Origin of the sequence: Oricola indica (genome assembly GCF_019966595.1) — a bacterium.
Taxonomy (GTDB): Bacteria; Pseudomonadota; Alphaproteobacteria; order Rhizobiales; family Rhizobiaceae; genus Oricola; species Oricola indica.
Map to the genome: position 1 here is coordinate 307,745 of NZ_JAINFJ010000002.1, position 57,671 is coordinate 365,415.

Below are 57,671 nucleotides of genomic sequence, written 5' to 3' on the forward strand. Positions count from 1 at the left end.
AGCCGAGCGGACCCGTGACCAGCGCAACGCCGGCCCCGGCGACAATCGCGCGGACGAAGAAATCATCGAGCATCGGATGCATTTCCTTCATCGCCCGGCTTCGCGTCGCCGTGATTATGCTCGCCGTCGTGATGGTGGTGGCCGTCATCGGGATGGCAATGCGCTGTCACCGTGCCGTCGGAATGGCGGACCCGCCCGTCGGGCATATGCGTGTGGTCGTGATGGTGCTGGTAAACGGCGAGTTGGGACGCGCCGCGCGCGCCGAACAACTGCCGGTATTCGGCGCTTTCGGCGACGACCTGGGGCGTTCCGTGGCAGCAGACATGTCCATTGAGACAAATCACGCGGTCGGTGGCCGCCATGACGACGTGGAGGTCGTGCGAGATCATCAGGATACCGCAATGAAGATTGGTGCGGATACTGGAAATCAGTTCGTAAAGCGCGATCTCGCCCGAGAAATCGACACCCTGCACCGGCTCGTCGAGAACCAGCAGGTCGGGCCGCCGCGCGACGGCACGGGCGAGCATCGTGCGCTGGAATTCGCCGCCCGACAGGTTGCGGATCTCGGCCCTGGCAAGATGGGCGATGCCGGTGCTTTCGAGGGCGGACGCCTTTTCCTCCGCCGTCAGCGGATTGGTCAGCGACAGGAACCGGTCAACGGTCAGCGGCAATGTCCAGTCGACCGCCAGTTTCTGCGGCACGTAGCCGACCTTCAGACGCGGGGCGCGCCATGCCGTTCCTTCGCTGGGCTCGATGATGCCGAGCGCCATGCGGGCGGTGGTCGATTTACCGGACCCGTTCGGACCGATCAGCGTAACGATTTCGCCACGCTCGACTTCGAGGTCGATGTCGCGCACCAGCCAGCGCCCGGCGCGTTCCACGCCGGCCTCCTGAAGGCGAACCAGGGTTTGCGGTGACTGCAACACGATCGTCTTTCCGTTCGGTCTCTCGTTTCGCCCGGCTTGACGCGCTCGTCAATCTCAGGGTAACGGATATTATGATGTAATGATATAACATCACGCAAACAAGTCCCAACCCCGAACTGGATCATCCGATGAAAACCCGCCAGACCTTCCTGCTCGCCTCCGTTGTCCTGCCGGCACTGGCCGTATCCGCCCAAGCCGACGTGAAGGTGATCGCCTCGATCAAACCGGTTCACTCCCTGGTCGCCGCCATCATGGAAGGTGCGGGAGAGCCGTCGCTCATCGTCGAGGGAGCCGGATCGCCCCATACCTACAGCCTGAAGCCGTCGCAGGCCTCCGCCCTCCAGGACGCCGACCTGATCTTCTGGATCGGCGAGGATCTGGAGCCCTTCCTCGAAAAGCCGATCGAGACCATCGGCGGCGATGCGAAAGCTGTCGAACTGTTCCATGCGCACGGTCTGGAGACGCTCGATTTCCGCGCCGGCGGCTCGTTCGAGAAACATGTGCATGACGACGACGATCATGATGACGATGACGATCACGACCATGCCGAAGATCATGACGATGACCACATGGAAGCGGCGGATCACGGTCATGACGATGACGACCATGATGACCTTGCAGACGACGATCACGACCATGACGAGCACGACCATGGGTCCGTCGACATGCATCTGTGGCTCGACCCGATGAACGCGAAAGCGATGGCGCACGAGATCGCGGAAGCGCTTGCCGAGGCCGATCCGGACAATGCAGCGCTCTACGAGAAGAACGAGGCCGCGCTCGAAGATCGCCTCGACGCATTGACGACGGAGATCGAGGCGCAACTCGAACCGGTCAAGGACAAGGGCTTTATCGTTTTCCACGACGGTTACCAGTATTTCGAACACCGCTTCGGGCTCTCGGCGGCGGGCTCGATCACCGTGTCGCCGGAGGTGATGCCGGGCGCGGACCGGCTTCGCGATATCCGCGAGAAGGTGCAGGAACTGAATGCCACCTGTGTCTTCGGCGAACCGCAGTTCGAGCCGAAACTGGTGTCGGTCGTCACCGAAGGCACCGATGCGCGTTCCGGCACGCTCGATCCGCTTGGCGCCGGTATCGAGGCCGGACCGGATCTCTACTTCGAGGTGATCCGCGGTCTCGCCATGTCGTTCAGCACCTGCCTTTCCGACGCGTCCTGATACGGCGCACATGCCGGTTCCGTCGAAGAGCGGTGGCGCCTCCGCCTCGCGCGCACTGCTCTTTGACGCCGACGGGCCCGGCAGACGGCACTCGCAGTCGCCGCACAATTGCGATATGCCACCGGTCTAATCCGGCGGCATGCCGGCTCAAGATACAGAGGCGAGAATGGCGGAACCGGTTGTCCTTAACCCCCAAGATACAGTTGCGATCCTGACGGCAAGAGCCGCAGCGGGCGATACGCCGCTCGGCACCGGATCGCCACTGGAGGCGATGGTACCGACCGGTCACAAGATCGCGCGGCGCGACATCGCCGAGGGCGAGGCGATCATCAAATTCGGCCAGATCATCGGCTATGCGACCGCGCCGATCGCGGCCGGGCAGCATGTTCACACACAAAATTGCGCGATCGGCGCGCACGACCAGGACTACAAGGCCGGCGCGGACCTAGACCAGGCGCGCGCCGCCATACCCGCGATCGCGCCACGCAGCTTTTCGGGCTACCGGCGCGCCGACGGCAGTGCGGGGACCCGCAATTTCATCGCGTTGTGCGCGACCGTGAACTGCTCGGCCACGGTGGTGCGCCGGGCAGCCGACATCCTCAACAACGATCCCCTGCTCGCGGACTATCCCGAAATCGACGGCGTGGTCGCCTTCAGCCACGGCACCGGCTGCGGCATGGCCTCGGAAGGACCCGGCTGGGAGAATCTCCAGCGCGTGCTCTGGGGCCACGCCACCCACCCCAATGTCGGCGCGGCGATCTTCGTCGGTCTCGGCTGCGAGATGATGCAGGTCGCGCGGATGCGCCAGCGCTTCGGCGCGGACGGCCAGGAGCGTTTTCACGGCCTGACGATCCAGGAAATTGGCGGCACGACGAAGACCGTCGAGACGATCGTCGCGAAAGTGCGCGAATTGCTGCCCGAGGTGAACCGCGTCCAGCGCGAGACGATCCCGGCATCGGCGCTGCGCGTGGCGCTGCAATGCGGCGGATCGGACGGCATGTCCGGCATCACCGCCAACCCGGCGCTCGGCGTTGCGAGCGACATGCTGGCCGGGCTCGGCGCCAGCGCGGTGCTGGCCGAGACGCCCGAAATCTACGGCGCGGAGCAATTGCTGCTGCGCCGCGCCGCCGATGGCGAAACGGCGGACAAGCTGATCGAGCGCATCCGCTGGTGGGAACGCTACACGGAGATGAATGGCGGCTCGATGGACAACAACCCGTCGCCCGGCAACAAGGCCGGCGGGCTGACGACGATCCTCGAAAAATCGCTCGGCGCGGCGGCCAAGGGCGGCGCGACCCCGCTGACCGACGTGCTGATGTATGGCGAGAGCGTGACCAAGCCGGGGCTGAACTTCATGGATTCGCCGGGCTACGACCCGGTCTCGGTGACCGGCCAGATCGCCAGCGGCTGCCAGGTCGTCGTCTTCACGACCGGGCGCGGTTCGGCCTTCGGATCGAAACCCGCGCCGACGATCAAGCTGGCGACCAACAGCCGGCTCTATGAGACGATGCGCGACGACATGGACATCGATTGCGGCGAGGTCATCGACAAGGGCGTGTCCGTTGCCGCCAAGGGCGAGGAGATCCTCGACGCGATCCTCGCGGTTGCATCCGGGACGAAAACGAAGAGCGAGGCCCTCGGTCTCGGCGACAACGAATTCGTGCCCTGGCAGATCGGCTGCGTCATGTAGATAGCGGCCCGCCGAAGGGGCATCCGGGGCCTCGAACCGACTGGAATCCCCGGCCGGGCGCATGTTATCCAGTGCCGACGAACGGGACGAATCAATGCCAAACCTGAAGAACGGATTTTTCCTGCCGCTGCTCCTGCTCGCAGGCTGCAGTTCGACCACCGACGGACCGAGCGAGGGACCGACGCTGAAACAGGCCGCGATGGTGCGGATCGTCGATACGGTGCCGGAGAAGACGGAACGCTTCTCCAACCTCTCGTCGACGGTCTGCCGCGACAAGGCCCAACCCGTCCCCGCGACGCGCGACGGCGCGCTTCTGCTCCTTAAGCTGCGGGCGCTCCAGAACGGTTACCTCACCATCCACAGCGTCACTGTCGGCCGCGTCGAAGGCTCGCTCGCCGACGATTGCGCGGGCGGAATCCAGGCACGCGGCATCGGATACACTGCCGCCAAATAGCGCGACCGCCATCCCTTAAGGCACGTCGTCAGGCGCGGGCGCGCGCGATATCCTTCCGCCCGGTCGCGCTCCGCATGTAGCGTCCCGGCGGCATACCAACCTGGCGGCTGAAAGCCGTGCTGAAGGTGCTTGCCGAACCGTAGCCGATCTGTCTCGCCACCTCATCGAGCGCGATATCGCCGCTACGCAGCAGGTTCTTGGCTACCGCCATCCGCCAGGTCTGCAAGTATTCCATCGGCCTGACCCCCACGGTCCGTGCGAAGCGGTCGAAAAAGGCCGAGCGCGACATGCCCGCCTCGCGCGCCAGCGCGCTCACCGTCCAGGACCGGCCGGCGTCGCCATGCATCTTGCGAAGCGCGATTGCAATTCGCGCATCGGTCAGACCGCGCAAAAGCCCCGGCCCCGCGCCTCCGCCCGGCACCGATCGCAACGCCTCGACCAGCAGGATTTCCACCAGCCGCGTCAGGATAAGGTCGCGGCCGACCGCCTCGCCGCTCGCTTCCTCACCGACAATGCGTACCAGTTGCGCCAGCCTCGGCACGTCGCGGATGTGGATCATCCGCGGCAACAATGCGACGAGCAGCGCGGCGTCGGGCGACTCAAACACGAAATATCCGCCGAACTGCCGCACGTCCGGCGGCCCGTCGCGGCGGCCGTAGCGGGTATCCTCCAAGGGGGCCGGCGACCGCTTCGAATCGATCAATACCGGCGTCGCCGGCTCGAAGCCGGACATGGTGAAGGCCGGCGTTGCCGGCAACAGAACAAAATCCCCCGCCTCGAGCGTGACCGGCGGCTCACCATCGACAGCCAGCCGGCACCGCCCCTCGATCACCGCACAGAATCCCGGTTGGCCGAATTCCGAGTAGCGCACGGCCCAGCGCCCCGCCCCGCTGATCCCTTTCGAGAAGACAGCCTGCGGCCGCAACAGGCGGATCACGTCGGACAATGGATCGGTCATTTTGGACTATTTCAAAATATATTTGGACTTTTGATCGATGATAGTCTCGATACTGCCCGATATCTCCAATCCGTCAACATCGAAACAGGAGATAGACATGAACACCGTCCTCATCACCGGCTGCTCGTCAGGATACGGCCTGGAGACCGCCCGGTATTTCCACGCACAGGGCTGGCGCGTCGTCGCCACGATGCGCAATCCGCGCGAGGGACTTCTTCCGGCTTCGGACCGAATCCAGATCCTGCCGCTCGACGTCACGGTCTCCGAGAGTATCGCCGCCGCAGTAGACGCGGCCAGGACAATCGACGCGCTGGTAAACAATGCCGGCGTCGGGGTTGTCGGCGCCTTCGAGGCTACGCCCATGAACCATGTGCGCAAGGTCTTCGAGACGAACACCTTCGGCGTCATGGCAATGACGCAAGCTGTCATTCCGCAGATGCGCGAGCGCGGCGCGGGTGTCATCGTCAACGTTACCTCGTCCGTGACTCTGGCCGCACATCCGCTGGCGGCCGCCTACACAGCCTCCAAGATGGCAGTCGAGGGATTCACCGGTTCGCTGGCCCACGAACTCGGCGCTTTCGGCGTCAGGGCAAAGCTGGTGGAGCCGGGCTATGCGCCAACGACGCGCTTTGCCGAAAACACCGACATCCGCGTCGAGGATCTGGTTCCTGAAGCCTATGCCGGCTATGCCGGTCCGATCTTCGCGGCCTTCGCCAATCCCACCCTGACGACAAAGGAAAGCGACGTGGCGGAGGCGGTGTGGGCGGCTGCAACCGACCGCTCCGACCGGCTGCGCTATCCGGCGGGTGCCGACGCCGTCGCGCTCGCATCGGCTGCCTGAGCGTTCGGCGCGCGCCGATGGTCCCGGCGACAGGCGGATCGGGCTGGCTTTGACCCGGATCAAGTCTCGGGACGTCGCCGCGCGCTACTTTGATCGCGATGGGTCCAATCCGGGAGAAGTCCATGTCCGATGCGGTTCAGATCGTCTGTCCGTCCTGCAGCGCGGTGAACCGCGTCAAGGCGGACAAGCCGGCCGAAAAGGCGAAATGCGGCGTCTGCCACGCGCCACTCTTCACCGGGCATCCGGTGGAGGCGAAGGGCGGGATGTTCGACAAGCAGATCGCCCGCAGTTCCGTTCCGATCGTCGTCGATGTCTGGGCGCCTTGGTGCGGCCCGTGCCGGATGATGGCGCCCGCCTTCGAGCAGGCCGCGCGCGATCTGGAACCGCGCGTGCGTTTCCTCAAGCTGAATTCCGACGAGGAACAGGCGGTGGCCGGACGGCTCGGCATTCGCGGTATCCCGACACTGCTGCTCTATCGCGGCGGCCGCGAAATCGCGCGCCAGTCCGGCGCGATGACGGCCGGCCAGATTACCGGATGGATCAACCAGAAGCTGCGATAGTGCATTGTTTACCCGGCGTGCCCAATCCCGGCCATTTTGATGGTCGAGAAAGGTGCAATCTCGACATGGCGACAGCGCCGTTGTCGCCGGGGCCCACAACAGACACACGTCGCGCATGATACAGTTTCGGATCCTCCTGCTTCTCGCGTCGATCGCGCTCGCCGTTCCGGCGACCGCCGACGATACGCCCCCCGTCGAGGGACCCGGACAGGAAGCACCGGAGCAAGGCCCCGACCTCCGCCAGCCGACCGCTGCCGAGAAGGCGCGGATGGACGCGCTCGACCGGTCGATGCGCGACGCCTTCAAGGCGGGCGACTTCGCTGCGGCCGGGACGGCTGCGCGCGACCTGCTGGCGCTCGAAGAGGCGACATGGGGCCCGCGCCATTCCTGGACAGCGGGCACGCATCTTTTTCTCGGGCAAGTGGCCGAGGAGACCGGCGATCTCGATGGCGCCGCCAGCGAATACCGGGCGGGTCTGCACATCGCACGGCAGCGCCTTGGCGCGGACGATCCGCTGACGCTGCGGTTCACCGAAGCGCTCGGCTATGTCGGGTTCTTCACCGGCGTCAATGCGCTTCAGCAGGGTGACCTGACGCTGGCGGAGCGCAGCCTTTCCGAAGCGCTGTCGTTCAACGAACGGGCGGCAGGCCGCGAAAGCGAAATCGCGCTCTACAATCTCGATGCGCTGTCGCTCGTGCTGGCCAACCAGGACAGGCCGGCGGAAGCGCTGCCGCTGCGCCAGCGCGCCTTCGATCTTCAATCGCGCATGGCCGGTCTCGACGACGCCACGACACTCAATTTCGGCGAACAGCTTGCCCTGCTCCTGAGAAAAAGCGGCCGGATCGATGACTCCATCGCGCTCTACCAGGATATCGCCAGGCGGCGCGAACAGGCCCTCGGGCGCGACGCTCCGGAGACGCTGATCACGCTGAACGATCTCGCCGTCGCGCTCAACACGGCGGGACGCTACGCGGACGCGCTCGCGCTCGACCGCGAGGTCGCCGAGACACGCGCCGAAGTCCTCGGGCCGGAGGACCCCGAAACGCTTCGCTCACGCGCCAACATGGCCTCGACACTGTCGAATCTCGGACGTTACGAGGAAGCCGCCGCGATCCATCGGGCGGTGCTGGACCGGCGGATCGACACGCTCGGCGCGGCGCTTGAGAGCTCGCTGCACAGCATGAGCCAACTCGGCCTTGCGCTTTCGGCTCTGGGCCGGCTGAGCGAGGCGGAGGCGCTGCAGCGCGACGCCCTGGCCGGGTACCGGGACGTTCGCGGCCCGCGCGCGCCGGAAACGCTGGACGCCCAGCACAACCTGGCGACGACGCTCGACGCCCAAGGACGTTATGACGAGGCCGAACCCCTGTTCCGTGCCACGCTGGATGCGCGGGAGGCCGTGCTCGGCAGCAGCGACAGGGAGACTTTGTCGACGGCGGGCAATCTCGCCCTCCTGCTGGCGCGAACCGGCCGCGTCGACGAGGCCATCCAGCATCAGAAATCGGTGCTGGCGCTCTCCACGAAATCGCTTGGAAAAGCGCATCCCGAGACACTGACAGCGGCGGGCAACCTGGCCGCGAGCTACCTGCGCGCGGACGATCCCGCTGCCGCCGAACCGCTCAACCGCGAGGTGCTGAGCCTGGCCGAGGCGACATTCGGGCCGGACAACACCTTCACCCTGACCGCGCGCAACAATCTCGCGGTGACGCTGTCCTATCTGGGCGATACCGCCGCCGCGGCCGCGCAATATGATGCAGTGCTCGAAACCCGACGCCGGCAGCTCCCTGCCGATCATCCGCATTTGCTGACCAGCCTCTTCAATGCGGGCGTCGGGCACTACAAGCAAGGCGAGACGAGCGTCGGCGCAACCCTGCTCGCACAGGCCGCGCGGGAACGCGAAGCGGTGCTGGGGCCGCTCAATCGCGAAACGCTGCTCAGCTACGCGACGCTTTCGGCCGCAAGGCTGGCGAATGGCGAACCGGGTCTGGCGCTTGCGGCAGCGCGCAAGGCGCTTGCCGGCGAACGGGACGTGCTGAGCGCGCGGGCGGGCGCGGCGGGAAGCGGCCGCGAGACGGCAGCCGAAAGCTCCGCCAAGGCGGGCGCGATGGTTGCCTTCGCGGCGCATGCGCTCGCACAGGACCGGGCGAATACCGAGAACGCGGAACAATTGCGCGCGGAAGCCTTCGCGGCCATCCAGTCGCGCAGCATGGACGGCGCGGCGGAAGCGATGGCGCGCGCGCAGGCCCGCATCGCTGCCGGGCGCGCGGGGCTCAAGGGCGAGGTGTCCGACTGGGACGCGGCGCGCGCCGAACGCGACCAGATCGACGTGCAACTCGCATCGGCGGGGATGCTCGGCGATGCCGCCCTGCGCCGGCAGTTGTTCAAGGCGCGCGACGCGGCCGACGACAGGGTGCAGGCAAGCGAAAGCCGCATCCGCAGCGACTTCCCCGATTTTTACGACCTCGTCGCCCCGCCGCCGCTCGTACTCTCCGAGGTCCAGGACCTTCTCGGACCGACCGAAGCGCTGGTGCTGCTGTTTCCCGGACAGGGCAACGAGACCGGGCTGGCATGGGCCGTCACGCGAGACGGCGCGGCGTGGGCATCGCTTCAACTGACCGCCGACGAGATCTCCCGGACGATCGCGACGCTGCACGCGCAACTGGATGGCGGTAGCGGTACGCGGGCCGCCGCATCGCGTCAGAAACGGCGGGTGCCCGGCTATGACCGGGCGATGGCCCACAGGCTCTACGAGGCGCTTTTCGGTGCGGAGGAAATTGCCGCGCTGATCGATGGCAAGGAAGACTGGATCGTCTCGCCGCAGGGTTCGCTTCTGAGCCTGCCGCTGAATGCACTGGTTACCGAACCGCCCAGCGGCGACGATACGGAACCGGAAGACCTCCGCCGGACATCATGGCTCGGTCTCGAACACTCGATTTCCATCCTGCCGACGCTTTCCATGCTGCGCAGCGAACGCGCCGACAAGGAAGACGCGCAGCCTTCGAGCGGCACGCTGTTCGCGCTTGGCGACCCGGAGTTCTCCGGTTCGGCGGACGCTTCGCTGCCGGACGCCCGCCTTACGCTGCGCTCCGCTCCCGACAGCCGGGCGGCGGGGGTGAACTCGCTGGCGCGCCTGCCCGGCACGCGCGCCGAGGTGGAGACACTCGCCGATCTCTACGGACCGGAGAAAAGCACGGTTCTGCTCGGAGGGGCCGCAAGCGAGGCGCGGCTGCGCGCGGAAGCGGAAAACGGCAGGCTGGAGCAGGCCGACACGATCCTGCTTGCGACCCACGGATTGATCGCCGGCACCTTCGGCACGCTGGCGGAACCCGCCCTCGCCCTGACACCGCCGGAAACGCCGGAAGGCCCGTTGAATGACGGATTGCTGACCGCATCGGAGGCGGCGCAGCTGAGGCTTTCGGCGGACTGGGTGATCCTGTCGGCCTGCGACACGGCGGCCGGCGGGACGCCCGACGCCGGCGGCCTGACCGGTTTGGCGCGCGGCTTCTTCTACGCCGGGGCGCAGAGCCTGCTGGTTTCCTACTGGAAGGTTCAGGACAATGCGACGGCCCGGCTGACGACCGGAACCCTGGCGGCGATGCGCGACGGACAGACACGCGCGCAGGCTTTCCGTTCGGCCATGAGGGACATCGTGGAGGACACCGGACAGGACGGCGGCCGCCTGTCATTCGCCCATCCCTCGGCCTGGGCGCCGTTTCAGATCATCGGGATAGACCGGGAGCCGTCCAAGGACTGAGGCGACACGGATGACGACCGTCTGCTGTCCGCCGTATTGCGCAGAACAAAAATGATCCGGCCAACCCCCTGAAACGGGGGGCGTCTCCGAAGCCGAAATAGCCGACGATCCACCCCGGTTTCGAGCTGATGCGAAGACGCGTGCGCAAGCATATGGGAAGTTCTTGGAGCGCGGTTCGAATAATGAAACCCGAGTAAGATCGCGCGATACAAAGTGTAACGCGCGAGATACGATATGCGCGCCTGCCCTATGCGCATTCACTCGAACTTATTGTAATTTCTAATCTATTTTCCGCTCAGCTACTCTGCGGCAACTTGCCGAGCACATCGATAGAAAACATACTGACGAATATTTTAAGTGATTCGCATCGTTGGATGCTTGGGGATGACGGGCCGAAAAGTATGACAATTCCAGCTGGATTGCCGCGCTGCAATTTCTTCGAAGAAAACTGCGTACGCATTCGGTCCGCGCAAACGGACTACGACCTGATCAAGGCCTTCAAGGACATCCTTCCCGGATACGGGCTCGAAACCTTTCTCTTCTCCAGCTTCGTATTCGGCGACGTGACAGGCGAAACCGTTCGCTTCGGAATCAACAACTGGGATGCCGAGCTCTTTTACCGATATTGCCGTAACGGAGCGATCCGGAGAAATTCGCTTCTGCAGCAATTGCGCATGGCAGTCGTCCCGCAGATGACAAGGCAGTTCATCATCGCCGAAGCGGAAGAGAACGAAGACTACAAAGAGGTTCACCTGTCGCTGGTCAGCGCGGGATATGACAGGATCGCATATTTCCCCGTGCGCAGCAGCGACGGTTCGGCCGGCGGCGTGCGGTTCAGCGGCGAGCGGGAGACGCTGGCCGATTGCGAGATGATGCAGCTCAGCTATCTCGCCCAGCAGGCCTTCGAGATCCATGCGAACGACGTCACCATCCACACCACGGACCGAAGCATCCTGACGGATCGCGAGAAACAGTGCCTGATTCTCATTTCGGCGGGTCTGTCAGCCAGCGAGATCGGCGAAGCGCTCGACATCTCGTCGCATACGGTCAACTACCACACGTCGAACATGTGCAAGAAGCTCGGCGCGCGGAACAAGACCCATGCCTTGGCCATCGCGATCAAGGCCGGCTACATCTCCATCTGACCCCGACCGCGCAGACAGCACAAAGGCGCTGATCTTCCTTTTGCGCGGAGAATGATCCGAATTTTCCCGCACATTCGTCGCGACCTAGCCGAAAGTGTAACGCTGCGGCAGGATTCGCGGTTGAATTCGTAGTCCGATTTGTCGCCTTGTGCGTAGTCTGACTCCTGGTGGAGAGACTCATGACGACGGATCTTGTGGAAGAGCTCGCACTTCACGCGGCTGAAATGAAGCCGCTTGGTTTGCCGATCGACGCCTATCTGGAACTGCCGGCGCGCGTGATCGAGGTAAACGCGTCCGATTTCGATCCGCATGTGCCTTACGACGATCACGTGGAAATCGTCACCCGATGCGAGGGTTGCGGACGGCCTGTCGCCCATGTGGGAAAAGTCGAGGACGGATGCATCATCGCCGAAGGCGAACTCGACCACGCGCCGCCGCTGGCAGAGACCTGCGGATCGCATCCAGCACGCGAGATGTCGGCGTTCCGGAAGCTCGTTTTCACCGTTGCAGACGCGGTCCGGCACTGACGGTCGGCCCTGCATATCTGCGCGTCCGAAGAGGCGACCTTGGTCGTTCCGATACCGGAAACTTGATCAAGGTCGCCTTCCAGGGATCGGCCCGCCAAGCACAGGCTGCGACGGCAACGAGCCTTCGATTGTGACGATCAGGCCGATGGCCACCCGCTGATCGCCTTGACCTCGAGATATTCCTCGAACCCCCAAGGCCCGCCTTCGCGGCCGTTGCCAGACTGTTTGTAGCCGCCGAAGGGGCTTCCAGAGGGGCGGTTGGCTCCATTGAGCTGAACCATGCCTGCGCGCAGTTTCCGGGCGATACGCACCGCGCGTTCCTCGTCAAGCGACTGAACGTAAGCCGCAAGGCCGTAGGGCGTGTCATTGGCGATCTTCACCGCGTCGTCCTCGCTGTCGAAGGGCATCATCACCAGCACCGGACCGAAAATTTCCTCACGCGCGATCGTCATGTCGTTGGTCACGTCGGCGAATACCGTCGGTCGCGCGAAGAAGCCACGATTGAACCCTTCCGGCCGTCCCGGGCCGCCGGCGACCAGCCGGGCGCCTTCCGTGATACCCGTGTCGATCAGGCTCTGGACCTTGTCGTACTGGGCCTTCGAGGCCAGCGGACCGATATGGCGTCCCTCTTCGGAGGGATTGCCGACGGTCGTCTTGGCGGCGATTTCGGCGGCAATCCCGACAGCTTTTTCATAGGCCGACCGCTCGACGAGCATGCGCGTGGGCGCATTGCAGGATTGACCGGTATTCAGGAAGCATTGGCGAACGCCGCGCTTGACCGCGTCGGCCAGCGCATCGTCGTCGAAGACGATGTTCGGCGATTTGCCGCCCAGTTCAAGCGACACGCGCTTGACCGTGTCAGCGGCCGCCTTCTGCACCGCAATTCCGGCGCGGGCCGATCCCGTAAACGACATCATGTCGATGTCCGGATGGCTCGACATCGCCGCGCCCACACCGGCGCCATCGCCATTGACGAGATTGAACACGCCCGCCGGGAAGCCGGCCTCGTCAATCATTTCGGCGAGAAGCATCGACGACAGGGGCGAGATTTCCGATGGCTTCAGCACGACGGTGCAGCCGGCCAGAAGCGCCGGAACGACCTTCAAGGCCACCTGGTTCATCGGCCAGTTCCACGGCGTGATCAGCCCGCACACGCCGACCGGCTCATGAACGATCCACTCCTGCGGATTGCGCTCGTCGAGCGCATGCTCGTAATCATAGCTGACGGCTGTTCGGGTAAACGCCTTGATGTGGCCGAGACCGGCCATGGCCTGGCCGTTGAGCGCCAGCGAGATCGGCGCTCCCATCTCTTTGGAGATCGCCTCTGCCATATCGTCGATCCGCGCCTCGTATACCGAACGCAGCTTTTTCATCAGGTCGATCCGTTCGGACAGCGGCGTCGTGCTCCAGCCTTCGAATGCACGACGCGCCGCCGCGACGGCACGATCGACATCCTCGGCGTCCCCAAGCGAAATGAGGGCGAAGGCCTGTTCATCGGCCGGATTGACCACTTCGAGCTGGCGCGCGTCGGCTGGTGCGCTCCACGCGCCATCAATGTAGAATTCGAGCTTCTCAAGCACTGTTGCGATCCTTTCGTGTGTGTGTCGGTACGGCCGGTCAGCGCGTCTGCGCCAGAAGGGCCTCGTCCTCGTCGCCAAACCACAGCGACAACGCCAAGAGACGTTTGAAGTAGGCGCCAAGCGGGGTTTCGCTCGCCATTCCGATTGCGCCATGCATCTGCATGGCTTCCTGCGACACCGCCCAGGCCGAGCGGATGACAATGTATCGGCATTTGTCGACGAGCGCCTCGTCGGCGCCCCCTGCCCCATTGTCCACGGCGGCCGAAGCAAGTGCCGCCATCGTCTCGGCCTTCGTCAAGACGATCTCCATGTCGATGAAGCGATGACGCAATGCCTGGAAATCGGACAGCACCTGGCCGAACTGGCGGCGCATACCGAGATAATCGCGTGTCGCGGTCACCATGGCGCGCATCGCGCCCACCGCCTCGGCGCAGAGTGCTGCGCACAGCATGTTGCGCATTTCGCGCAGGGCGGCATCGGCTTCCTTGCCGAAAAGCAGGATGTTCTCGTCGGAAAGCGCAAGCCCGGTAATATCGAGATCCGCCGCCGGCGTTCCGTCGATGAGGTCATAAGGGCGCAGCGCATCGGAGAAGGCGTCGCGGCCGAGCACCACGAGCGCGGCCGCCCCGGATTCCGTGGTTGCCGGCACGAACAACCAGTCGGCCTGTGCGGCAAATGGGATCATGCGTTTGCAAATGTCGATTTCCCAGCGCTCGCCAACGTGTCGGAGGCGCGTTTCGAAATCGCGCGAGGCCGGCAGGGCATCGGTTTCGTGCATGGCAAGAGTCGCCAGCGCCGACCCTTCGTTCAGCCCCGCGGCGATCTCGTCGAGACGCGGGCCGCTGCCCTCGATCGTGTTGAGGAAGCGCCCGATCGCGGCCCATGAGACCGTAAAAGGTGTCGCGAGCCCCGCTTCGCCGAGACGGTCGCAGACGAGGCTTGCCAACCGGGCACCGCCATAGCCGCCCCTGGAAGCGGGCAGCAATGCCTCGAACAGACCGAGCTCTTTCAACACCGCAGATATGGCGGACCAGTCCGCCTGCCCGAGATCGCCAAGCGCGCGCCCGACCATGTCCTTGAACATGTCAAGCGTATCGTCGGGTTCGAACAGGACAGGCAGGCCGTCGCCCGCGTCGATTTCGGCTGCGAGATTCATCCGAGGATTCCCTTGGCGGCAATGTTGCGCTGGATTTCGTTCGAGCCTGCATAGATCGTCGTCTTGCGCATGTTGCAGTAGTTCTCCGCCGCATAGTGATGCGGTGTGTTCGACGCGGTGCCCTGCGGATTGAACGCCAGCGCCCGCGAACCGAGCGCCCGCGTCTGCAGTTCCGAAATCGTCTGCTGGATCTCGGAGCTAATGATCTTGAGCACCGGCGCCTGCAGCGCGTTCTCGCGCCCGGCAGCTACCTCGCGCAGAAAACGCAGATTGGTCATGTCGACGGCCAGCAACTCGGCCTCGAGCGCCTCGAGCCGCAGCTTGAAGCCGGGATCGTCGAGAACCGGCCGGCCGCCGCGCATCGTTTCCGCGGCCATCGCCTTGAGCCGCGCCAGTTCGCGCTTGCAAAAGCCCATGCCGCCGAAATTCAGCCGCTCGTGCTCCAAGAGATACTTTGCATAGGTCCAGCCCTTGCCTTCCTCGCCGACCCGATTTTCGACCGGCACCTCGACGCCTTCGAACCAGACCTCGTTGATCTCGTGCTTGCCGTCGAGCGTGATGATCGGGCGTATCGTGATGCCCGGCGATTTCAGATCGATCAGCAGGAAGGTGATGCCGTTTTGCCGCTTGCCCTCTTTCGAGGTCCGCACCAGACAGAAGATCCAGTCCGCCTCATGCGCGGAGGTCGTCCAGACCTTCTGGCCATCGACAATGTATCGGTCGCCCTCAAGAACCGCCCGCGTCTTCAGCGAGGCAAGATCCGAGCCCGAGCCGGGCTCCGAATAGCCCTGGCACCAGAAATCATCGAGCCGGGCAATCCGCGGCAGGTAATGTGCCTTCTGCCGATCGTCGCCATATTTCATGATCACCGGGGCGACCATCTTCAGCCCGAAAGGCACGAGTTCCGGCGCGCCGGCGCGCGCGCATTCGTCCTCGAAAATATACCGTTCCACAGGGGAAAAGCCCGGACCTCCATACTCTTCCGGCCAGCTATAAGCCGCCCAGCCGCGCTCGTGCAGGATCCGGGTCCAGGTTTCGACATCAGCGCGGCCGGGATGCAGACCGCCCATGAGTTTCGAGGCGATCTCGGCCGGCAGATTGGCGGCCACAAAAGCCCGCACTTCCTGCCGGAACGACATCTCCTCGGCGGTGAAGAGCGCGCGCATGCCGTCGGACGCAAATTGCGGCATGGCTCAGCGTCCCGTGAAACGAGGCGCGCGCTTTTCGATGAAATGCGCGACACCTTCCTTGAAGTCCTCGCTCTGCACACTCAGCGCCATCTCGTGATTGGCGGTGATCGTTGCTTCGGCGAGGGTCTGGAACGGCACCTCGTATTGCTGACGCTTGATGACGCCCATGGCGCGCGGCGAAACCATGTCCACCAGATCGCGCAGATAGGCCATGGTCGCCTCTTCGAGTTCCTCGGGCGGGTAGATCCGGTTGACGAGACCCATGCGGTAGGCCTCCGGCGCATGGAATTTCCGCGCCGACAACAGGAGCTCCAGCGCATTGGCATGGCCGACGAGCAGCGGAAGCATCCAGCTCAACCCGTGTTCGGCGATCAGCCCCCGCCGGGCGAACGACGTCGAAAACGCGGCATTGTCGGCGGAAAAGCGGATATCGCAGTAGAGCGCGTGAACGAGACCAATCCCCGCCGCCGCACCGTTGAGCATGGCGACGATCGGCTTTTCGATTGCCGGATAGAAGGAATAGCGGGTCTGCCAGTCAGGGCGCCTGTTCATGTCGAACGGACGCATCCATTCTTCCGCGCGGATGTCATTGGGGTCGAGTTCCGCAAGCTCCTCCATGTCGGCCCCGGCGCAGAAGGCCCGTCCCTCGCCGGTCAGGAGGATGGCGCGAACATCGTCGTCGCCCGCCGCCGATTCCATCGCCAGGCGCACTTCGCGCTCCATTGTTGCCGTCCAGGCGTTCATCCGGTCCGGACGGTTCAGCGTGATCCGGGCGATCTTGTCCTCGACCGCGTATTTGATGTGCTCATAGGCCATGGGTTACCCTTTCACGATCGCCTGCAGGCGTTCTTTCGCGAACTCGCCGCGCGGACGGGCGAGATAGTCTTTCGTCTCCTCGCGTTCCTGCAACCAGCCGATCCACCGGTCGAAGACCTTGCCCATCCGGGCCGGTTCGACGCCGAGCTGTTTCATCGCGACGCCGCCATTGACCGATTCCCGATACTCCGCGATCAGCCCGTCGCGCATGACGAAGCGGGACATGCCGTCGATGACAACCTTGTTGCCCTTGAATTTCGGAATGTCCGACGAGAAGCTCGAAAGCGACCACGCATAGCCGACATCGCCGTCGATGACGCCGTCGAACATCTCCCAGCGATAGTCCTCGCCGGCATCGCGGTGGAACAGGTTCTGCATCATGTGGGCGATCTGGTCACGGCCCTGATGCACACCGTAGATGTAGTCGTAATACACGCCATCGGGCGTGAAGCATTCGGCAAAGCGCTGACCGTCACCGCTTTCGGCCGCCAAGGTGAACCTGGCGAGAAACCGGTTGAATTCGCTGCTGTCCATTGTCTTATCCATAATCCAGATTCATGTCGCGAAGGCGCATTCGATCGACCTTGCCGGTCGCATTCCGGGGCAAGGCGTCGAGCACACGTACGGCGCGTGGAACTTTGTAACGGGCGAGATTTGCGCCCCATTCGGCGATCATCGCCTCCGGGTCGACCCGCTTTCCGTTTTCGGGAACAACGTAAGCGATGATCCGTTCGCCGAGCCGCTCATCGGGTTCGCCGATCGCCGCCACTTCGAGCACGCCCTCCATGCGGTGGGCCATCTCCTCGATTTCGCGGGGGTAGACGTTGTATCCGCCCGAGATGATCATCTCTTTCTTGCGATCGACGACGTAGAGAAATCCATCCTCGTCGAGCAACCCGATATCACCGGTATGCAACCGACCATCGCGAAAGGCTTCCGCCGTCAAATCGGGACGACGGTAGTAGCCTTTCGCGAGGCCGGGAGATGTCACGGCGATCTCGCCCCGCTCGCCGACGGGCAGTTCATTTCCGGCTTCGTCCACGATATCGACGCGAACGCCCCAATAAGGCCGTCCCGACGATCCGGGCCGACGCTGCTCGTCGAAAATGCGAACCCCGCAAACGGAGGGCGAGGCCTCGGTCATGCCGTAGCCCTCGGAGATCGGCACGCCGAACCTCTCTTCGAAACGCACATGCACCTCTTCGGGCAGCGCCTGGCCGCCCGAGACGCAGGCCCGCCAGGACGACAGGTCGATGCCTTCCCGCAGCTCGGCCTTGCCGAGCGTCCAGTACATTGTCGGAACACCCATGAAGATGGTGATCCGGTGGCGCGACATCGCCTCGAATGTCTCGACCGGATCGAAACGCGGGCTCAGCACGATCGACGCGCCGGTCATCAGGAAAGTGGTGAAGAGGCAGGTGTGGCCAAACACGTGGCTCATGGGCAGGACGCCGTAGCCACGGTCTTCCGGCGTCAGCCGCAACAGGTCGAGCGCGAAGGCCTGCGTATTCCAGAACAGATTGTGGTGGCTCAGTTCGACGCCCTTCGGCCGCCCGGTCGAGCCGGACGAATACAGGATGACCGCTGTATCGGTCGGCGCGCAGGGCGCGCACTCGACCACAGGCCCGGTCGTCGAGACGATGCCGCCGTCATCCGCTTCGATATCGAAGACCGGGCAAGGCGGGGTCTGCCCGCCGAAATAGACATGCGCGCCCCGCGAGACGACCGCTGCGGGCTCGCAATCGGCGAGAATCGCGGTGATTTCCGCATCGGCGAGCAAGGGATTGAGCGGCACCGGAATCGCGCCGATCCGCATCGCCCCCTGATAGGCGACGACCCAGGCCACCGAGTTCGGCAGGATCACCGCCACCCGGTCTCCAGCCCGGACACCGCTGGCTGTCAGTTGGGCGGCACACCCCGAGACAAGCGCATCGAGTTCGCCATAGCTGATCTCCCGGTCTCCCTCGATCAGGGCCACAGCATCCGGACGGAGGCGAGCGTGATGGCGGATGGAATTGGCCATGCTGGTCATCGATGCGCCTCCGCACCGTTGCCGTCCTTGCGGCCGAAAAGGCCACGAGACAGGTCGGCCAACCAGGGATAGAGCCCACGCGGCAGGAAGATGACCACGATGACCAGTCCGACGCCGTAAATGATCAGCCGGTAGGTCTCCGCGACGCGAAGCACTTCCGGCAAGGCGACCGTGAGCGCAGCGCCAACCAGCGGACCGAACAGCGTGCCGCTGCCACCGAGAATGACGGCAAGGATCGCGTTCAGGGAATGGTCAACGGAGAATGGCGCCGGGCTGATAAAGGCCTGATAGTGGGCATAGAGCGCACCGGCAAAACCGGCCAGCGAAGCGCTGAACACGAAGGAGAACAACTTGTAGCGCCAGCATGCGACACCAGCGGCTTCGGCCAGGGTCTCGTTCTGGCGGATCGCCTGAAGGACGAGTCCAACCCGAGAGCGCACCACGGCCACCACCAGAAGCATCACCAGCGCGAGAGCTGCGAGGACCAGATAGTAGTAGGTGTTCCGTCGCAAGAAGTTCAGTTCGAAATCGCCGATGACGATCGGTTCCGGCGCGGGAATGCCGGGCAGGCCGGACTCGCCGCCGGTGACCGGGATCCAGTTCACCAGCACGATGAAGATCACCATGTTCATCGCCAGCGTGACGATGGCGAAATAGTGCCCTTTCACCCGCAGCGAAGGGTAGCCCGCGATCAGCGAGGCGACCGCTGTGAAAAACGGGCTGACGAGGATGGCGATCCAGACCGGGAAACCCGCCTCGATGCTCAACAACGCTGAGGAATAGGCGCCGATCCCCATGAAGCCTGCCTGGGCGATCGACACGTAGCCGGTATAGCCCTGGATGACGTTGGCGCCCTGCGCGACGATCATCCAGATCATGGCAAGGATCGCCAGGTGAATGAAGTAGTTCGAGGTCAGGAGATGCGGGAAGGCAATGGCGCCCGCGATGACCGCGAGAATCAGAACATAGCGGATCATCGGGTCGCGCTCCGTCGCATGAGGCCTTCAGGTTTGAACAGCAGCACGCCGATCATCAGCAGGAAGGCGATGACGTCCTTGTAGGCGGACGAAATGAATGCGGTGGCGAAAGTCTCGGACACACCGAGCAGCAAACCGCCGATGATGGCGCCGGGAATGGAGCCGAGACCGCCAAGAATGAGAACGGCAAAGCCCTTGACGACGAGGCCGCTGCTGACTCCGGGTGCCACGGCGAACAGCGCGCCGACAAGCACGCCGGCGGCGACGCCGAGCGCCGAGCTCAGCCCGAAGACGAACATCGATACGGCATCGACGTTGATGCCCATCAGGATGGCCGCCGGACGGTTCTGCGCCACCGCGCGGACCGCCATGCCCATCCAGGTCTTCTGGATCAGAATGGTAAGCGCGATCACCAGCACCGCTGCGATCACCAGGATGTAGACCCGCAATTCGGGGAAGGTGACGCCGCCGATTTCGAAGACGCGGTCGAAGCCGGTGGGAATAATGACCTGGTCGACACCGAAGAGGATGAGGTTCGATTTCTCGATGATGAGCGTCAGCCCAAGTGCGATGATGAAGGCGTTGATCGGCGGCGCATTGCGCACCGGGTGATAGGCCACGCGCTCAAGGATCACTCCGAGCAGCGCACCCGCGACCATCGCCAGCGCCATGGACGGAAAGAGTCCGATGCCGAGCGATTGTATGAAGAAGAAGGTCAGGTAGCCCCCGAACATCGCTACGCTGCCGTGAGCGAAATGCGCGATACCGAGGATGCCGAAGATGATCGTGAGCCCCAACGCGACCAGCGTGTAGATGCTGCCAATCACCAAACCGTTGAAGAGCTGTTGAATGAGGTCAACAAGCATGACGCGCTCCGGGATGGTGTGGCGCGACCCATGTCGCGCCACCGTTCTGGAACCGGTTGAACACCGGGCCTGTTACTTTCTGATCGTCTGGAAGTAGGCCGAATAGCCGGCCGCATCCGAGGGAAGCTTGGTCTTGAACTCCCAGTCGCCGTCATGGAACTGGAAGGCGCCGTTGGAGATGTAGGCCTGACCCTTCGGGTCGAACATTTGACCGTCCACCGGCAGGTATTCCAGGACGACTTCCGAAGGCACCGTCAGATTGCGCAGAGCTTCCTTGACGGCCCCGAGTTCGGTGGTGCCGGCATTTTCCAGCGCATGTTTCAGGACCCAGACCTGGTCATGGGCAAACGCGCTGTTGGGGGTCGGATAGTCGCCCCAGCGTTCCTCATAGGCCTTGGCATAGGCCTTGGCGTTGTCTCCGAGCGCTTCGGCGTTGAACTCGATGGCGATCAGATCCCATACGCCTTCCATGGCTTCCTTCGAGGCCACGGCAAGAAACTGCTCGGCGCTTCCGCCGGAAAAGCCGAAGCGCGGCGCGGTGATGCCAAGCTCATGAGCCTGGCGATAGGCGAAGGCCACCTGCTCGACATAGCCGGAGATGAAGTAGCCATCCGGATCAAGACCGCGCACCTTGGTCAGCTGGGCCGTCATGTCGCGGTCCTGGCCACCGAAGGTTTCCACTGCGACGACTTCACCGCCAGCTTCCTTGAAGGCTTCGACGAGCGCGTCACGATACTGGGTGAACAGCGCCACATCGCGGGTCGCCACAACGCCGAGACGGCGGACGCCCTGATCGTAGATGAAGCGGCCGGCGGCGGCGCCGGTGTAATCGCCCGGAGGACGGGTCCGGAAGACGTTGTCGTTGCCGGCGGCGGTGATCGCCCGTGCACCGGCGGTGCCAACCAGCATGATCACGTCCTCGCGGCCGATGATCGAAGCCACCGCACCGGTGGAGGCCGAGCAGCAATAGCCCATCAGGTATTTCACACCGTCGCGGTCAATCAGCTTGCGCGCGACATTGGTCGCTTCGGTCGGATCGGCCTTGTCGTCATATTCGATGGTTTCGAGCGTATAAGTGTCATCGCCGACGGCGATACCGCCATTGCCGTTGATCTGCTCGATCGCGAGGTTGATGGCGCGGCGCTGCGGCTCGCCGTAAACGGCACCGCCGCCCGACAATGCGTCGCTTACACCGATGGTCAGCACCTTGTCGGCGGCATGCGCAGCCGGCGCAGTGATCGCGAGGGCACCAGCCATCGCAAGCTTCCAGAATCTATTCACTTTCATCTCCTCCTTTGGTGAGTCTCTTGATTGATCAGGCGCCCAGATAGGCGCTCTGCACACGCGGGTCGTTCGACATCTCTTGCGAGGTACCGGCGGTGACGACCTCTCCCGCCTCGAGCACATAGGCGCGATCCGCGACCCGCAGCGCCATGGACACTGCCTGCTCAACAAGCAGGATCGTGACGCCCAAGCCCTTGATTTTTATGAGTGTCTCTTCGATTTCATCGACGACCTTCGGGGCGATCCCCAATGACGGCTCGTCGAAAATGCACAGTTTCGGCTTGGCCATCAGCGCCCGGGCGATGGCGACCATTTCCTGCTCGCCGCCCGACAAAGTGCCCGCCATCTGGGTGGAGCGCTCGCGCAAGCGCGGAAACAGTTCCATCATCTCGTCGATTTCGGGCGTGATGCTCTCGCTGCGGCGACGATAGGCACCGAGCTTGAGGTTCTCCATCACCGTCATCTCGGGAAACATCTGACGGCCTTCGGGGCACATGGCGATGCCTCGCCGCGCCACCTCGTGGCCGGGAAGCCCCGCGACAGAGCGGCCATCGAAAACGATGTCGCCGGCGGACGGCCTCAGCAGCCCGCAAATAGCCTTCAGGATTGTCGATTTCCCGGCACCGTTGGGACCGATGAGCGCGACGCACTCGCCCTCTTCGACGGCGAACGACACGCCGTGAACGACTTCGGCCTGCCCGTAGGAAATACGGACGTCAGTGACGGTCAGCATCGCGATGCCCCAGATATGCTTCGATGACGTGCGGGTCGTTGCGAATTTCCGCGGGCGTTCCGTCGGCGATTTTCTCGCCGAAATTCAAGACGACGATGCGGTCGCAGATTTCCATGATCAGCCCCATGTGATGCTCGATCACCAGGACGCTGATGCCCTTGGACGGCAGCAGGCGGATGACCTCCGCAAGCGCCTTTCGCTCACTGGCGACCATGCCGGCGGCCGGTTCGTCCAGCAGAATGACCTTTGGCGCCGCGGCGACCATGACCGCGATCATCAGCAGGCGCTGGTCGGCCGCCGACAGGGTCGACGCCACCCTTTGCGCCTTGTCGTTCAGGCCGACAGCCTCAAGTGCAGCCATGGCTTTGGCGGTCATCTCCGCCTTTTCGCGGCGGGCCGAGCGGGTGCGCAGAACCGATTGAAGAGGCGAAGCCTTACGCTGGGTATGGCAACCAACCAGCACATTCTCGAGTGCAGTGAACTCCGGAAAAACCTGCGTCGCCTGATAGGTCCGGATCATGCCGCCGACGACGATCTTGTCGATCGCCTGGCCTGACATGTCGCGGCCTTCCAGAAGCACCTGACCGGATGTCGGCCGCACGGTCCCCGACAGCAGATTGACACAGGTGGACTTGCCGGAGCCGTTGGGACCAATCAGGCCGAGGATTTCGCCCGGATGGAGATCGAAATCGACGCCCTTGAGCGCCTGCACGCCGCCGTAACTCTTGGCGATCGATACCGCGCTGACGAGGGGATCGCCCGATGCGACGGTCGGCACCTCCTTGATAGAAGCTGCAGTCACTGAAAATTCCCCTCCCTCATGGATGCCCGGCACCTCAAGCCAGGCCTTCGACGCTGGGATTGCAAATTCATACCATCAGTCCTTTTTGTCAACCTTGAATTTTCCTTTTCGACTTCAAAGTCGAAACGCTCCTGAATCGGTTTATGCGCCCGCTTTTGCGTCCATTCAAATATCTGAAATCAAATGCTTTTTCGCAGCGCCAAATGAGCGCATGACAGCGGTCGCCAGCCGGATTGACCGGCAAGGCACTCAAGAAATCGGGAGAAGGAAGGGGAAGGACGGGCCGGATCAGCCCTTGAGATCGCCAGCCATCATCGGGCCGAACGCGAAGAGACGGGTGGACCCCGCGCGCGCCGGCGATGGCGAAAGACCGTTGCGCAGAAAATCGGAAACGGCGACAGAAATCTCGTCGACCTCCCAGGAGCCCTCGCGGCGATACCACTTGGTCACCCAGTTGGCCGTGCCCAGGGCGCAAAACGCGGCAAATTTCGGTTCGCAGGCCACGATCGACCCTTCCTCAACGCCCTCGCGAATGATGTTCACGATTGTCTGTTCGAATTCGTCGCGCTGGGCGATGACTTCGGCGAGCTGTTCGGGATTGAGGGACCGTTCCTCGAGAATGACCACGCTGTAACTGTCGTCCGCGATCATCGAGCGTACATAGTTGGACAGTGTCTGGCAGACCCGCTCGAGCGCATCCAGCGAGGTATCGCGGCAGACCGAATCAAGCGCCTGTTCGGAAGCCGCCAGATGGCACTTGAACAGAAGGTCCTGCTTGTTCTTGACGTAGTAATAGAGCGTCGGCTTGCTGATCCCCAGCAGATCCGCGATGTCGGAGAGGGACGTGCCGTGATAGCCATTCGTTCGGAAGGCCAGAGCGGCCTGGCGCAAGAGTGCATCCCGCTTCAGTTCGCGCTGTTCGGCGGCCGAGGGGACGACTTTGTTCCAGGATACCATGCGTGCCTTGCCTCTCGTGATTCAGCGCTGCATCTGACCCTTCGAATACAGAGTCGAAGCCTCTAACTCAACCGGCTTCTATATGGATCAGACCGTCGTAGACGAGTCTACGCGTCGGAAAATCGAACGCATCGATTTGGGCTCGTCAGCCGATGTGGGCGCTGAAGAACCCAAGCGAAACCACGCCAGTCTTTGTCACTCATCGGGGGAATGGTGCCCGGGGGCGGATTTGAACCACCGACACGCGGATTTTCAATCCGCTGCTCTACCCCTGAGCTACCCGGGCAATCACTTCACAGAAGGTCGTGAAGGCACGATCCGGGGCGGTGCCGCCGGAAAGTGCGCGGGTTATAGCATGTGATTTTGCGCTGGCAAGCGCCAATTTCCCGTTCCGTGCGTCACGTGGTGCGAGCGCTCAGGTGCGGTCGGCCGGCGGCTCGGGCGCGTCGGGCGTCGCCCCCTCCCCGTCGTCGAATTCCTCGACGATCCCGAGGAAGCGGCGGAAGAATTTCTCCATGTTGTCGAGGCCGCGATCGAACTCCTCCTCGCTGGGCATGGCGAGCGTCCGGTCAACCCGCTCTTCCAGCTTTGCGATCCTGTCTTCCAGCCGGTCGAGCGCGTCCTGGAAAGCGGCGCGTTCGTCGGCTGCGAGCTTGCAGACGAGCTGGCCGTTCCTTTCCGCGCAGATCGACATCTCGCCGGTCGCTGTGTCCATGCGGACATAGCCTTTTTCCGTCTTTTCCATGACATAGCGGCCGGAATCGGCGGCGGCCGGGCCGGAAGCGGACAGGATGGCGACAAGGACAGGTGCGCTCACGGCAAAGCCGCGGAACCGTTCGATCATCGGACGAAACCTCACATTAGCGGGCCGCCTGCGGGCAGCCGGGATGACACTGTGAATACCAGGCGATTCCGCACAAATTGCGACAGGGCGCAAGAAAGCTGTCCGTTTCGCGGCGGGCGGACTTTCGCGAGACGTCCACGCGGATTATGCAAACGTCATGGACAGGATCATCTACAAGATTGCGACGAAGGCGCAGTGGGCGGAAGCCGAACGGGCGGGCTCGTTTGCCGGCGCGCCGGTCGATCACGCCGACGGCTACATCCATTTCTCCACCGCCGCGCAGGCTAAGGAAACCGCGGCGAAGCACTTTGCCGGACAGAACGACCTGCTGCTGGTGGCCGTCGACACGGATGGCATGGGCGAGGCGCTGAAATGGGAGGTCTCGCGCGGCGGCGCGCTGTTCCCGCATCTCTATGCGCCGCTTTCGCTTTCGGCGGTCGTCTGGGTGAAGGCGTTGCCGCTCGGCCCTGACGGCGCGCATGATTTTCCGGAGATGGAAGGATGAGCGTCGGAGGCCTGCTCGAAGGCGCAGGGCGCTGGCTGGCCTTCCGCCTGGAACCGGAGGCGGCACACCGCATGGCAATCGCCGGGCTGAAGAGCGGGCTTTCGCCGGTGCGCGCAATCCGGCCCAATCCGAAGCTGAGCGTTCTGACGGCGGGTCTCGCCTTTCCGAATCCCGTCGGTGTCGCCGCCGGTTTCGACAAGGATGCGGAAGTGCCGGACGAACTGATCGCCACCGGTTTCGGCTTTGCCGAGGTGGGGACGACGACGCCGAAGCCGCAGCCGGGCAATCCGCAGCCGCGCGTCTTCCGGCTGCCGGGCGACCGCGCCGTGATCAACCGGCTGGGTTTCAACAATGAAGGCCACGACGCCGCGTTTCGACGGCTGGAGGCGCGGCGCGGACGCGGCATCGTCGGCGTCAATATCGGCGCCAACAAGGATGCCGAGGACCGTATCGCGGACTACGTGACCGGCCTGCGGCGCTTCTACACGCTGGCCGACTACTTCACGGTCAACATTTCCTCGCCCAACACGCCGGGCCTGCGCGACCTGCAGGGCCGCGCGCAGCTTGCCGAGCTGCTGTCACGGATCGGCGAAGCGCGGCAGGCGGAAGAGGAAACCCACAAACGGCGGGTGCCGGTGCTGCTCAAGATCGCACCGGACATCACCGAGGACGGCCTGGACGACATCGTCGCCGAGGTTCTCGACAAGGCGCTCGACGGGATGATCGTCTCCAACACGACGCTTTCCCGCACCGGGATCGCGCGCGATCCGGGGGAAGCCGGCGGATTGTCGGGCCGGCCGGTCTTCGAGCGGTCGACCGTCGTGCTGGCAAAAACCCGCGAAAGGCTCGGCCCGGACCTGACGCTGATCGGCGTCGGCGGGGTCGACAGCGCCGAGTCGGCGCTCACCAAAATCGAGGCCGGCGCGGATCTCGTGCAGCTCTATACCGGCATGATCTATCGCGGCCCCGGCGTCGCCAACGCGATCAATCGCGGCCTCGCGCGCATGCTCGACGCGCGCGGTGCGGCCTCGATCTCCGACCTGCGCGACGACGCGATGAAGGACTGGGCGGCGAAGGCTATTCCGGGGTGAGTGGATTGGTCCCGAGGGTGTTCGTCATGCGAACGAGGGGGGGGGCGAATTGCCGTTTTGAACATTCTTATGGCATTCGCGCAAACTGTTCGAAGGCGAGCCACCAGCAGCTAAGAGACGCTCGAGGTCATCATAGGCTCCGCGGAAAAATTAATTGCCTCTACGATCGTGATCATTCAAGTTTCCAACGCCAGATGATACATAAGCGAACACAGTATTGATTGATCATGAACTGTTGGATCTGATTGAACGATTTCAGACGATGATCACCGGTGCTTTGGGCTTTATCGGCGTGATTTGGACCCTGCGTGCCAATGCTCGATATGCCAAGGAATCGCATCAAAGGCAGATCGACACGAAGCGAAACACTTTGCGGAGAATTCTAGCAGCTGAATTCCGTAATTACTCTCGAGCATTACGTGACAATCTCAAAGCGAGATTGCCAATAGACGAGCAGTTCTCCGTAGGAAAAGTAAATCGCGTTTTCTCAGAAAGCCTCGCCGCCGACATTGGGTCGCTAGAACCCGGAGAGGTTGATGTCGTTGTGAACGCCCTCATCAGCCTTCATAGCTTCAATCACTTTCTTGAGAATATTTCGCAAACGCATTCTGACACTCGATACCTCATTCCAGGCGCGGTTTGGGACGAGTTTTGTAAAGGCGTATCGACGACGGCCGACGCACTCGACATAGCGATAGATGTACTGGAGAGCGCAACTAGCGACCGTTAGAAACACCTTCCGGGGTATACGGTGTATCCGCAAAGCCGCATCTGATGGACATACTGAAGATTTCTCGTCCCCCTGTCACCCAAACACGCTTCGCGCCTTTCTCGGCAAATTCGTTAGCAGCGTCAGCCCTCGCGCACCGAGAAACGCATTCAGCGCAAACCACAGGCCGTGATTGCCGAAGAGCGAGGACCGGCGCAAACAGGAGCGCGATCATCAGGTTGCGGTAGCGGGCGCAGGCAACCTTTATGAGCTAAAATTCCGAAAGCTACCTGGGCCGCTTGCGAAGTGGTTTGTTCTTAATAAATCGAACCAGATTGCTCAGCGTTCGCGGATAAACATCAACAGCATGCGACTGAAGAGGTCCAAATCGCTCTTGCTCCTTCACAAAGGCCGCACGCAGGGACTTGTTTTGCTTGTGAAGCACGCGTTTGAATTTGCTCTCAATTGGCGAATTCGCTGGTAGTTCAACGTCACAAGATTGAGCTATCTCGCCAACAATCCGTTCGGGATTCTTCGCCAGGTCCTCGTAGGTGACGAGAAACGGAACAATGTCGTTTCGTGCAAAATATTCTGTCCAGAAAGAATGGGCCTGGCAGACACCTCTGAGCGCAAAATCAACATCTCCCGAACTGGCTTCTACTTGCCTTCCGACGGGCTTATCAGGCTGATGTGCAAACCAGTCATCGTTTTTTGCTGCCAGCGCCAGCGAGACCGCTTGGCCCAACGTGTCGGCGCGTTGCAGCCAGATATAGCGGATATCCGGGAACCAGCGATTCAGATCAACATGATTGAGTAGCCGGCTCATGTGACTTGGGAAAAGCTTAATAGCCGCCACTCCGTTTTCCGTTTCCCAGTCGCGAGCAACATCGGCGAAAAATCTCTGCGTATCAAAACCTGTTTCGCGCGTTGCCGATTGCACATATGAACCACGCGGCCACAAATACTCCTGTGGCGTGCCCAGCCGTTTGGTGGATGCCATCAAATCACACAGGTGATTTGATCCTGTCCTGTAGAAAGTCGAAATTATCAGGAGTTTTTCGGGCGGCGCCCAATCACCAGGCAGATCAGATCTCATCGTCATTTTTCACCGATGTGTCGTCTTCAATCCAACCAACCTTCAATCCTTTACCGGTATCAAAGTATTTTTTGTCAATGAGGGCCCTGGCCCTTCGCCGCGCGTCATTCTGCCCGTTCAGGTAGCGTGTTACCAGCATCCGAATCATCACCGTCGTTGAAGACAAAGGCGCCAACAGGCTGATATTGTCGATCTGAAGACGGCGTGTTTTCTTACTTTTCGGTTCCGACAGCTTTACTATCGCCCTCATAAAGCTGTCGACCTGATCGTTGTCGATGGCTGGCAGGCTGTCGCAAGCCGTGTTCAGCGGGCCTGATCCGTCGTTCCAAACATATGGCAGTCGCGTACGCGGGTGCACGCCGTAGGCCACAAATTGTGCACCAAGGCCCAGAATATCCACATCACTGTATCCGGCCGAGATGATCGGCTCCGCGCATCGGTAGATCATGGCAACGCGATCGGGCCTGCCCCACCGTATGAGCGGTGTTGAACCCAGATGGGATTCGGCCAGAGCGATCACCTGTTTTGTGCGCGTTTCTTCACCGGAATCAATATCAACGGCCGCAACCGAATTGCCACAGGCACAGCCGATACTCGATCCGGCGTAATCTTTGCTCCAATCGGCGATGTCGCTTTCATCGGGCTGCTGCCAACAAAATCGGCGCCAATTATCGGTGGCGGCAGGATGTTTGCTGCCTTTTTGCACCGGGATCGGGTTAAATCCGTTCTCCACCAAACGGGTGAGGTTTTCCCCGGACAGGCGTATGCCTTCTCCGTGACTGCTCATTCCTGACCCCATCCATCAATATTGCTGTCAGGTGTCCATTGGATGGGTCCATCGATGCGCGGTGCGAAAGTAAGCCCCCAACACCCCGACCTTATGCTCTGGTAGATTTCGCGCTGAGCCCGCCTTCGTGCGTATTTTTTGCCGAAGACCACACGGCTGGCAAACTGAGCTAACAACACGCTGCGTGATGCCAATACCAGCGGAAGAAAATTGTCATCAAGCTTCAGCTCGAAGCCGGAAAACCGGTCACGAAACATTTCCCCGGCAACCAGATTCATGAATGCCAATGTTTCGCGGTTACCAATCTGCGGGAGGTTGCTCAACGGCAGCGTATGCGGAGCGTGACCGCGCAACCATTTATACTCCTCACCTGTGTCTGGGTGTACACCGTAGGCGTTGCAACTGGTCATCAGTCCCAACACATCGACTTGCGGCAATCTTATCGATAAAACCGGCTCTCGCGCTGAATAAATGGCAGAAAAACGCGGCGGCCGCCCCTGTCGCAACAACGGCGTCTCGCCACAAATCGACTCGACAATGCGGAGAAGCCTTTCGTTAAGGCGCTCGCATTCGGTGTCGATATCAATAACAACAACAAACCGCCCGGTTGGCAGTCCAAGCCCGCAGTCACCGTGTGTTTTCATCACACGTTCAACATCTTCCAACTGCGGGCGCATCCAGCAATATCTGTCTCGCGGCAACTCCGGATGGCTGTCTTTGCGACCTCGTACAACGGTGTTGATACTGTATCCATTATCGAACACCTGGCGAGCGTAGGTCGCAAAATGATTGTCCGCCAAACTGGCAACTCCGGAACCGAGAACCCAGAAAACATCCCCATAAGCAGAGGACCCCACCAACACGCCAAGTCCCAACAGTTCCCCCGCGCTCGGGCGAAAGAGCACAACCGTCAGCAACGCAATGAAGTGCCGGCCACGGCAATCAACCTGACCTCACACCACCGCCGTTGGCAGATCGAGGGCCGGCAAATGCTTGACGCAGCGTTAGCCTATTTAGCGCGGCTGGTCCATGTCACACAAATGTCATAAAAGGATTTTTTTGGCTGTTTTTGCCGCCGCAGCACTTTCGATGCCCGGTTTAGCGCCAGTCGCTACCGTGCAGGATGACCAAGTCCATACCCTGTGCCGTAATGGCCTCACGGATGTCGCCCTGCGCACTCATGTGACAACTTTCGATGCCGACGCCCATCCGTCCACCTTGGCACGCAAAGAAGCCGCTGGCGGACCTAAATAAAACGCCTCGCGCCCTCACCCAAACACCGTCCGCGCCTTTCTCGGCAAATTCGCCAGCAGCGTCAGCCCTCGCGCACCGAGAAACGCATTCAGCGCGAACCACAGGCCGTGATTGCCGAAGACGGGGACCAGCGCAAACAGGAGCGCGATCATCAGTGCCAGGGAGGCGAGCATCATGTTGCGCATGTCGCGCGACCAGGTCGCGCCGATATAAACGCCGTCCATCTGGAAGGCGAGCACGCCCATGATCGCGGTCAGCGCCGCCCAGGGCAGATAGGTCCGGGCGGTCTCGCGCACGCCGGGCGCGGTGGTCATGATGTCGATCATCGATCCGCCGAAGGCAAGGACGACGATGGTTGTGAAACCGGCGAGCAGGAAGCCCCAGATCATGGTCAGCTTCACCGCGCGCCAGAAGGCCGGCCGGTAATTGGCGCCGATGGCGCGGCCGACGATCTGTTCGGCCGCCGTGGCGAAGCCGTCGAGATAATAACCCGCGATCATGAAGAAGTTCATCAGGATGGCGTTGGCCGCGAGCGTCACCGCGCCAAACTGCGCGCCGGTGCGGGTGAACAGCGAAAAACCGGCCAGCAGCGCGAAGGAGCGGATCATGATATCGCGATTGACGGAAACGAGCCGCAGGAACGCGTCCCGTTCGAAGACATGCGCCCATGACGGCGCGGGCTTGCCCGCGAAACCGCGCCGGATCCACCAGAAACCGACGGCGGCGGCGGTCGCTTCGCCGAGGATCGTGCCGAGCGCCACGCCCTCGATGGCCCATCCGAGCACGAGGCCGAACCAGATCGAGCCGGCGATGTTGATGCCGTTGAGGAGGGTCTGCAGCAGAAGGGCCGGGACAGCCCTGCCCTGCCCCAGCAACAGGCCCAGAACGGAATAGTTGATAAGGGTAAAGGGCGCGGCGATCATGCGGATGGTGACATAGGTCCGCGTTGCCTCGGACACGCCCTCGCCGGGGTTCATCAACACGATGCCGAGTTCGCGGATCGGCAGGGCCAGCAGGAGAAGGCCGATCCCGAGCATTGCGGCGAGGATGATCGCGCGCCAGAACACGGCCTGCTGCTCGACATCGTCGCCGCGCCCGACCGCCTGGGCGACGAAGCCGGTGGTGCCCGAGCGGAGGAAATTCAGCGTGGTGAAGACGATGTCGAAGATGATCGCGCCGACCGCGAGCCCCCCGATCAGCGCGGCGTCGCCGAACTGACCGATCACCGCCGTGTCGACGATGCCGAGGATCGGCGTCGTCAGGAACGCAAGCGTCATCGGCACCGCGATGGTGAAAACCATTCGGTTCGTCACCTCGAAGGGGCGCGTTACGGATTGCGGGCTGGCAGTCATGGGCAGGATTCGCGAAAGCGCTTCAGGCGGGGCCGGATTGGCTTGATTGCTTTTTCGCCGGAACGCAATAGGTCTGACAAGCCATGCGCCTGCCAATCGTTCACAATCCCGCCTATGACGCGAATTTCTCGCCGAACCATCGGTTTCCGATGAGCAAGTACCGGTTGCTCGCCGACGCCATCATGGCGGAAGGACTGGCCGGACCCGGCGATTTCCACGTTCCCGCGCCCGCGCCCAAGGCCTGGGTGAAGCTGGCGCATGACCCGGCCTATGTGGACCAGGTCTATGCCTTCACCGTGCCGCGCGAGATCGAGAAGGCGATCGGCTTCGACGTGACCGAGCGCACCGCTATTCGCGCGCAATGCGCGACCGCCGGCACGGTGATGGCCGCGCGCATCGCGCTCGAACACGGCATCGCCTGCAACACGGCAGGCGGCAGCCACCATGCGGGGCGGATGCATGGCGCCGGTTTCTGCACCTTCAACGATGTGGGCGTGGCAGCGCATCTGCTGCTGGCAGACGGGGAGATTTCGTCCGCGCTGGTGCTCGATCTCGACGTGCATCAGGGCGACGGCACGGCGGACATCTTCGCCGGCGACAACCGCGTCTTCACGGCGTCCGTGCATGCGGAGCGGAACTATCCGCATGTCAAACAGACCTCGGACTACGATCTCGGCCTGCCGGACGGCATGGAGGATTTCGCCTATCTCAAGACGCTGGCGCTGGTGCTGGAGGAATTGCGGGAGAAGGTCTCGCCGGACATCGTCTTCTACAATGCCGGCGTCGATGTGCATGCCGAAGACCGGCTCGGGCGGCTGGCGCTGACCGACCGGGGCATCGAGCAGCGCGAACGCATGGTGTTCACGCATTTCCGCCAGCGCGGCATCCCGGTGTGCGGCGTCATCGGCGGCGGCTATTCGCGCGATGTCGAGGCGATCGCACTGCGCCACGTCATCCTGTACCGTGTCGCCAGCGAGTTCGTGTTCTGAGCCTGGCCGAAACGCGTCACTTCCCCGGCGATTATCTGGACACGCCCCTGGCGGCGGCATAGCGTGAAGCCCCGCCAACGAAAGAGCCCACATGCCAGTGTTTCTTGATGGCGCCGTCTTCAGCGGCATTCTGACGATCGTGATCGTGATCCTGCAGCGGGCGCGGGCCGGACGGCCCAGCCTGTCCGCGTGGAAGCTGCTCGCCATCGGCATCGTGGCAGCCTTCGTTATTCCGTGGGCGATCAAGCTTTCGGCGATGGCATGGCGGGAAGTCCCCTTCCTGCCCGCCCTGCCCGAAGTAAATTTCGACCAGGTTTTCATCGGATCCTTCGTGGCGGTGCTGGTGCTCTCCCTCAGCCATCGTCCGGGCAAGCGGCCGCGTGTGCCGCTGTGGGGCGCGCTTGTGGCCGGCCTGGCGTTCGCCTTTCTGCTTCCGCCGTTTCTGTATCTCGTTTCCGGCAGCTATCAGCGCTCGTCGCTTCGCGCCGACCTCAACCATTGCACCCAAGGCATGACGGGCGAGGTCCAGCCACGCGGCGTCGTCAATATCTGCGACGAACCGATCGCCGTAGGGCTTTGCATGCCGGGCGAGACCAATCCCGCGCCCTGTGATCAAACGAAGATCCTTGAGCCGGGCGAGAGCGCGACATTCGATCCCGGCGAAGCGCGATTGTCGTCATTGCCGTCCAATCTCAACGGCCTCACCGTCGTCGCCTGCCGTCCGCCGGCAAGGCCCTCGCGCATGCAGACGACCATGGGGCGCGGCTATGAAGGCGTGTGCCTGCCGCCCGCCTGACCGTTTGCAAAGATGCGGGCCTAGCCGCTGAGACCCATCACCCAGAATTTGCGTCCGTCGCGATTGCTGGCGACACCGACGCCAAGCTTGCGGAAGTCGGCGACCAGCATGTTTTCCAGATGTTTCGGGGAATCGCGGAAAGCCTCGAACATCGAGGCCGGATCGTGCTGGCCCTCGGCGACGTTTTCGGCCGCCGGCAAATCGATGTTCCACTTCTTCATGCGCCGGGCGAAATTGTCGTGCGACATGCGGCCCTTGCGCGCCATGTATTCCGCATGCTCGCGCGCCTGCCGGCCAAGCCTGCCGTCGGAACGCAGGCGCGGCTTGCCATCGGCGACGCGGAGCCTATTGACGCTTGCCAGCACCTTCCCCGTAACGATCTCGCTTTCGCCGGCACCGAGCGACAGGTCGAGCAGGCCTGATGTCGTGCAGCCCGACAACAACCCCGAGGACAACGCCCCGAGAATGACGACACGCCGCTCGATCATCAGTTGCGCCGGTAATTGAGTACGCGAAGAAGCACGAAGACCGGCACCACGATCATGGCGCCGAGGATCAGCCAGTCGCCGAAGCGACCGAGCGCGGCCCAGCCCTTCTCCCAGAGGTTCACGGCGAAGTCGCGGAACGCATAGACGATGTCGAGCGGATAGATGTTGAAGACATTCATCGCCATGCCGACAAGTATCGACACGACGATCAGCTTGATGATCGTCCGGGCGACGGTGTCGCCGAGGAACCGGTTGACAGTCATGTGGTGCGCTCCCGCTGGCCTCGGCGTGTCAGCTAGGCGCAAATTGGGGCACTTGCAAGGCTTTACCAGTCGCAGCCGGACCATTCCCGCGGCTTCGGCGCCCGGCCCCTTTCATTGGCAGGTTCGTGTCGCGAACGGCCTGGTCGGGGCGATCCATTTCGCGCTCTTCCTGGCCGGCCACACCAAAAGATGCTTCATTTTCGCCGAAAACACGGCATGATGGTCGCGATTTCAGTCGGGGGACGGGTCAGGGGGCGAGGCGTTGCAGGACTTCACGTCGAGAACGATCGCGATGGAGGCCGTCCGTACGGTCCCCGATCTCGACTCCGACCTCCTTCTCGGCTTTCTCGACAGCATCGACCGGCAGGAGCCGGTGCCCGCAGCCTATCACGACAACGTTCCGATCTGGCGATACCGGCTGGACGCCAATCTGCCGCCCGGCGCCTCCCTGCTTCCCGGAGTCGATCTCTCGCCGGCATCCGAAGTCAACCATGTTGTCGTGTCGGACGACCATATCGGCGTGTGTTGCCGGAACGCGGGCCACTCCATGGTCGTGGTCGCTCCGACCGACATCATCCCCGCCACGATGCGGAGCCGCGGGCTCGAGCCTCCGAGCCCGGCGGAAACCCGCCTCGCCGCGCTTCTGCTCGCCGGAAAGTCGCTTTCCGAAGCCGCGGAGACAGACGGGCTCGCCTATGAAACGCGACGCAACCAGTTCAAGTCCCTGGCAAACAAGATGCGCCTGTCGCGCCAGCAGGACGTCGTGCGCGTTCTGCTGCAGGATGCGCTGCTGGCGCTGATGCCGGCGATCGCCACCTCGCAGGAGCACGAATATCTGCACGATTACGCCGACCGCTTCCTGCCCGACGGGGTGCGCGTATCGATCCTGAGCCAGCGCACCGGGCCGCCCGCACGCATCCTCGATTACGGACCGCTGACCGGGCGGCCGGTCATCGTGCTTCACCCGATGATCTTCCCGGACATCACGCATGACAATCTGGCCTTCGCGACGGCGAACGATATCCGCGTGATCCTGCCGCTGCGGCCAGGTCTGCTGGAACGGGACGCCCCGCGAAAAGACCACGCGTCCCACCGCAAGGAGGCGCTGGCTTGTGTCGAGACCGCGTGGAAGCAGATGTGCGGCGTGCCGGCGCCGATCCTCGCGCTCGTCTCCAGCGGCGCGCTCGCGACATCCTTCGCCGCGAAGCATCCGGACAAGGCGGCGTCGATCACCTATGCGGCGACCTGCTACTCGGCCGGTCACTACAAGCCGAGTACCGCCTATTTCGGCGCCAGCATCGCCGAACTGGCGCTGCGCAGCGAGCCGATCCTGACGAAGACGATGGCGATGCTGAAACAGCAATTCGCACCGAGAGAGCGGTTCGAACCCGCCATAAAACGGATATTTTCGGGCAGCACGCCCGACACGGACATCCTGGCGCGCGAGTTTTCCGCGCCGCATCACGGCGCGCGCATCATGCAAGCGGTCCTCAATTCCGAAAACAGCATCCGCCAAGACTATTTCAACCAGGTGCATTTCGACTGGGCGTCGGTGCGAAAGCTGCAGACGCCGGTGCGGTTCGTTCACGGCGAAGCGGATTCCATCCACTCGTCAAAGGACATGGAACGGCTCTACGAGATGGCAGGCGAACCGCCGAGAACCAAGGTGTCCGGCGTCGGCCACCTGTTCCAGTATGATCATCTCGATGCGCTGATCGCGGCCACCCTGGATCAATAGAGGTCAGCGCCGCCGCAGGCCGGCCTCTCTCACCGCAGCACTGTCAGTGCGTTGAAACGCCGATGGCAAATTGAGGCGGGAAGCGTTGAATTTGCTTCGGGAAGACCGGACCGCCGACCTGATTGCGATCAAGAAACGACCATGCGCGCGGGCAGGCGTCGCGGCAATTGAAAAGCGCAATCGCCTGATCTAACCTCATCGCAGTGGCAGGAAACCGATTCACTGTCTCGACACGACCAGAACCGCCATATGATTTCAGCCGGGAATGACGATTGTCACGCCGGACACGGGGAAGAGAATGAAGAATACCGAAACCACGAAGAAGATCTACAGCAAGCCGACCCTTTCGAAGTCCCCGCTGTCCCTGCAGGCATCCACCGCAATCAACCCCGGCGGATCTGCTGACTTTAGCTGACTTCAGCGCTGAAAAGGACGGCGAGTGTCATCGCCAGAGGAATGGCGAGACATTGTGATCGTCGGGGCCGGTATTGCCGGCCTCTATTGCTGCTGGCGGCTGCTGGAGGCGGGCGTATCGCCGGACCGGATCGGTTTTTTCGAAGCAGCTGACCGAACAGGCGGGCGAATCCTCGGGGCGACATGGCCGGGCGATCCAGGCTGCAAGGCCGAAATGGGTGCCCATTTCCTGAATTCGGGGCATGTGCTCAGCAACGCGCTCGCCGCCGATCTGGGGCTGGCAACCGAACCGGCCATCGTGTTTCGCGACCACAACATCGTGCATTTGCGGGGCTGCTCACGCACCCGCCGGCAGATCAGCCGCGCCTGGTTCCGCAAGCCATTCGACTACCGGGTCAGCCGCTACCTGCAACGGCGTGGGATCCGAAAACTGCTCGAAAAGGCTGTGCGGGCAAGCCGGAGAGCCGGTCACGAGCGGGACCGCGAGTTGCGGTTTGACCCACCGTATGACCAGTTGCCGCTCAACGAGGCGTTCTCCCGGTTTTTGACCGACGAGGAACTGCGACTGCTGGCCGATCGGCTGGGCTACTCGTTCCTCCACGAGCAGCTCCATGGCAATGCGACGCTCGCATGGATGGCCGACGGGCTCTTCGGCGTGAGGATGTCCTGGCCTTCCTCCGGAATGTCGGCGCTGACGGACGCCTTGAGAGCGGCGATAGAAGCCCATGGCATGACAATCCGGCTCGGCCACCGGCTTTCACGTGTGACAGCCGGAAAGGACGGAAACAACGCAAGTCTCGAATTCACCAGTCCGGGCAGGATGCGAACAATCGAAGCCGGAAGCGCCGTCCTCGCTTTGCCGCCCCATGCGCTGAAACAGGTCGAAGGCCTCGGCGATGACGATACCATGGCCGCGCTTTTCGGCGCGGTCGCCCAATGGCCAATCGCAACCGCGGCGGTCGTCTATCCCGAACCCTGGTGGATCGAGGCGGGATTTGCGGAAGGACGCATATCGACGGACCTCGCCGTCGGCCAGATCGGGATCGCCCGCCGCCACGGACCCGAAACCGGATCGCAACACGCCGCGCTGGAAATCTACACGGAAGGCGAAAGAAGCGGGTTCTGGCGCACACTGCTTCGAGCCGGCGAGAACGGACAATGGCTGGGAAAGGATCATGCGGCGACCAGGGAAATCCACCGTCAGATCCTGAAGGTCTTCGATGGGCGCCTGACCCGCAATCCGCCGCTACCCGTCGATGCCGTCGTGCAAGACTGGCAGGCCGATCCCTTCGGCGGCGCTTTCCATCTCTGGCGACACGGCAGTACGCCGGAGAGCGCTATAGAAAGAGCCCGCGATCCGGTTCCGGGCTTGCCGCTTTCCATTTGCGGAGAAGCCTGGTCGTTGCAACAGGGCTGGATCGAGGGCGCGCTTCAAACAGCGGAACAAGTCCTTGTAGGAAAGTACGGCCTGGCGCCCTACGGCACCGCCGAGGCACCGGCCTAGAACGCTCCGTGGCCATTCGACCAAAGCGCCTAGCCTATTCCAGCATCGCCTCCAGCGTCTCCAGACGGTCGGCCTCGTGTGGGGGCTTGTCCCATCTGAGGCGGGATATGCGCGGGAAGCGCATGGCGACGCCGGATTTGTGGCGGGTCGAGCGGTTCAGCCCCTCGAAGGCGACCTCCAGCACGAGGCCGTGATCCGGCTCGGCGCGCACCGAGCGGACGGGGCCGAAGCGCTCGATCGTGTTGTCGCGGACGAATTTGTCGATCTGTTTCAGTTCCTCGTCCGTGAAGCCGAAATAGGCCTTGCCGACGGGCACGAGTTGCGCGTCGTCGGCGGGTCCGGTCCAGACGCCAAACGTATAGTCGGAATAGAAGCTCGACCGCTTGCCGTGACCGCGCTGGGCATACATCAGCACAGCGTCGACTAGCCGCGGATCGCGCTTCCACTTGAACCACGGCCCCTTCGGACGGCCCGGCACATAGGCCGAGTCGCGGCGCTTGAGCATCAGGCCCTCGATCACCGGATCGGGCGGCGCGTTGCGCTTCTCGGCGACTTCGGCCCAGCCTTCGAAGGGGACCAACGGCGACAGGTCGAAACGGTCAGACGGCAGCGCCGCGACGAAACGCTCCAGCCGCTCGCGGCGGCGCTCGAAGGGCAGCGGGCGCAAATCCTCGCCGCTATCCTGCAATAGGTCGTAAGCGCGCAGGATCGCGGGATATTGTTTCTGCAATTTCGCGGGGACGGTCTTGCGGTTCAGCCGCTGCTGGAGATCGGAAAAGGTGCCGGCGCGGATCGCGCCGTCCTCGGCATGACCGACCAGCAATTCGCCGTCGATGGCGCCGTCGAACTCCATCGCTGCGAGGAGGTCGGGAAAGGCGCCGGAAATATCGTCGCCGGTGCGCGAATAGATGCGGCACACGCCCTTCTCGGCGGTCACCTGCACGCGGATACCGTCCCATTTCCATTCGGCGAGGTAGTCGGCCGGGTCGTAGCGGGCCAGTTCTTCCAGATCGGTCGGATTGGCCAGCATGACCGGGCGAAACGGCGCGGCGGCGAGGTTTTCGGGCTTTTCCGCCTTGCCGTCGAGCCAGTCGAACAGCGGCAGGTAGGGCGGCGCGAGACCGTGCCAGAGTTCCTCGATCTCGGTCACGTCCTTTGCGCCGTAATCAGCGAGCGCCTGTTTCATCAGCCGCGACGAGACGCCGATGCGCATGCCGCCGGTGATCAGCTTCAAAAGTGCATAGCGCCCGGAGGAATCGAGATCGTCGAGCCAGCGTTCGACCAGCTTCGGCCCGTCCGAGCGGGAGGCGGCCTGCAATGTTTCGACGATGGCCGAAAGGCGCAGATCGGCCTCCGGATTCTCCGCCTCGGGCGACGGCCAGATAAGCGAAACCGTCTCGGCCAGGTCGCCGACGAAATCATAGGAATAGCCGAACAGCACCTCGTCGACGCGCTCGGAGACAAGCGCGCGGATCATCGCCGGTTTGACAGAGAGGATGTCGAGATCGCGGGTGATCGCGGCGATGGCGTAACCGCGATCCGGGTCGGGGGTCACCGCAAGATAGTCCGTCAGCAGCTTCAGCTTGGCGTTGCGCGAAGGCGTCAGGACGAGACGGTCGAGGAGGTCGGCAAAGGACTTCAAAGCTGCGGAATCAGTTCCAGGATCTCGAAATAGGTCGGGTCCGGCTCGGTCATGCCGCGCTCGTCTATGGAGACGAGGAAGAGCCTTTCGCCCGAGCGCAACACGCGGCCGACCTTGTTGCCGAAATTGTCGTTTTCGGCATTGGCCGGGTGGGCCGGGTCGTATTGATGCTCCGGCTGATCGTCGATCCATGTGCGGCCGGCAAAGGCTGTCTGTCCGTTCTCGACGGGCACGGTCTCGGCATTCAGGTGCTCGCCGCTCGTCTTGTCGATGACGAGGTTACCGCCCGGCGCTCTCGACACGGAGCAGGTGTGGGCGCCGACGCGGCGCGCGCCCTCTTCGAGGAAACCGTACCAGAAGACATCGCAGCGATAGGGCCCGGTCGGAAACGAGCCGAGATCGTCGGACTTGACCCGCCCATCAAGCAGCGCCTCGACCGTGTCGGCCTGGCCGTTGACCGACAGGCCTTTCTTCTTGAGCTCGTCGAGCGTCGCCTTGACCTGCGCCGGCAGATTGGACAATTGCGTCGCGTCCTGCGGCGAGAAGGGTTCTATCGGATCGGTGACCGTCTCCAGCGCGCCGCCGAGTTCGGTCTTGCCGGTCTCCTTGTCGTAGACGCAGATATGCTGCGCCCCGGTTGCGGCGTCTGTCAGAAGCGCGACGCCGAAACTTGCCGTCCCCGTCGGATCGACGCGGATGCCGGCGACCTTCATGCGCGGCGCGGCCATCGCCACGCAGGCGCTCTCCACCTCGGCGCGGAATTGCTCCCAGGCATCGGGGCTCGACCCGACAGCATGACGACCGGACAAGACCAGAAGCGCAAGGCATAGGGGTGCGACGATGCGTGAGAGGCGGGATGGCGATATCATTCGGCTTCGTCCTCATATCCGACGATGTTGAGCGGTTTTGCTCTTATCTGGTTCAGTTCGCACCAGCGCACAAGCGCTTCCTCGCGGCCATGGGTGACCCAGACCTCCTGCGGGCCGATCTCGCGGATCGTCCCGGTCAGTTCGTCCCAGTCGCAATGATCCGACAGGATCAGCGGCAGTTCGACGCCGCGCTGCCTTGTGCGTTGGCGCACCCGCATCCAGCCGGAGGCAAAGCAGGAGATCGGATCGGGAAAGCGCCGCGCCCAGCGGTCGGCGAAGGCGGAGGGCGGGCCGATTACGATGGCCCCGGCGAACTGGTCCTTCGCCTGTTTTTCTATCGTCGCGGGCGCAAGCGGGCCGAGCTCGACGCCGCGGCTGACATAGTAGTCGCACAGTTTCTGCATCGCGCCGTGAATGTAGATCGTCTCGCCATATCCCGCCTCGCGCAGGAGCGCGATGACGCGTTGCGCCTTGCCGAGCGCATAGGCGCCGACGAGATGGGCGCTCGCCGGGAACTGCGCGACGCTTTTCAGGAGCTTGCCGATTTCCTCGCGGTCGTCCGGGTGGCGGAAGACCGGCAGGCCGAACGTCGCCTCGGTGATGAAGACATCGCATTTGACCGGCTCGAATGCCGCGCAGGTGGGATCGCGGCGGCGCTTGTAGTCGCCCGAGGCGACGATGCGCGTGCCGTCCTTTTCGACCGCGATCTGCGCCGCGCCGAGCACATGGCCGGCGGGATGCCAGCTGACCGTGACGCCGTTGATATCGATAACCTCGCCATAGCCGGCCTCCTGCGTCGCGCCGGCGAACCCTTCGCCGTAGCGGATGCCCATGATGTCAAGCGTCTCGCGCGTCGCCATCACATGGGCATGGCCCGGACGGGCATGGTCGGCATGGCCGTGGGTGACCAGCGCGCGCTCGACGGGCCGAACGGGGTCGATATAAAAATCGCCCGGCGGGCAGTAGAGGCCTTTCGGCGTCGGTCGGAGAAGGTCCTCGAAGCGCATGATGACAAGATAGACGCCTTTTCGGCGCGGAGAAGACCTGCAGTTTCCGATTGTATTTTTCTGCGGCCGGCAACATATGCCGTCATCGCCTTCTTTCGGACCCCTACGACAATGACAAATCAGAGTTCGGGCAGCCTGACCGCCGACAGGCGCGCGGAGTTCGCCCGCTCCTATGCAGGCGCCGGAGACTTCGACGCCGCTGCCGACATCATGGCACAGGCGCTGGAGCTTGCGCCGGAGCACCTGCCTTTTCTCGCCCTGATGGGCGATTGGCTCGACAAGGCAGGCCGCGCCGCCGATGCCGCCGACACGTGGGCGCAGATGCTGCGGCTGGACGCGGATGATCGTTTCGGCGCGCAGCTCAGGCTCGCCAGCCTTGGCCTGACGGAAACGCCGGACACTCCGCCCGTCGCCTATGTGGAAAGCCTGTTCGACGATTTCGCGCCGCGCTTCGAGACCTCTCTGGTCGAGCGGCTGGACTATCACGCACCGCAATTGCTGACCGAGGCCATTGCCGGGGCGCTCGGGACCGGACGCATGAGCGTCCGCCATGCGATCGACCTGGGCTGCGGCACGGGGCTGATGGGCGAACATCTTCGCAAGTCCGCCAGTTTCCTCGAAGGCATCGACCTGTCGGCGGGGATGCTGAAACGCGCCCGCTCGAAACGGATCTACGACCGCCTCGACAAGGGCGATGTCGCCGACATGGCGTTCGCGGAGACCGATCCAGGACGCGCCGACCTCGCGGTTGCGGCGGATGTCTACATCTATCTCGGCGACCTCGCCCCCGCCTTCGCGCTTGCCGCCCGGCTTCTCGAGGCGAACGGCCTGTTCGCCTTCACCGTTGAGGCGCATGACGGCCCGGAGGACTTCATGGTGCGGCCGTCACTGCGCTATGCACACTCGCAAGCCTATGTGAGTCGCGCGCTCGCCGCCGCGGGCTTCGAGGTCGCGACCCTCGACCGGGTTTTCCTGCGCATGGACGGCGCGAAGCGTATCGAAGGACATCTCGCGGTGGCGCGAAAAGCCACTCCAACCGCCGTTCTCCCGGACGCCGCCATGGCGGATCGGACGGAGACCGTGAGGGACGACGAGCACGGCCTGCGCAGCGGGCGGAAATTAACGTAAACAAGCCGTGAACATATTCGATAGAATTTTATCGATTATGTGAAGAAAACGTGAACGTTTCGCTTGGCGCTGCGACCCGGCGGCACTAGTCTTGGCTCTTGTGAGCATCGCGACACCTCCCCCCGCGTCGTCATCCGACGGCATCGACCTGCCCGCGCCCTTTCTCGACTGGTTCGCCTCGAAGGGCTGGCGGCCGCGCGCGCATCAGCTCGACCTGCTGGAAAAGGCCGAGGCGGGACGCTCGGCGCTTCTGATCGCGCCCACCGGGGCTGGGAAGACGCTGGCCGGGTTCCTGCCGACGCTGGTCGATCTGGCGCGGCGCGGAAAGGCGAAGCCCGGCACACGCAAGCCGGGCGTCCACACGCTGTACATCTCGCCGCTCAAGGCGCTCGCCGTCGATATCCATCGCAATCTCTCGACGCCGGTGGAGGAAATGGCCCTGCCCGTCGAGATCGAGACGCGGACCGGCGACACGCCGCAGTCGCGCCGGCAGCGCCAGAAGCTCAACCCGCCGGACATATTGCTGACGACGCCGGAGCAGCTCGCGCTCCTTCTCTCGCACAAGGACGCCGAGCGCTTCTTTTCCGATTTGCGCCATGTCGTGCTGGACGAATTGCACTCGCTGGTCACCTCGAAGCGCGGTCACATGCTGGCGCTCGGGCTCGCCCGGCTGCACCGGCTCTGCCCCGGCCTGAAAGCGATCGGACTGTCGGCGACCGTGTCCGAACCGGACCTGTTGCGGCAGTGGCTGGTGCCGCAACGCGAAGGCGGCGAAATGGCCGACCTCATCACCGTGGCCGGCGGGGCGAAGCCGGACATCACGATCCTGAAATCGAAGGAACGGGTGCCGTGGAGCGGCCATTCGGCGCGCTACGCCATGGCGGAAGTCTACGAGGCGATCCGCGAGCACAAGACGACGCTGCTCTTCGTCAACACGCGCTCGCAGTCGGAACTGCTGTTCCAGGAACTCTGGCGGATCAACGAGGACAATCTGCCGATCGCGCTGCATCACGGATCGCTCGACGTCAGCCAGCGGCGCAAGGTCGAGCAGGCAATGCAAGGCAACGCGCTGCGCGCCATCGTCGCCACCTCGACGCTCGATCTCGGCATCGACTGGGGCGATGTCGATCTCGTCGTCCATGTCGGCTCGCCGAAGGGGGCATCTCGCCTCGCGCAGCGGATCGGGCGGGCCAATCACCGCATGGACGAGGCGTCGAAAGCCATCCTGGTGCCGGCGAACCGCTTCGAGGTGATGGAGTGCCAGGCCGCGCTCGACGCGAATTATCTCGGCGCGCAGGACACGCCGCCGCTGGCGGACGGCGCGCTCGACGTGCTCTGCCAGCACATTCTCGGCACCGCCTGCGCCGAACCGTTCCGCGCCGACGACCTCTATGCCGAAATCACGGCGGCCGCGCCCTATGCCGGCCTGCCGCGGGCGATCTTCGACCAGGCGGTGCAATTCGTCGCCCATGGCGGATACGCGCTGCAGAGCTACGAGCGCTATGCCCGCATCCGGTTGACGCAGGACGGCACATGGCGGGTTTCTCACCCCTCCGTCGCGCAGCAATACCGGCTCAATTGCGGGACGATCATCGAGGCGCCGATGCTCAACATCAGGCTGACCCGGCAGCGCAAGGGCGGACCTTTGCGCGGAGGGCCGGTTCTCGGCAAGATCGAGGAGGGCTTCATCGAGGCGCTGGCGCCGGGCGACACGTTCCTGTTTGCCGGCAAGGTGCTGCGCTTCGAGGGCATCCACGAAAACGACTGCATCGTCTCCAAGGCGAGTGACCTCAATGCCAAGGTACCGGCCTATGCGGGCGGCAAGTTCCCGACCACGACATACCTCTCCGAACAGGTGCGCAAGATGCTGGCCGATCCGTCCGGCTGGGACCGGCTGCCGCGCCAGGTGTCCGACTGGCTGGCAATCCAGAAAGCGAAATCGCTGGTGCCGAGCCCGGAGCAATTGCTGGTCGAGACCTTTCCGCGCGGCAACCGCTTCTACATGGTCGCCTATCCCTTCGAGGGACGGCTGGCGCACCAGACGCTGTGCATGCTTCTGACGCGCCGGCTCGAGCGCGCCAAGGCCCGGCCGCTCGGCTTCGTTGCGTCCGACTATGCGGTCGCAATCTGGGGCCTGCGCGACATGGGGCAGATGCTGCGGCGGAGCGAGTTGTCTCTTTCCGGCCTGTTCGACGAAGACATGCTGGGCGACGATCTCGAAGCCTGGCTGGATGAATCCTACCTGCTCAAGCGCACCTTCCGGGCGTGCGCCACGATTGCCGGGCTGATCGAGAAGCGCCATCCCGGAAGGGAGAAATCCGGGCGGCAGATGACGGTGTCCGCGGACCTGATCTACGACGTGCTGCGGACGCACGAGCCAGACCACATCCTGCTTCAGGCAACCCGCAACGATGCGCGCACCGGCCTGCTCGACATCGGCCGCCTCGGCGACATGCTGTCTCGCATCAAGGGACGAATCGTGCATAAGGATCTGGAGATGATCTCGCCGCTCGCCGTTCCGGTCATGCTCGAAATCGGCAAGGAAACGGTGCACGGCGGCGAGACGAGCGACGCGCTGATGGCGGAAGCGGCGGACGACCTGATCCGCGACGCAATCGGCGCGGATATCTGAGAAGGACAGCATGCGGGCGGCGCTGAAGACGGTGGAGCAGGTGACGGCAGGCGAAGCGCTGGCGATCGATTATGCGGAATCGGAAGTGCTGCTCGATCCGGCCGGTGCGGCCTATTTTACCGATGACCGCCTTCTCGTCGTTTCCGACATGCACCTGGAAAAGGGCTCATCGTTTGCGCGCCGGCGGGTCTTCCTGCCGCCCTACGACACGGCGGCGACGCTGGCGCGACTGGCCGCAATGGCGGCGAAATACGATCCGTCGACGATCGTCAGCCTCGGCGATGCCTTCCATGACGACGAGGCGAGCGAACGGCTCGGCGATGACGCCATCGCCGCGATCCGCGCCATCGCGTCCGGCCGAGATCTGGTCTGGGTGACCGGCAATCACGACCCCTCGCCGCCGGAAGGCGTGCCGGGTGTTTCGGTGGAGATGCTGGCGTTCGGGCAAACGATCTTCAGGCATATCGCGGAGCGTGACGAAACCGGACACGAGGTCAGCGGCCATCTTCACCCCTGCGCGCGGCTGGCGCGCGAAGGACGCGCGGTGCGCCGCGCCTGTTTTGCCTCGGACGGGGTTCGCCTTGTCATGCCGAGCTTCGGGGTGTTTACGGGCGGTCTCAATGTCCGCGACGCGGCCTATGACGGGCTTTTCGACGCCTCGCGTTTTCGCGCCTACATGCTGGGGACCGACCGGGTCTATGCGGTCGGGCCGAAAGGCCTGATCGGCGACTGAACTACATCGCGGAGTAGGTCGCGCCGAAGGCGGCGATCATCGTGCCCATAGAGAGCACCGTCAAAAGCACGCGCAGCCGGCCGAACCAGTCCGGCATGCCCTTCGTTCCGGCGGCGCGGCTGTCCCACCAGCCGGTTGCAGCGAAGGCGGCGGCAAGGACCGCGAAGGACCACGGCTCGCCCATGAAGAAGGAAAACCAGCCGATCAGCGACGGCCCGGCGGCGAGAACGAGCGCCTCGCTTTCCTTGCGGCCGCCATCCCCGTTCGCAATGGCGAGACCCCAGCGTATGCCGCCGACGAAAGACAGGACGATGGCCGCATAGAGCTTGAGCGCGTCGATGAGGGTTCCGACAGCAGCCGCGCCTCCCTCGGCATATTGCGAGATAAGCTCCGGATCGGCGAGCAGCAGCGAGGTGAAGATTGCGAAGGGCACGAAGCCCAGCAACGCAAGCATCGTCGCCGTACGCTCGACGCTTATTTCCTTGCGTTCTTCCTGCATGGGATCCCCTCTCGTGATCCGCGGCAAGCATCAGTCCTTGCGGAACATGACCCTTCCGAGCCAGCCGACGAGGAAGGCCAGCGCCACCGAGGCCATACCATACAGCAATGACCGGTTCTGCGCTGCCTCGTAGATCTGGAATTCCACGCCCGCCTTGCGGATGTCGAGACTCGACTGGGTCTGTGCGACCAGCACGCCCTGCCGGAACAGATAGGCGCGCGCCGTGTGACGGCCGAGCGGCACATTGGCCGGCAGGCGCAATTGCGCGCGGAAAAGCGACTGGGAGATGAAGCGGACGCCGGCCGGAAACTCCTCGTAAAGATTGCCCTCTTCCTTCAGCCGGCGCAGCGCCTGCGTGAAATCGAGAACATCCGCCTCGTCGGCCGTATCGGGCTCGTAACTGCGCAAGCGGATCTGTTCGACGCCCAGCGACAAGCGCGCCATGGTGCCGAGATCGGTCATATCCTGCGGCGGGCGGGTGGAGGCGATCAGGAAAGATTCCGGGACATTGATGAAAGCCTGGGAATCGACGTTCATCCAGATTCCGAGGACACGTTCCTTGCGCCGGGTCACCAGGTTCGATGTCGGGCCCTCGAGGATCACCGCGACATCGTAGCGACCCTGCCGCTGGATCAGCGGATCGATGTTGTCCACGGCGCCGAAGATCGTCAGTTCGACGCCCGAGAAATCGGAGGTGATCGCGATGATCTCCGTCGACAGGCCGATCTCGATGCGTTCGGGCAGTTCCGCACCAGAGGCGGCCTGCGGCGAGGGTTCGACCGAAGGGGCAACCGGTTCCGGCGCGGGCTTGGGATCCGGTTCCTGCGCCGAAACCGCCAGCGGCAAGAGCGCCAGCAGAAATACTAGCGATGCGGCGGCGGCCCTCACAGCAAGAACTCCCGCGACACCGAATAGATCTCGTCGGGGACGACGAAGAGCGCGTAACCGAGGCGCAACGCCACCAGAAGGACGAGCCCGGCCAGAAGCGCGCGCAGTTGCTCGCCGCGCAGGCGCTGGCCGACCTTGGCGCCATATTGCGCGCCGACGACGCTGCCCATCATCAGCAGGAGCGCGAGCACCACATCGACGGTCCGGTTCGTCGTCGCGTGCACGACGGTCGTGTAGGCCGCGACGAAGATGATCTGGAACAGCGAAGTCCCGATGACGACATTGGTCGGCACCTTGAGCAGGTAGATCATGGCCGGGACCATGATGAAGCCGCCGCCGACGCCCATGATCGAGGCAAGCACGCCGATCATCGTTCCGAGCCCGAGCACCGGAATGACGCTGACATAGAGCTTGGAGGCCTTGAAGCGCATTTTGAACGGCAGCTTGTGGATCCACATATGCGCGCCCGGCCGGCGCAGGCTGACCGAGCCGCCGGCGCGCGAGCGCATCATGGCGCGGACGCTTTCGAGCATCATCAGGCCGCCGACCGTACCGAGGAACACGACGTAGAGAACGGAAACGATCAGGTCGAGCTGGCCAAGCGTGCGCAAGAGCGAGAAGACCCACACGCCGATGGACGATCCGACGATGCCGCCGATCAGCAGCATGAAGCCCAGCTTGATATCGACCGTGCCGCGCTTGAAATGCGACAGCACGCCGGACACGGACGACGCCACGACCTGGTTGGCGCCGGTGGCCACCGCGACGGCTGGCGGAATGTTGTAGAAGATCAGGAGCGGGGTGATCAGAAAGCCGCCGCCGACGCCGAACATGCCCGATAGGAAACCAACGGCAGCCCCCATGCCGAGCAGCACGAAAATGTTCACAGACATTTCCGCGATCGGCAAGTAAAGCGCCACCTGTTTTTCCTCCAATCAGCGAACCGGCATGAATTGTTCATGCGCCTCACGGTAAGCAGAGTCAAACCCGCCCCGCAGGATTTTTGCCCCGCCCGCAACGCGAAGGGGCGGCACATCCGTACCGCCCCTTTCACATGCTGTCGGCCGATGCCGTGCGTCAGGATTGCCTGTTGAGTTCCAACAGCTTGTCGACAAGAGCGCGATCGACTTCACCGGTCGGCAGCAGGTCGTTGGCCTTCTGGAATTCGATGATCGCATTGCGCGTCTTGCCACCCATGATGCCATCGGCGGGACCGGCATCGAAGCCGTTGTTGTTGAGGATCGCCTGGATGTTGCGGATAGCCTTCTTCATGTTGTCGTCGGATACCGGCGCGGAGGCGGTCATCTCGCCGCCTGTCGTCCATGCGTCCGGCACATCGACAACGTTGGCCGCGACATCGGCGTCCCTGACCTTCCAGAGCTCGACGGCGGCGCGCGCCGTTTCGAGCTGGTCGGGACGCATGTAGCCGGCAACCTCGTCGCGCTTGGCTTCGGCGTCCTTGTCGCCGGCCTTGGCCGCCAGAGCCAGCCATTTGTAGGATTCGGCGAGATCCTGCGGGACGCCCTCGCCCCGCGCAGACAGGATGCCGAGATTGACCTGGCTGTCCTTGACGCCGCGATCGGCCGCTTCGAGGAACCAGCGTCCCGCCGATTCCATGTCGGGCGTACCGTCGATGCCCGTCGCATACAGCACGGCCAGATTGTGCATGGCGCTGACATTGCCCTGCTCGGCGGCGCGTTGATACCAGTCTTTGGCCGTCGCGGCGTCGCGTTCGACGCCAAGGCCCTTCTCGTAGGCATTGCCGATACGATACTGAGCGGGCGCATAGCCCAGTTCGGCGGACATCTCATACCATTTCGCCGCGCCGGCCATGTCGCCGCCCGGTGCGCCGGGGCCGTCACCCATCAGGCGGTTGCCGATCGTGAACAGCGCCTTGGGATCGCCCGCGGCCGCTGCTTCGCGCAGGGCAACCGGTCCGATCGCTTCGGGAATATCGGCGAGCGTGACCTGTTCGATCGTCCCTTCATCCGCGACTTCGGCGGTTTCGGTTTCGATGGGCCGGTCGACGGCATCCTGGGTCGCCACGTTTGCGGTTTCCACCGCCATCGTCGCATCCATATCACCGGCCGAAGCGGCTTCGCCACCCGTATTGGCGCCGATGACGCGCGGCTCGGCCGGAACCGTGGCGGCCGTTTCGTCAGCGGCGATTTCGGATGCGGGCGCGGTCATTTCCGCAGGAGGCTCGACAGCGGCAGCGGGCTCAGCGTCCTGCATTTGCGTCACCTCGGCGGGTGCTCCACCGCGATCGACCAGATATCCCCGGACAAGCGGGAAGGCCATGAGCGCGAGCAGGATCGCGGCGGCTCCGATCATCAGCGGACGGCGGCTCGAGGCAAGCAAGCCGCGCCCTGCCGACGTCCCGGATTCATTCTTCGCCTTGCCCTTATCGAGGACGGAGGCATCGTCGGCGGCAGCACGGGCGGCGCGGCGGGCGGCGGCGATGAAATCGGACTTGCCGGTATCGTCGGCCGGTTCGGCGCTGGTTTGCGGCGCCGGGCCGGCACGTTCGGCGCGCACGCGCTTCATGATCTCGGCGAGATCCGGCGTGCCGGAGCCCGGTTCCAGCGGCTGATCGCCGATTTCGGGATCGATGTCGGCCTTGCCGCTCGCGCTGAAAACGACCGGTTCGTTTCCGGGTTTGGGCGTCGGGGCTTCCTTCTTTCCGGACCGGCGCATCGCGCCACGCAAACCGCTCAGGAGACCCTTGCGAGGCTTTGAATCGGGATCGACCATGATCTCGACTTCACCGGAGGTGTTCTCCGATCCGGTTTCCTCCATCACGGCACGCGCAGCCATGGCGGCCGCCTCGGCCGGGGAAACGCCCTCGCGCTTGACCGGGTTCTTGCGCATTCCACGCGACGGCGACTGCTCGCTCGCGGCATAATCGACAGGCGGCGCATCCTCGATATGGGCCTTCGGCCGCTCGGGCGCGGGCTCATCAGACGGCTTCGGGCCAAACAGCGGGGGTTTGTCCGCCGGCGGCGGCTGATCGCCCGCGCGCAGGCTCGCTTCAAGGCCGGCGATGCGCTCGGCGACCTTGACCAGCGTATCGTGGATCGCCTCGAAGGTGCGCGTGTTGCGGTCGTCGGAGTTACGCGCCAGTTCTTCAAGAGCACGCAGATCGCCGGCAAGCTGGGCCAGCATCGACTTCTGCTCGTCGGACGCACCGGACGAGAATTTGGCGACGACTTCCTCCGCGGCTTCGCGGGCAACGGCAATCATGTCCTCGCGGCCGGTCGCCAATTGTTCGCTGATCGCCGTCAGGCGTGGCGCGAGATCGGCCAACGACGCCTGGTCGGGCATCGGCGACGTGACGGCGGAGAGTTTTTCCGAAAGCGCGGCGATCTGCGCTTCGAGGCCTTCCATCGCGCGCGTGTCGGGCTGAGCCGGCGCCCCCGACGACAATCCGTCGCCGCTCGTCAGCATCTGCGCGATTTCCTCGATGCGACGTTCCATGTGATCGAATGTCGGCACGGCGGCGCCATCGCGCTCGTTGTCCTCGATGCGCCGGGCCAGTTCTTCCATGCGCTGATCGAGCGACTCGAACATGCGCTGGCCTTTTTCGTTCGCCGTGCGGTGATGCGAGTCGAGGCGATGTGCGATGTCTTCGAAACGGGCGTTCAGCTGCTCGATCGCACCGTCCGGCACGCCGGCGGCGGTCCCGCCGCCAGTCCCGATCCTGCGGGCGAGTTCGTCGAGCCGCTCGGTGACCGCCTCGAGAGCCTCGTTCTGCGGCGATGCCGTCGCGGTCGATTCATGCAGGGCATCCAGCCGTGCCGCGATTTCCGACAGGTAGCGTTCGACGTCGCCGGCCTGCGATCCGGCGGCGCGTTCCTCGACCTGACGCGCAAGCGACGACAGGCGCGCCTCGATGCGATCGAACGGGGTCGTGTCGAATTCTGGCGGGGCGTTGGAAACGGAGACCGACACGATCGCGCGCGTGATCTCGTCCAGCCGTTCCTCGATGGCGTTGAGGTGATCCGGCGAGAGAGACGCGTTCTGGGCCGAAAGGCTCTCGACGGCTCCGGCGAGCGAACGCATCTGGTCTTCCATCGCGGCAATCGCACGGGTGTCCGGCAGGCCGTGCAGCGCACTGCCGAGTTCGCCGATGCGGTCCGCTATGGCGTTCAGGTCCTCGCGGGAGCCGATGCGGCTTGGCAATTCGCCGATTTCATTCTCGATGACCGACCAGCGGTCGGCCATGTCGCGCAGCGTGTCCTCGCGGGCAAGCGCGGCGACATGCGCCTTCAGTTCCTCCACCTCGGCACGCAACGCGCCGGTGTTGCCGTTCTCGACGCGCGAGGCGACAACGCCGAGTTCGCGCGTCAGGCGTCCGAATCCATCGGCGAGATCGTCGCGCGAAACCGTCGAGCCCTGGCGGTTGAGAGACTTCAGCTCTTCGCGGATCGAGGCGAATTGCGATGCGATTGTCGATGACATCTCGCGATTGAGCGCTTCGCGCATGACTGCGAGTTCCGCCTGCAGCCCGCCCTGATCGGGCGCGGCGACAGCGTGGCGGACCGGCGGCGCGTCGCGATAGGAGGTGTCGGGCCGATCGCGGCGGGCGAGCGCTTCCTGGCGGGCGCGTATGGCGGATATGTCGTCATCGCGATGCGGAAGACCACGACCGGCACGCTCGATGCCCATTCGTCTTTCGAGATTGGACAAGGCTTCGTCGAGCTTGTCGAGGGTCATGTTTGCGGAACGCCGGGAAGCGGTATCCTGTCCGGGATGCATGTTCCTGTCGTGCATGTTTCGCCCATTTCTCGCGGCGCCCGCTGCACTGCCAACTCTGCGGTCATTCCTGTGGCAGCCGTCGCCTTGAACTGATTTGTCCCCGAAAACCGAGCGCGCACACCCGATACACAACCACGCCGCGATCTTTCATCGTTAACGTTTTTCAAATCACGGTAAACAAGCGGTTAACCGAGGTTAATTTCATGAAAATCGCATTCGACGATCTGCGGATCACTTGCAGACCATAGAACGCCAAAGTTGCGCGGATCTGTTGCTGTAACAGCGAGGTAACGTTGCGTTACCTTCACTTGTGAGCCTTTTGCGGCCTACACTTGAAGTTGGGATGGGATGTCATTGCAACCGGCGGTCGCTTTCCGGCGATGCCGGCCTCTATCGCACGGCTTCCATCGCAATGACTGCCGAAACGAATGTCAGAAATAAACCGTAAAGCGGGGGCGACGGTCGAGCATTATGAACAGCAACACAAAAGTCGAATCACTCGCCGAGCACGAACCCGTCTATCGGATCGGGGAACTCTCGAAGGAATTCGATGTTACGTTACGCACGTTACGTTTCTACGAGGACAAGGGCCTTCTGAAGCCGCGACGGATCGGCAATACGCGCCTCTATTCGCGCGGCGACCGGACACGGCTCCGGCTGATCCTGCTTGGCAAGCGCGTCGGCCTGTCGCTTCTCGACGTCAAGGAAATCCTCGACCTCTACGACCCGAACGGCGACAACAGCCGCCAGCTCACGGTCGCGCTCGAAAAGGGCGAGGAGCAGATGGAAATCCTGCAGAAGCAGCGTGAGGAAATCGACGCGGCGATCGCGGAACTCGACGAGACCATCACGACCGTGCGCGGCATGGTCTCCGCCAAGGGCTGACCGCCGCTTCCGCAGCGCCTACCAGTCACCATAGGAAGCGGCCCGTATGGGGCATCGGGCCGCCTTCTCAACGACCCCGGCATCCGCGAGGATCGCCGGGGTTTTTCGTTTCCGCCCGGAAAATCGCCTCAAATCGACCTTTTTCGAGCGATGTGATGCCTTGGAATCGATGCTCCATCGCGAAATCCGTCCGATTTCAAAATTTTGACGTTTACGGAAACGTCAAAATTTGATAGCCACGCCTCGATCACGTTCCGCGCGGCGCCGCCACGCGTTGAGACAGACTTTCGGAGGAAGACATGCCCGCCTACCGCGCACCGGTCGAAGACACTTTGTTCGTGCTGAACGACGTCCTCAAATATAAGCGTTACGACAACCTGCCGGGCTTCGCCGACGCCTCGCCCGACATCGTCGAGGCGGTGCTGCGCGAAGCGGGCCGTATGGCGGAGGAAGTGTTCTTTCCTCTCAACCAGTCGGGCGACCAGGAAGGCTGCACCCGCAGCGAGGACGGCGCGGTGACGACGCCGAAAGGCTTCAAGGATGCCTTCGAGCAATACAAGGAAGCCGGCTGGATGGGCCTCGCCTTCGATCCGGAGTATGGCGGACAGGGCCTGCCCTATACGCTGCATTCGGCGATCGGAGAGTATTTCTCGTCGGCCAACATGGCGTTCGCGATGTATCCGGGCCTGACCCAGGGCGCGATGGCCGCGATCCACGTGCACGGCTCCGACGCGCAGAAGCAGAAATTCCTGCCAATGATGGTGGAGGGCCGCTGGACCGGCACGATGAACCTGACCGAGCCGCATTGCGGCACCGATCTGGGCCTGCTGCGCACCAAGGCGGTTCCGCAGGAGGATGGTTCCTACAAGATTTTCGGCCAGAAGATCTTCATCTCGGCCGGCGAACACGACATGAGCGAGAACATCATCCACCTTGTGCTCGCCCGCATCGAGGGCGCGCCGGAAGGCACCAAGGGCATCTCGCTGTTCATCGTGCCGAAATTCATGGTCGGCGATGACGGCACTCTCGGCGAGCGCAACGGCGTCGTGTGCGGTTCCATCGAGGAAAAGATGGGCATCCACGCCAACTCGACCTGCGTGATGAATTACGACGATGCGACCGGCTACCTGATCGGCGAGGAGAACAAGGGTCTGCGCGCCATGTTCACCATGATGAACGAGGCGCGTCTCGGTGTCGGCCTGCAGGGCTTGTCGATCGCGGAAATCGCCTATCAGAACGCCGCGGCCTATGCGAAGGACCGCATCCAGGGCCGCGCGCTCACCGGACCGGCAGCGCCCGACAAGAAGGCGGACCCGATCATCGTCCATCCGGACGTGCGCCGGAACCTGATGACGATGCGCGCTTTCAACGAGGCCGGTCGCGCCTTCCTGCTTTGGGCGGCACTGAAATCCGACGTTGCGCATCGCGCGGAAGACGCGAGCGAACGCGAGCTGTCGGAGGAAATGATGGGCCTCATGACCCCGGTCATCAAGGGCGTCCTGACCGACAAGGGCTTCGAGCACGCGGTGATGGCGCAGCAGGTCTTCGGCGGCCACGGCTATATCGAGGAACACGGCATGAGCCAGTATGTGCGCGATGCGCGCATTGCCATGATCTATGAGGGCGCCAACGGCATCCAGGCGCTCGACCTCGTCGGCCGCAAGCTGCCGGCCAATGGCGGCCGCGCGGTGCAGGCCTTCTTCAAGGAGGTTGGCGAGTTCTGCGAGGAGAACCGCGGCGACGAGACGCTTTCGTTCTTCACCAAGCACCTGAAGAAAGGGTTGAACGACCTGCAGGCGGCAACCATGTGGTTCGTGCAGAACGCCATGGCCAAGCCCGACAATGCGGGTGCCGGAAGCCACGACTACATGCATCTCTTCGGCCTTGTCGCGCTCGGCTACATGTGGGCCTTGCAGGCGAAGACCGCGCAGGAGAAGCTGGCTGACGGCGACGACCGCAAGGCGTTCCTCGAGGCCAAGCTGACGACGGCGCGCTACTTCATGGAACGCGTCATGCCGGAGAGCTCGGCGCATCTGGCCCGTATTTCGGCCGGCGCGGACTCGATGATGGAACTGGCCGAAGAGGCATTCTAAGGTCGCTCGAAGACACGCATAACGGGAGGAACGAATGGCCAGCAATCCGGCGGATATTCTCGGCATGCCGAAGCCATCCTGGGCGACGGAAGACGTCGTCATGCTCCAGGAGATGGCGACACGTTTCATGACCGACGAAATCCTCCCTAAATACGAGGATTTCGAGAAGGCGGAGATCTTCGACCGCGAGAGCTGGGAAAAGGCCGGTGCGAACGGGCTTCTCTGCGCGTCGATGCCGGAAGAGTATGGCGGCGCAGGCGGCACCTACGCGCATGAGACGGCGATCCTCGAAGCGATCAGCCATGTCGGCGTCGACGGCTTCGGCATCCCGCTGCACAATTCCATCGTCGCGCCCTACATCGCGCATTACGGCTCCGAGGAGCAGAAGCAGCGCTGGCTGCCGAAGCTCGCGACCGGCGAACTGATCGGCGCGATCGCGATGACCGAGCCCGGCGCGGGGTCCGACCTGCAGGGCGTGAAGACCTCGGCAAAGAAGGACGGCAACCACTACGTCCTCAACGGCTCGAAAACCTTCATCACCAATGGCCAGCTCGCCAATCTGATCATCGTCGTCACCAAGACCGATCCAACTGCAGGCGCGAAAGGCACCTCGCTGATCATCGTCGAGACCGACGACGCGGACGGTTTCGAGCGTGGCCGCAACCTCGACAAGATCGGGCTGAAATCGAACGATACGTCGGAACTGTTCTTCAACGATGTGCGCGTGCCGACCTCCAATCTCCTCGGCCACGAGGAAGGGCTCGGCTTCGTCCAGCTGATGCAGCAACTGCCGCAGGAACGTCTCCAGATCGGCGGCTCGGCGATCGCCATGTGCGAGCGGGCGCTCGCCGTCACGATCGACTATGTCAAGGACCGCAAGGCTTTCGGCAAGGCGGTGATCGAGTTCCAGAACACGCAGTTCACGCTGGCCGAACTGAAGACCGAGGCGACCGTCGGGCGCACCTTCTACAATTTCTGCGTCGGCGAACATCTCGAAGGCCGGCTGACGCCGGAACTGGCCTCGATGGCGAAATACTGGCTGTCGGACCTGCAGGGAAAGATCACCGACGCCTGCCTGCAACTGCATGGCGGTTACGGTTACATGAACGAGTATCCGATCGCCCGGATGTTTCGCGACGCGCGCGTCCAGCGCATTTATGGCGGTACCAACGAGATCATGAAACTGTTGATCGCCAGGAGCCTTTGAGATGGCTGATTTCACCCTCCACTGCTTCACCGAATCCGGCAACGCCTACAAGGCGGCCTTGATGCTGGAACTGTGCGGCGCCGACTGGGAGCCGCATCGCGTCGCCTTCTTCTCGGGCGAAACGCGCAGGCCGGAGTTCCGCGACCTGAACGAGATGGGCGAGGTGCCGGTGCTGATCGACCACACGCGCCGTCCCGACCTCGTCATCAGCCAGTCGGGCGTGATCCTCTATCACCTCGGCGAACATTTCGGGCAATTCATGCCGGAATCCGAGGACGAGAAGCGCGAGGTCATGCGCTGGATCCTGTGGGACAACCACAAGCTGACCAGCTACTCGGCGACCTACCGCTTCCTGCGCATCTTCGCGGGCAAGGGCGACACGCCGGAAGCCGAGTTTCTCTATTCGCGGGCGCGAAGCGCCTGGCGCGTTCTCGACGAGCATCTGGCGGACCGCGAATGGGTGGCCGCCGACCGCCCGACGATCGCCGACTTCTCGCTTGCCGGCTACCTGTTCTGGCCGGCGCAGATCGGCATGGTCACCGACGACTTCCCGGCGATACCGCGCTGGCTCGACCGGCTGCGCCGCCTGAAGGGCTTCAAGCTGCCCGAGGACCTGATGCCGTCCGGGCAGGAACAAGACACCGCGACGGCGTGAGCCGCGCGCAGGAAACAAGGAGACGACAATGGCTGACGCATTCATCTACGACGCGGTGCGCACGCCGCGCGGGCGCGGCAAGAAGGACGGGAGCCTGCACGAAGTGCCGACGCCGCGCCTTGCCGCGAAAGTTCTCGAGGCGCTGCGCGAGCGCAACGGTCTCGACACGAAGAAGGTCGATGACGTGATCCTCGGCTGCGTGGACCCGGTCTACGAGGCGGGCGGCGACATCGCGCGCGCGGCCGTCTTCGAGGCCGGTTACGCGACCGAGGCGCCCGGTCTGCAGATCAACCGCTTTTGTGCCTCCGGCCTCGACGCCATCAATTTCGGCGCGGCGAAGATCGCGCAGGGCGCCGACGACATCGTCATCGCGGGCGGTGTGGAATCCATGTCGCGCGTCGGCATGGGCGCGTCGGGCGGCG

At 63.4% G+C, this 57,671-nt stretch carries 52 protein-coding genes and 1 tRNA gene (2 of these 53 running past the window's edge); 23 read left to right on the forward strand and 30 right to left on the reverse strand.

All coding sequences use genetic code 11. The features are described 5' to 3' along the window. Window positions 1–133 carry the 5' portion of a metal ABC transporter permease gene (locus tag LC343_RS06965; RefSeq protein ID WP_428982525.1) on the reverse strand. Its footprint begins 740 nt before the window's first position, so the window shows 133 of its 873 coding nt (coding positions 1–133); it begins with the start codon at window positions 131–133; its stop codon lies off the left edge, out of view. After that, a complete protein-coding gene (locus tag LC343_RS06970; protein WP_223476387.1) occupies window positions 63–926 on the reverse strand; it encodes an ATP-binding cassette domain-containing protein in 864 nt (287 codons plus the stop codon). Before LC343_RS06970 ends, LC343_RS06965 begins: the two co-directional genes overlap by 71 nt. Window positions 927–1,054: 128 nt before the next feature. Here LC343_RS06970 and LC343_RS06975 point away from each other — a divergent pair, with 128 nt between their 5' ends. The 3 genes from LC343_RS06975 (at window position 1,055) to LC343_RS06985 (ending at window position 4,248) form a co-directional block, all read left to right on the forward strand. Then, complete coding sequence (locus LC343_RS06975) at window positions 1,055–2,104, forward strand: zinc ABC transporter substrate-binding protein (protein ID WP_223476388.1); 1,050 nt, start codon at window positions 1,055–1,057, stop codon at window positions 2,102–2,104. 166 nt (window positions 2,105–2,270) lie between these two features. Then, a complete protein-coding gene (locus LC343_RS06980) occupies window positions 2,271–3,794 on the forward strand; it encodes a UxaA family hydrolase (RefSeq protein WP_223476389.1) in 1,524 nt (507 codons plus the stop codon). Window positions 3,795–3,888: 94 nt separating this feature from the next. Further along, window positions 3,889–4,248: a hypothetical protein gene (locus LC343_RS06985; protein ID WP_223476390.1), complete on the forward strand. Its 360-nt coding sequence runs from the start codon at window positions 3,889–3,891 to the stop codon at window positions 4,246–4,248. A 28-nt stretch (window positions 4,249–4,276) separates the two neighbouring features. On the opposite strand, the gene LC343_RS06990 is transcribed toward LC343_RS06985, so the two are convergent. Beyond that, window positions 4,277–5,206 carry an AraC family transcriptional regulator gene (locus tag LC343_RS06990; RefSeq protein WP_223476391.1) on the reverse strand — a complete coding sequence of 310 codons (930 nt, stop codon included), beginning with the start codon at window positions 5,204–5,206 and terminating at the stop codon, window positions 4,277–4,279. A 97-nt stretch (window positions 5,207–5,303) separates the two neighbouring features. Here LC343_RS06990 and LC343_RS06995 point away from each other — a divergent pair, with 97 nt between their 5' ends. The 5 genes from LC343_RS06995 to LC343_RS07015 all read left to right on the forward strand — a co-directional run bounded on the left by LC343_RS06995 (window position 5,304) and on the right by LC343_RS07015 (window position 12,030). Further along, window positions 5,304–6,047, forward strand: coding sequence for an SDR family oxidoreductase (locus LC343_RS06995; protein WP_223476392.1), 744 nt, complete (start codon window positions 5,304–5,306; stop codon window positions 6,045–6,047). A 122-nt stretch (window positions 6,048–6,169) separates the two neighbouring features. After that, on the forward strand, window positions 6,170–6,607 hold the full coding sequence (gene trxC, locus LC343_RS07000) for a thioredoxin TrxC (RefSeq protein WP_223476393.1): 438 nt from the start codon (window positions 6,170–6,172) through the stop codon (window positions 6,605–6,607). A 115-nt stretch (window positions 6,608–6,722) separates the two neighbouring features. Next, complete coding sequence (locus LC343_RS07005; protein ID WP_223476394.1) at window positions 6,723–10,358, forward strand: CHAT domain-containing tetratricopeptide repeat protein; 3,636 nt, start codon at window positions 6,723–6,725, stop codon at window positions 10,356–10,358. 401 nt (window positions 10,359–10,759) lie between these two features. Next, entirely contained in the window at window positions 10,760–11,503 is a 744-nt protein-coding gene (locus tag LC343_RS07010) for a helix-turn-helix transcriptional regulator (protein WP_223476395.1), read from the forward strand. Between the two features lie 179 nt (window positions 11,504–11,682). After that, window positions 11,683–12,030, forward strand: a complete 348-nt coding sequence (locus LC343_RS07015) for a hypothetical protein (protein WP_223476396.1) — start codon at window positions 11,683–11,685, stop codon at window positions 12,028–12,030. Window positions 12,031–12,167: 137 nt separating this feature from the next. Here LC343_RS07015 and LC343_RS07020 read toward each other — a convergent pair whose 3' ends face one another. From LC343_RS07020 to LC343_RS07085, 14 genes are all read right to left on the reverse strand, one after another. Then, on the reverse strand, window positions 12,168–13,610 hold the full coding sequence (locus LC343_RS07020; protein ID WP_223476397.1) for an aldehyde dehydrogenase family protein: 1,443 nt from the start codon (window positions 13,608–13,610) through the stop codon (window positions 12,168–12,170). A 37-nt stretch (window positions 13,611–13,647) separates the two neighbouring features. Beyond that, window positions 13,648–14,766 (reverse strand): acyl-CoA dehydrogenase family protein, encoded by a 1,119-nt coding sequence (locus tag LC343_RS07025; RefSeq protein WP_223476398.1) that lies wholly within the window; start codon window positions 14,764–14,766, stop codon window positions 13,648–13,650. Beyond that, a complete protein-coding gene (locus tag LC343_RS07030) occupies window positions 14,763–15,956 on the reverse strand; it encodes an acyl-CoA dehydrogenase family protein (RefSeq protein WP_338018572.1) in 1,194 nt (397 codons plus the stop codon). The genes LC343_RS07025 and LC343_RS07030 overlap by 4 nt, the downstream gene beginning before the upstream one ends. 3 nt (window positions 15,957–15,959) lie before the next feature. After that, window positions 15,960–16,772 (reverse strand): enoyl-CoA hydratase, encoded by an 813-nt coding sequence (locus LC343_RS07035; RefSeq protein ID WP_223476399.1) that lies wholly within the window; start codon window positions 16,770–16,772, stop codon window positions 15,960–15,962. Window positions 16,773–16,775: 3 nt separating this feature from the next. Further along, on the reverse strand, window positions 16,776–17,306 hold the full coding sequence (locus LC343_RS07040; RefSeq protein WP_223476400.1) for a nuclear transport factor 2 family protein: 531 nt from the start codon (window positions 17,304–17,306) through the stop codon (window positions 16,776–16,778). A 4-nt stretch (window positions 17,307–17,310) separates the two neighbouring features. After that, entirely contained in the window at window positions 17,311–18,804 is a 1,494-nt protein-coding gene (locus tag LC343_RS07045; RefSeq protein WP_223476401.1) for a class I adenylate-forming enzyme family protein, read from the reverse strand. Beyond that, window positions 18,801–19,781: a branched-chain amino acid ABC transporter permease gene (locus LC343_RS07050; protein WP_223476402.1), complete on the reverse strand. Its 981-nt coding sequence runs from the start codon at window positions 19,779–19,781 to the stop codon at window positions 18,801–18,803. The genes LC343_RS07045 and LC343_RS07050 overlap by 4 nt, the downstream gene beginning before the upstream one ends. Further along, entirely contained in the window at window positions 19,778–20,647 is an 870-nt protein-coding gene (locus LC343_RS07055; protein WP_223476403.1) for a branched-chain amino acid ABC transporter permease, read from the reverse strand. The genes LC343_RS07050 and LC343_RS07055 overlap by 4 nt, the downstream gene beginning before the upstream one ends. Window positions 20,648–20,719: 72 nt before the next feature. Next, window positions 20,720–21,928, reverse strand: a complete 1,209-nt coding sequence (locus tag LC343_RS07060) for an ABC transporter substrate-binding protein (RefSeq protein WP_223476404.1) — start codon at window positions 21,926–21,928, stop codon at window positions 20,720–20,722. A gap of 34 nt (window positions 21,929–21,962) precedes the next feature. Further along, window positions 21,963–22,664: an ABC transporter ATP-binding protein gene (locus LC343_RS07065; RefSeq protein WP_223476405.1), complete on the reverse strand. Its 702-nt coding sequence runs from the start codon at window positions 22,662–22,664 to the stop codon at window positions 21,963–21,965. Next, on the reverse strand, window positions 22,648–23,466 hold the full coding sequence (locus LC343_RS07070) for an ABC transporter ATP-binding protein (RefSeq protein WP_223476406.1): 819 nt from the start codon (window positions 23,464–23,466) through the stop codon (window positions 22,648–22,650). The genes LC343_RS07065 and LC343_RS07070 overlap by 17 nt, the downstream gene beginning before the upstream one ends. Window positions 23,467–23,754: 288 nt before the next feature. Further along, complete coding sequence (locus LC343_RS07075; RefSeq protein ID WP_223476407.1) at window positions 23,755–24,423, reverse strand: TetR/AcrR family transcriptional regulator; 669 nt, start codon at window positions 24,421–24,423, stop codon at window positions 23,755–23,757. 211 nt (window positions 24,424–24,634) lie between these two features. Continuing rightward, window positions 24,635–24,709, reverse strand: a tRNA-Phe gene (locus LC343_RS07080). Window positions 24,710–24,838: 129 nt separating this feature from the next. Beyond that, a complete protein-coding gene (locus tag LC343_RS07085; RefSeq protein WP_223476408.1) occupies window positions 24,839–25,267 on the reverse strand; it encodes a hypothetical protein in 429 nt (142 codons plus the stop codon). 157 nt (window positions 25,268–25,424) lie between these two features. Here LC343_RS07085 and LC343_RS07090 point away from each other — a divergent pair, with 157 nt between their 5' ends. The 3 genes from LC343_RS07090 to LC343_RS07100 all read left to right on the forward strand — a co-directional run bounded on the left by LC343_RS07090 (window position 25,425) and on the right by LC343_RS07100 (window position 27,593). Then, on the forward strand, window positions 25,425–25,772 hold the full coding sequence (locus tag LC343_RS07090; RefSeq protein ID WP_223476409.1) for a DUF952 domain-containing protein: 348 nt from the start codon (window positions 25,425–25,427) through the stop codon (window positions 25,770–25,772). Continuing rightward, window positions 25,769–26,863 carry a quinone-dependent dihydroorotate dehydrogenase gene (locus tag LC343_RS07095; protein WP_223476410.1) on the forward strand — a complete coding sequence of 365 codons (1,095 nt, stop codon included), beginning with the start codon at window positions 25,769–25,771 and terminating at the stop codon, window positions 26,861–26,863. The genes LC343_RS07090 and LC343_RS07095 overlap by 4 nt, the downstream gene beginning before the upstream one ends. Before the next feature lie 217 nt (window positions 26,864–27,080). After that, entirely contained in the window at window positions 27,081–27,593 is a 513-nt protein-coding gene (locus tag LC343_RS07100) for a hypothetical protein (RefSeq protein ID WP_223476411.1), read from the forward strand. A 265-nt stretch (window positions 27,594–27,858) separates the two neighbouring features. Here LC343_RS07100 and LC343_RS07105 read toward each other — a convergent pair whose 3' ends face one another. The 4 genes from LC343_RS07105 to LC343_RS07120 form a co-directional block, all read right to left on the reverse strand. Next, window positions 27,859–28,668, reverse strand: a complete 810-nt coding sequence (locus tag LC343_RS07105) for a Stf0 family sulfotransferase (RefSeq protein ID WP_223476412.1) — start codon at window positions 28,666–28,668, stop codon at window positions 27,859–27,861. Further along, complete coding sequence (locus LC343_RS07110; RefSeq protein WP_223476413.1) at window positions 28,658–29,455, reverse strand: bifunctional DNA primase/polymerase; 798 nt, start codon at window positions 29,453–29,455, stop codon at window positions 28,658–28,660. The genes LC343_RS07105 and LC343_RS07110 overlap by 11 nt, the downstream gene beginning before the upstream one ends. After that, window positions 29,452–30,255 (reverse strand): bifunctional DNA primase/polymerase, encoded by an 804-nt coding sequence (locus LC343_RS07115; protein ID WP_223476414.1) that lies wholly within the window; start codon window positions 30,253–30,255, stop codon window positions 29,452–29,454. Before LC343_RS07115 ends, LC343_RS07110 begins: the two co-directional genes overlap by 4 nt. Window positions 30,256–30,723: 468 nt before the next feature. After that, window positions 30,724–32,061 carry an MATE family efflux transporter gene (locus LC343_RS07120; RefSeq protein ID WP_223476415.1) on the reverse strand — a complete coding sequence of 446 codons (1,338 nt, stop codon included), beginning with the start codon at window positions 32,059–32,061 and terminating at the stop codon, window positions 30,724–30,726. Between the two features lie 83 nt (window positions 32,062–32,144). Here LC343_RS07120 and LC343_RS07125 point away from each other — a divergent pair, with 83 nt between their 5' ends. After that, window positions 32,145–33,050: a histone deacetylase family protein gene (locus tag LC343_RS07125; protein ID WP_223476416.1), complete on the forward strand. Its 906-nt coding sequence runs from the start codon at window positions 32,145–32,147 to the stop codon at window positions 33,048–33,050. Between the two features lie 91 nt (window positions 33,051–33,141). Further along, window positions 33,142–33,846 carry a hypothetical protein gene (locus LC343_RS07130; protein WP_223476417.1) on the forward strand — a complete coding sequence of 235 codons (705 nt, stop codon included), beginning with the start codon at window positions 33,142–33,144 and terminating at the stop codon, window positions 33,844–33,846. 20 nt (window positions 33,847–33,866) lie between these two features. Here LC343_RS07130 and LC343_RS07135 read toward each other — a convergent pair whose 3' ends face one another. Next, entirely contained in the window at window positions 33,867–34,334 is a 468-nt protein-coding gene (locus LC343_RS07135; RefSeq protein ID WP_223476418.1) for a CAP domain-containing protein, read from the reverse strand. Next, window positions 34,334–34,597, reverse strand: a complete 264-nt coding sequence (locus LC343_RS07140) for a DUF6460 domain-containing protein (RefSeq protein WP_223476419.1) — start codon at window positions 34,595–34,597, stop codon at window positions 34,334–34,336. Before LC343_RS07140 ends, LC343_RS07135 begins: the two co-directional genes overlap by 1 nt. A 262-nt stretch (window positions 34,598–34,859) precedes the next feature. Between LC343_RS07140 and LC343_RS07145 the strand changes: the two genes are divergently transcribed. Both LC343_RS07145 and LC343_RS07150 read left to right on the forward strand, forming a co-directional pair. Continuing rightward, a complete protein-coding gene (locus tag LC343_RS07145) occupies window positions 34,860–36,335 on the forward strand; it encodes an alpha/beta fold hydrolase (protein ID WP_223476420.1) in 1,476 nt (491 codons plus the stop codon). Window positions 36,336–36,774: 439 nt separating this feature from the next. Then, window positions 36,775–38,253: a flavin monoamine oxidase family protein gene (locus LC343_RS07150; RefSeq protein ID WP_223476421.1), complete on the forward strand. Its 1,479-nt coding sequence runs from the start codon at window positions 36,775–36,777 to the stop codon at window positions 38,251–38,253. A 34-nt stretch (window positions 38,254–38,287) separates the two neighbouring features. On the opposite strand, the gene LC343_RS07155 is transcribed toward LC343_RS07150, so the two are convergent. Genes LC343_RS07155 through LC343_RS07165 form a run of 3 tightly spaced genes read right to left on the reverse strand, consistent with a single transcriptional unit; the run spans window position 38,288 to window position 41,771 of the window. After that, entirely contained in the window at window positions 38,288–39,895 is a 1,608-nt protein-coding gene (locus tag LC343_RS07155; RefSeq protein WP_223476422.1) for a cisplatin damage response ATP-dependent DNA ligase, read from the reverse strand. Next, on the reverse strand, window positions 39,892–40,764 hold the full coding sequence (locus LC343_RS07160; RefSeq protein ID WP_223476423.1) for a hypothetical protein: 873 nt from the start codon (window positions 40,762–40,764) through the stop codon (window positions 39,892–39,894). The genes LC343_RS07155 and LC343_RS07160 overlap by 4 nt, the downstream gene beginning before the upstream one ends. Then, complete coding sequence (locus tag LC343_RS07165) at window positions 40,761–41,771, reverse strand: ligase-associated DNA damage response exonuclease (protein WP_223476424.1); 1,011 nt, start codon at window positions 41,769–41,771, stop codon at window positions 40,761–40,763. Before LC343_RS07165 ends, LC343_RS07160 begins: the two co-directional genes overlap by 4 nt. Window positions 41,772–41,882: 111 nt before the next feature. Here LC343_RS07165 and LC343_RS07170 point away from each other — a divergent pair, with 111 nt between their 5' ends. From LC343_RS07170 to pdeM, 3 genes are all read left to right on the forward strand, one after another. Beyond that, window positions 41,883–42,899, forward strand: a complete 1,017-nt coding sequence (locus tag LC343_RS07170) for a methyltransferase domain-containing protein (protein WP_223476425.1) — start codon at window positions 41,883–41,885, stop codon at window positions 42,897–42,899. 106 nt (window positions 42,900–43,005) lie between these two features. Beyond that, on the forward strand, window positions 43,006–45,531 hold the full coding sequence (locus tag LC343_RS07175; RefSeq protein WP_223476732.1) for a ligase-associated DNA damage response DEXH box helicase: 2,526 nt from the start codon (window positions 43,006–43,008) through the stop codon (window positions 45,529–45,531). 31 nt (window positions 45,532–45,562) lie between these two features. After that, window positions 45,563–46,264 (forward strand): ligase-associated DNA damage response endonuclease PdeM, encoded by a 702-nt coding sequence (gene pdeM, locus LC343_RS07180; RefSeq protein WP_428982526.1) that lies wholly within the window; start codon window positions 45,563–45,565, stop codon window positions 46,262–46,264. Window position 46,265: 1 nt separating this feature from the next. Here pdeM and LC343_RS07185 read toward each other — a convergent pair whose 3' ends face one another. From LC343_RS07185 to LC343_RS07200, 4 genes are all read right to left on the reverse strand, one after another. Next, window positions 46,266–46,763: a DUF3429 domain-containing protein gene (locus LC343_RS07185; protein WP_223476427.1), complete on the reverse strand. Its 498-nt coding sequence runs from the start codon at window positions 46,761–46,763 to the stop codon at window positions 46,266–46,268. A 30-nt stretch (window positions 46,764–46,793) separates the two neighbouring features. Then, window positions 46,794–47,651: a TIGR02186 family protein gene (locus LC343_RS07190; protein ID WP_223476428.1), complete on the reverse strand. Its 858-nt coding sequence runs from the start codon at window positions 47,649–47,651 to the stop codon at window positions 46,794–46,796. Further along, a complete protein-coding gene (locus tag LC343_RS07195; RefSeq protein WP_223476429.1) occupies window positions 47,648–48,571 on the reverse strand; it encodes a sulfite exporter TauE/SafE family protein in 924 nt (307 codons plus the stop codon). Before LC343_RS07195 ends, LC343_RS07190 begins: the two co-directional genes overlap by 4 nt. Before the next feature lie 157 nt (window positions 48,572–48,728). Then, window positions 48,729–52,367, reverse strand: coding sequence for a peptidoglycan-binding protein (locus LC343_RS07200; RefSeq protein WP_223476430.1), 3,639 nt, complete (start codon window positions 52,365–52,367; stop codon window positions 48,729–48,731). 513 nt (window positions 52,368–52,880) lie between these two features. Between LC343_RS07200 and LC343_RS07205 the strand changes: the two genes are divergently transcribed. From LC343_RS07205 to LC343_RS07225, 5 genes are all read left to right on the forward strand, one after another. Then, on the forward strand, window positions 52,881–53,294 hold the full coding sequence (locus tag LC343_RS07205; RefSeq protein ID WP_223476431.1) for a MerR family transcriptional regulator: 414 nt from the start codon (window positions 52,881–52,883) through the stop codon (window positions 53,292–53,294). Between the two features lie 299 nt (window positions 53,295–53,593). After that, window positions 53,594–55,387: an acyl-CoA dehydrogenase C-terminal domain-containing protein gene (locus LC343_RS07210; RefSeq protein ID WP_223476432.1), complete on the forward strand. Its 1,794-nt coding sequence runs from the start codon at window positions 53,594–53,596 to the stop codon at window positions 55,385–55,387. Between the two features lie 34 nt (window positions 55,388–55,421). Then, window positions 55,422–56,594, forward strand: a complete 1,173-nt coding sequence (locus LC343_RS07215) for an acyl-CoA dehydrogenase family protein (protein WP_223476433.1) — start codon at window positions 55,422–55,424, stop codon at window positions 56,592–56,594. Between the two features lies 1 nt (window position 56,595). After that, window positions 56,596–57,249 carry a glutathione S-transferase family protein gene (locus LC343_RS07220; RefSeq protein WP_223476434.1) on the forward strand — a complete coding sequence of 218 codons (654 nt, stop codon included), beginning with the start codon at window positions 56,596–56,598 and terminating at the stop codon, window positions 57,247–57,249. Window positions 57,250–57,277: 28 nt separating this feature from the next. Further along, on the forward strand, window positions 57,278–57,671 hold the start of the coding sequence (locus LC343_RS07225) for an acetyl-CoA C-acetyltransferase (RefSeq protein ID WP_223476435.1). Its footprint extends 815 nt past the window's final position; only the first 394 of its 1,209 coding nucleotides appear in the window; it begins with the start codon at window positions 57,278–57,280; its stop codon lies beyond the right edge, outside the window.

Coding starts and splice junctions, on each gene's coding strand:
- LC343_RS06975 (WP_223476388.1), top strand. CDS start 1,055: ATGAAAACCCGCCAGACCTTCCTGCTCGCCTCCGTTGTCCTGCCGGCA.
- LC343_RS06980 (WP_223476389.1), top strand. CDS start 2,271: ATGGCGGAACCGGTTGTCCTTAACCCCCAAGATACAGTTGCGATCCTG.
- LC343_RS06985 (WP_223476390.1), top strand. CDS start 3,889: ATGCCAAACCTGAAGAACGGATTTTTCCTGCCGCTGCTCCTGCTCGCA.
- LC343_RS06990 (WP_223476391.1), bottom strand. CDS start 5,206: ATGACCGATCCATTGTCCGACGTGATCCGCCTGTTGCGGCCGCAGGCT.
- LC343_RS06995 (WP_223476392.1), top strand. CDS start 5,304: ATGAACACCGTCCTCATCACCGGCTGCTCGTCAGGATACGGCCTGGAG.
- trxC (WP_223476393.1), top strand. CDS start 6,170: ATGTCCGATGCGGTTCAGATCGTCTGTCCGTCCTGCAGCGCGGTGAAC.
- LC343_RS07005 (WP_223476394.1), top strand. CDS start 6,723: ATGATACAGTTTCGGATCCTCCTGCTTCTCGCGTCGATCGCGCTCGCC.
- LC343_RS07010 (WP_223476395.1), top strand. CDS start 10,760: ATGACAATTCCAGCTGGATTGCCGCGCTGCAATTTCTTCGAAGAAAAC.
- LC343_RS07015 (WP_223476396.1), top strand. CDS start 11,683: ATGACGACGGATCTTGTGGAAGAGCTCGCACTTCACGCGGCTGAAATG.
- LC343_RS07025 (WP_223476398.1), bottom strand. CDS start 14,766: ATGAATCTCGCAGCCGAAATCGACGCGGGCGACGGCCTGCCTGTCCTG.
- LC343_RS07030 (WP_338018572.1), bottom strand. CDS start 15,956: ATGCCGCAATTTGCGTCCGACGGCATGCGCGCGCTCTTCACCGCCGAG.
- LC343_RS07035 (WP_223476399.1), bottom strand. CDS start 16,772: ATGGCCTATGAGCACATCAAATACGCGGTCGAGGACAAGATCGCCCGG.
- LC343_RS07040 (WP_223476400.1), bottom strand. CDS start 17,306: ATGGACAGCAGCGAATTCAACCGGTTTCTCGCCAGGTTCACCTTGGCG.
- LC343_RS07045 (WP_223476401.1), bottom strand. CDS start 18,804: ATGACCAGCATGGCCAATTCCATCCGCCATCACGCTCGCCTCCGTCCG.
- LC343_RS07050 (WP_223476402.1), bottom strand. CDS start 19,781: ATGATCCGCTATGTTCTGATTCTCGCGGTCATCGCGGGCGCCATTGCC.
- LC343_RS07055 (WP_223476403.1), bottom strand. CDS start 20,647: ATGCTTGTTGACCTCATTCAACAGCTCTTCAACGGTTTGGTGATTGGC.
- LC343_RS07065 (WP_223476405.1), bottom strand. CDS start 22,664: ATGCTGACCGTCACTGACGTCCGTATTTCCTACGGGCAGGCCGAAGTC.
- LC343_RS07075 (WP_223476407.1), bottom strand. CDS start 24,423: ATGGTATCCTGGAACAAAGTCGTCCCCTCGGCCGCCGAACAGCGCGAA.
- LC343_RS07085 (WP_223476408.1), bottom strand. CDS start 25,267: ATGATCGAACGGTTCCGCGGCTTTGCCGTGAGCGCACCTGTCCTTGTC.
- LC343_RS07090 (WP_223476409.1), top strand. CDS start 25,425: ATGGACAGGATCATCTACAAGATTGCGACGAAGGCGCAGTGGGCGGAA.
- LC343_RS07095 (WP_223476410.1), top strand. CDS start 25,769: ATGAGCGTCGGAGGCCTGCTCGAAGGCGCAGGGCGCTGGCTGGCCTTC.
- LC343_RS07105 (WP_223476412.1), bottom strand. CDS start 28,668: ATGAGATCTGATCTGCCTGGTGATTGGGCGCCGCCCGAAAAACTCCTG.
- LC343_RS07110 (WP_223476413.1), bottom strand. CDS start 29,455: ATGAGCAGTCACGGAGAAGGCATACGCCTGTCCGGGGAAAACCTCACC.
- LC343_RS07120 (WP_223476415.1), bottom strand. CDS start 32,061: ATGACTGCCAGCCCGCAATCCGTAACGCGCCCCTTCGAGGTGACGAAC.
- LC343_RS07125 (WP_223476416.1), top strand. CDS start 32,145: ATGCGCCTGCCAATCGTTCACAATCCCGCCTATGACGCGAATTTCTCG.
- LC343_RS07130 (WP_223476417.1), top strand. CDS start 33,142: ATGCCAGTGTTTCTTGATGGCGCCGTCTTCAGCGGCATTCTGACGATC.
- LC343_RS07135 (WP_223476418.1), bottom strand. CDS start 34,334: ATGATCGAGCGGCGTGTCGTCATTCTCGGGGCGTTGTCCTCGGGGTTG.
- LC343_RS07140 (WP_223476419.1), bottom strand. CDS start 34,597: ATGACTGTCAACCGGTTCCTCGGCGACACCGTCGCCCGGACGATCATC.
- LC343_RS07160 (WP_223476423.1), bottom strand. CDS start 40,764: ATGATATCGCCATCCCGCCTCTCACGCATCGTCGCACCCCTATGCCTT.
- LC343_RS07165 (WP_223476424.1), bottom strand. CDS start 41,771: ATGCGCTTCGAGGACCTTCTCCGACCGACGCCGAAAGGCCTCTACTGC.
- LC343_RS07170 (WP_223476425.1), top strand. CDS start 41,883: ATGACAAATCAGAGTTCGGGCAGCCTGACCGCCGACAGGCGCGCGGAG.
- LC343_RS07185 (WP_223476427.1), bottom strand. CDS start 46,763: ATGCAGGAAGAACGCAAGGAAATAAGCGTCGAGCGTACGGCGACGATG.
- LC343_RS07200 (WP_223476430.1), bottom strand. CDS start 52,367: ATGACCCTCGACAAGCTCGACGAAGCCTTGTCCAATCTCGAAAGACGA.
- LC343_RS07205 (WP_223476431.1), top strand. CDS start 52,881: ATGAACAGCAACACAAAAGTCGAATCACTCGCCGAGCACGAACCCGTC.
- LC343_RS07210 (WP_223476432.1), top strand. CDS start 53,594: ATGCCCGCCTACCGCGCACCGGTCGAAGACACTTTGTTCGTGCTGAAC.
- LC343_RS07215 (WP_223476433.1), top strand. CDS start 55,422: ATGGCCAGCAATCCGGCGGATATTCTCGGCATGCCGAAGCCATCCTGG.
- LC343_RS07220 (WP_223476434.1), top strand. CDS start 56,596: ATGGCTGATTTCACCCTCCACTGCTTCACCGAATCCGGCAACGCCTAC.